The following is a 51,537-nucleotide window of genomic DNA, read 5'->3' on the forward strand; positions in this document are numbered from 1 at the left end:
GGCGTTGGGCAGGCACGCCGGGCACCGCGGTCAGGCCGCCGCCAGCATAGCGAGAATAGCTCATAGTTAGCGAAGCTAATAGTGAGGCTCACTCTATTCCCGCGCCGGACCCGGCACACACAGGGCGCCGCGCCGCATCCCCAGCGGGAGTGCGGCGCGGCGCCCTGGGCGTGCGTGCGGTCAGTTCGTCCGATAGGTGCGCGCCGCCTTGGCGGAGACCCCGCCGAGCTTGCCCGAGGGGAGCAGCCGGGCGATCGCGACGGCGATCTTGTAGCGCCGGCCCGGGACGGACACCGAGCGGCCGCGGGCCAGGTCCCGCATCGCCTCGCCGACCACCCGCTCCGCGGACAGCCAGCCCCAGGACGGGATGTTGCCCGTGCCCATGCCCGCCCGCGCGTGGAACTCGGTACGGGTGAACCCCGGGCAGAGCGCCATCAGCCGCACCCCACTGCCGCCGAGGTCCCGCTGCACGCCCTGGGTGAAGCTCACCACCCAGGCCTTGCTGGCGCCGTACGTACCGCGCGGCAGGAAGGCCGCCACCGAGGCCACGTTGACGATCGCGCCCCGCTCGCGCTCGCGCATCCCCGGCAGGGCGGCCGTGGTCAGCCGCAGGATCGCCTCCACGTGCACCTTGAGCATGTCCAGCTCGTCCTGGAGCGGGACGGTCAGGAAGGCGCCCTTGTTGCCGAAGCCGGCGTTGTTCACCAGCAGGTCCACCGGGCGGGCGCCGTCGGCCAGCCGGGCCTCGACGGCGGCGATGCCGTCCTCCGTGGCGAGGTCGGCGGTCAGCACCTCGGTGTCGATGCCGAACTCGGCCTGCAGGTCGGCGGCCGAACGCTCCAGCCGCTCGGTGTCCCGGGCCACCAGGACGAGCCGGTAGCCGCTCCGGGCGAGCCGCCTGGCGAAGGCGGCTCCGATGCCGGCGGTCGCGCCGGTGATCAAGGCAGTGGTCATGCCCCTGACCGTACCGACTCATCGCCCCCCTACCCAACGCGTCGGTAACTTCGCAGATCAGAGCCTTGCGGATGCAATCGATGGTTCGTGCTCGTATGGTCGATCGGGGGCATCGCCTGACCAGGCGATGAAGATTCTATTGAGGAGGCACATCTGATGCTTGCTCAGCACCTGACCGGAAGGGCCCCGGCGCCGCTCGCGACCCGGGCCGAACTCGATGCGCTCGGCGCGCTGATGGTGGAGGACGAGGCCGCCGTGAGCGACGCGCCCACGTACCGCCCCGAAGCCGCCGCGCTGCTGCTGGTGGGGCTCGCCCTGCTGCTGTCCCCGAAGCAGCCCAAGGAGAAGACCCGGTAGCCGGTGACGGCGCCAGGCCCGCACGAAGCCTCCGCCGCGGGGCCCCGGTCTCCGAGGCCTCCCCGTGAGACGCGTGAAGCCTTCCTCAAGGAGGACCACACAACCATGCCATTCGCCGATACCTCGCTCCGCGACGAATACGCCGCAGCGGTCGAGCGGGTGGCGGGCCGGACCCTCGACGCCCTCCGGGGCGCCGGGGGTGCGGTCACGCTCGCCGAACCCGGCTCCGACCCGGCCACCGCCCACCCGCTCCGACCGCTGCTGGCCGCCGTCCGAGTGCTCGGACCCGACATGTTCGCACCGCAGCTGTTCGGCGGGGCCGCGCCGGATGAGCAGACGGCCTGGCTGGTGGCCGAGGCCCACGAGGTGTTCCCCTCACCCGCTCCCCCGCCCCCGCCGTGGTCCTCCGGCGTCGGCGATCCGGACAGAGACCCGGACAGAGACCCGGACGGGCCCGCGCTGATCGCCGCCTGGCGGGACTGGGCCACCGGAATGCTGCTGACCCGGTCCGTACACTCCGTCACCGCGGGCGGCCTGCCCGCTCCCGGCGTCACCGCCCCACAGCCCGACCACGCTCCGCAACCTCAGCCCCACGCCTGGCAGGCCTGGTCCGTCCGGATGGCCCAGCTCTCCGCGCTGGCCCTGCCGGGCCTCCACGGCCCGGTCCAGGAGACCGCCCTCGCGCACCCGACGGAGCTCGCCAGGGGCGTCGTCCGCTCGATGCTGCGCCGCGACCACCGGGTGGCCGCCCGGCTCGCCCGCTGGCTCGCCTGGGCCCAGGCCCAGGGACAGACACTGCCGCTGGAGATCGAACCGGTGCTGGAACGGATCCACGTCGTCGGCGATGGAAGCGCCCGCACCGCACTCGAACTCGCCATCGCCGAGGCCCTGCTGGGGACCGCCGTGGACGGAGGACAGTCATGACGGACAACCGGATGCTCGCCACCGCCCAGGAACTGGGCTCGCGTGCGATGGCCTGGCTGCACGGCTCGCACGAGCTCGGCTTCGGCCGGCTCTCCGACAACATCACCATCGACCTCGCCGACCCCAACAACGCCTACAAACCCCTCGGCGAGTGCGCGCTGGCGGCCTCGCTGGTCCTGCGCGACGGAGTCACCGGCCCCCACGACGCCCGCATCGCCCGCGAGCTGCTGGACTTCGGATGGACCCAGCTCCGGGACGGAAACCTGCTGTATGAACGGCAGTTGCGCCACCTGGTGATGACCGACCCACTGGAGACGTACGTCCACTTCGCACGGGCCGGCTACCGGCACCCCGCGATGGAGGAGCTCCTGGAGTCGCTCGGCAGACTGCGCGCCGTCCAGGCCGCGGAGATCCTGCCCAGCCGACGCCTCGCCGTCGCCAACGCCCGCCGGGTGGTGGGCCTGCGCAACCAGCCGGACGACTGGACCGCACTCGCCGCCGGCACCTGGCTCGGCGCCACTCCGGAACCGTGGGCGGTGGACTGGATGACCGGCTACGACATCACCCACGCCGTCTTTCACCTAACCGACTGGGGCGCCCGGCCCGAGGGTCTGCCCGAGCCGATGCGCGACTACGTCCGGACCTGGCTGCCGGCCTGGATCGACATCTGGCTGGAGGTCGGCCAGTGGGACCTGGTCGGCGAGCTGCTGGTGGTGGACTCCTGCATCGGCGAGCCGGTGGGCGGCATGCAGGGCTGGGAGGCGCTGGCCGCCGTCCAGCGCGAGGACGGGCTGATCCCGCGCGACAACTCCGAACCCGTGGCGGAGGATCCGGCCCAGGCGTTCCAGGACCACGAACACACCGCCGTGGTCGCCGTGGTGGCCGGCACCGTCACCCTGTCGCGGGCGCTCGGCGGCGCGGCCGTGGCGGCGTGAGAACCTCCGAGGAAGCGGAGTCTTCGGCGTGAACGACTACGGCGAACGGGAGTTGGCGGAGCTCGTCCGGGCCGCCGAACCGCACGCCACCGCCGTCACCCTGGCGGTGGCGCGCGGCGACCGGCAGGCCGTGCGCTGCCACGGCCTGCTGACCCACGGGGGCGATCCGTGCACCCCCGACACCGTCTTCGAACTCGGCTCGGTCACCAAGACGTTCACCGCCCTGCTGCTCGCCGCGCTGGTCGCCCGCGGCGAACTCGCCCTGGACGACCCGGTGGAACGCCACCTCCCCGACAGCTGGCACCCCGCCACCGTCCGGCACGGCGGCCCGATCCGGCTGCTGCACCTGGCCACCCACACCTCCGGGCTCCCCCGGCTGCCGCCCGGGCTGCTCGCCGGCGCCGTGCCGACCTGGTTCAGCAACCCGTACGCCGCCTACCGGGACGAGCAGTTGCGGGACGGCCTGGCGCGAACCACCGTACGGGCGAGGCCCGGCAGCCGGGTCCGGTACTCCAACTACGGGGTCGCGCTGCTCGGCCGGCTGCTCGCGGAGGCGGGCGGGGCGCCGTACCCCGAGCTGCTCGCCGAACGGATCTGCCGCCCGCTCGGACTCCGCTCGGCCAGCTGCCACCCCGATGCCGCCGACCGCGCCGTCGGGCACCGGCTCGGCCGGCCGCTGCCGCCCTGGCACATCCCCGGCCTGCCGGGCGCCGGCGCCGTCCGGGCCGGCGGCGCCGATCTTCTGCGCTACCTGAAGGCCCACCTCTCCACCGGCGAGGGCGAGTTGGGGCGGGCGGCGGCAGACGTCCAGCGCCCCCGGCTGCGGCTGCCGCACTCGACGGACCAGCTCTGCCTGGTCTGGAACCACCGTCGACTGGCCGACCGGGACATCTTCTTCCACTCCGGTGCGACCCGCGGCTTCACCTCGTTCGTCGGCTTCTGCCCGCAGACCGCCACCGCCGTGGCCGCCCTGGCCAACTGCGGCCCCGCGCTGGACGGACGCTTCGTCCAGCGCGGGTACGAGGTGCTGAAGCGGACGGCCGCCTGAGCTGCGGGCCCGCTACGCCGTCGGCTCCTGTTCGGTGCGGGCCGCGGTGTCGGCCGCGCCGCCGGCGCCCACCGGTCGCAGCCTGGTCGCGGCGGTGGCCCTGATCTCGGGGGCCAGCCTGGCGACGTCACGGGCACCGGCCTTGGCGATCAGGGTCGGCAGCAGCCAGCGCATCGGCTGCATGCCGCGCAGCCAGGCCTGGGCGTAGACGTGCGCCGAGCGGCGCGCGACGCCCGCGACCAGGCGGTCCACCGCCGGCTCCAGCGGGTACGTCTTGCTGGCCGGCCAGGGCAGCCGCGCCCGCATCTGCTTGAGGACGGCGTCCTGGTCGGCGCCGCGCACCATGTCGGTGTCGGTCCAACTCAGGTATCCGACACCGACCTTGACCCCCTGGTAGGCGACCTCGGCGCGCAGCGAGTGGGCGAAGGCCTCGACGCCCGACTTGCTGGCGCAGTACGCGCTCATCAGCGGCGCGGGCGTCATCGCGGCCAGCGAGGCGATCTGCAGCAGATAGCCGCCGCTCTCGGTGAGGGCCGGGAGGAAGGCCCGGGCGGTGGCGACGCTGCCGAGCAGGTTCACCTCGATCACCCGGGTGAACGCGCGATGGTCGCTCTCCAGCAGCGGGCCGCCGAGCGCGATGCCCGCGTTGGCGATCACGGTGTCGATCCGGCCGTAGTGCTCCTGGATCTGCCGGGCGGCCTCGCCGAGTGCGTCGTTGTCGGTGACATCGACCTCCCAGGCGGTGGCGGCCGGCCCGCAGAGTGCGGCCACGACCTTGAGCTCGGCCGGCTCCAGGCCGACCAGGGCGACCTTGGCGCCGCGCAGGGTGAGCTTGCGGGCGAGCGCGGCACCGACGCCGCGGGCGGCACCGGTGATGACGACGACCTGCTCGGACAGCGGCGGGGTGGCGTTCATGCGGTGACACTCCTCTGGCTGCGGCTGTGGCTGTGGCTGTGGGCGGTGCGGCGGTGGGTCTCAGGCAGGTGGGCGGCGGGTAGGTGGGCGACCGCGAGGCGGTGGATCTCGGCGGCGACCTCGACGGGCCTCTCGAACGGCGCCATGTGGCCGACCCCGGGGAGCAGGAGCAGCCCCTGCGGGTCGGGCAGCGCCGCGACGATCCGGTGGGCGTGCACCGGCGGAGTCAGCCGGTCATCGGTCCCGACGATCACGGCGGTCGGCGCGGCCAGTCGCCCGAGCCCTGCGGTGACGTCCAGGGTGTCCAACACGCCGGCCCACTCGGCCCGGACCGCGGTCGGGCAGGCGTGCACGACCTTGGCCGCCGCCTGGACCAGGCCCGCCGGTGAACCGGCGCCCATGGTGGCGTACTTGAGCGCGGCCCGGCTGCCCGGCCCGACCGGGCCGAGCGGCAGCCGGGAGCGCAGCACCCGCCGGTGCAGCAGGCGGCGCAGCCCCGGGTGGCGCAACACGTCCGGGAGGACCCGCAGTTCGGCGATCAGGCGGTCCGGTCCGGTGGAGACCAGCAGTGCGGCGGCGGTGCGGTCGGCGACGGCGGGGCGGTCGGCGCCGGCCATGATGGTCATGCCGCCCATGCTGTGGCCTGCGAGGACGGCCCGCTCCCCCGCCGGGACGGTCCGGACGACCACGGCCTCGAGGTCCTCGGCGAGCGCCCGGGTGGAGTAGCGCGCCCGGCTCGGCGGCACCTCGCTACGGCCGTGGCCGCGCTGGTCGTACGCCACCACCCGGTAGCGGTCTGCGAGTTGGCGGATCACCGGAGCCCAGAAGGCGATCGAGCAGGTCCAGCCGTGGGCGAGGACGACGGTCGGGGCGTCCGACTGCCCGTGTATCTCGACGTGCAGCCGCAGACCGTCGGCCGAGCGGATCCACAGCTCCTCGGCCGGGACGGGCGGTACGCAGTCGGCGGGGACGACAGGGCTCATGCCAGGGCCTCCTCGGGCGCGCCGGGACCGGCGGACGTGCCGGGGTCGGCGGGCGCGCCGTGTGCGGGCTGGGGGCGCATGATCAGCTCGTACTCGGCGAGGTCCACCCGGCGGGTGGCGCGGCGGAACGCGGTGGTGGAGGCGGGCCAGAGCACGGTGTTCTTGCCGTTGCCGTCCAGGTACCAGCTGCGGCAGCCGCCGGTGGTCCAGACCGTGCGGTCCATCCGGTGCTGGAGTTCGAGGTTCCAGCGCCGCTGCGCCCGGGCGGTGGGCTGCATCGCCGTCGCACCCACGGATCCGAGCGTGGTGAGCGCGTCGACCAGGTAGTTCAGCTGGGACTCGATCATCAGGATCATCGAGCTGTTGCCGAGGCCGGTGTTGGGCCCGATGACGAAGAAGAGGTTGGGGAAGCCGTGCACGGTGGAGCCGCGCAGCGCCTCCATGCCGTCCTTCCACTCCTCGGCGAGGCTCCGGCCGTCGACGCCGAACACCCGTGACCCGATGGGCATGTCGGTGACGTGGAAGCCCGTCCCGAAGACGATCGCGTCCACCTCGTGCTCACTGCCGTCGGCCGCGACCAGGGTCGAACCGCGCACCTCGGAGAGGCCGGCGGCGACCACCTCGGTGTTGGCGGCGGCGAGCGCCGGGTAGTAGGTGTTGCTGAGCAGGATGCGCTTGCAGCCGATCCGGTAGTCGGGGGTGAGCCTGGCCCGCAGCGCCGGATCGGCGACGGCCTGCGCGATGTGCCGCTCGGCGAGCTGCTGGACCAGCCGCAGCGCACCGGGCCGCCGGACGAAGGCGTCCACCTGGAGCTCGCGCAGTGCGAAGAGCGCCCCTCGGCGGATCTTGGTGGTGACGGGCAGCCGTCCGTGCAGCCACTTCTCGGCGGCGGTGATCTCCCGGTCGCGACGCGGCAGGACCCAGGCCGGCGTGCGCTGGAAGACGGTCAGCCTGCCCACCCGGGGCTGGATGGACGGGATGATCTGGGCGGCGGAGGCTCCGGTGCCGACCATCGCGACCCGCTTGCCCGCGACGTCGAACTCGTGGTCCCAGCGGGAGGAGTGGAACACCTTGCCGGGGAAGGTGTCCAGGCCGGGCAGGTCGGGGACCTGCGGGTCCGCGAGCGGCCCGGCGGCTGAGACGATCGCGTCGGCGGTCCACTGGCCGGCCGTGGTGGTGATCCGCCAGCGGGTCTGCTCGGCCTCCCAACGGGCCTCGGTGACCTCGGTGTTGAAGCGCAGGTGGGGGCGGAGGCCGAAGACGTCGGCGACCTTCTCCAGGTAGGCGCGGATGTCGGGCTGGCCGGAGAAGCTGCGCGGCCAGTCGGGGTTGGGCGCGAAGGAGAAGGAGTAGAGGTGCGAGGGCACGTCGCAGGCGCAGCCGGGGTAGCTGTTGTCACGCCAGGTGCCGCCGACCGAGTCGGCGCGCTCCAGGACGACGAAGTCGGTGATCCCGGCGCGGCGCAGCCGGACGCCGGCGCCGAGGCCGCCGAAGCCGGAGCCGATGACCGCCACCCGGACGTGCGGGACGTCGGCCGGCGAGCCCTGGCCGGGTGCGGCGGGCCGGGGGCGCTTGGTGCTGGATGCCATGCGGCGTCCTCCTGGGGGTGGGGGCGTGAGGTACGCACTGCGGTGTGTGGCGAGCCGTGCGTGGTGTGCAGTCGCGGCAGGCGGTCCGCGTGCGCACCCCGGGCGTCCTGTTCGGGGAACTACCCCGCCAACCGCGCCAGCAATCACTGGCACGATTGGCAGGGTAGCCCTTACTGACAGCCGATGGAAGAAGCAAGGCCGCTTCGTCTCGGTGACTCCCGCGCTGCCGTGGGCGCCTCGTCGCCGTGGCGGCCGCGCTTCGGTGGGCGCCTCGTCGCCGTGGCGGCCGCGCTTCGGTGGCCACCTCGTTGCCGTGATCTCAGCACCTCGACGACCGCCAGTCCTATGCTGAGCGCCGTGGACAAGGTCAGAGCAGCTGCGGGCGACAGACAACGCGAGTACCGGGTGGAGGAACTGGCCAAAGCGGCCGGCATCACCACCCGTACGCTGCGGTTCTACCGCGAGCGCAAGCTGCTCCAGCCACCGCGCCGGGACGGCCGGATCGCCTGGTACGGGGAGGCGCACCTGGCCCGGCTGCGGGTCATCGCCGAACTCCTGGAACGCGGCCACACCCTCGGCGGCATCGCCGAACTCATCGGCGCCGGGGAGAGCGGCCGGGACGTCGCCGAGCTGATCGGGCTGGAGGCCGCGATCATCGCCCCCTGGTCGGACGAGTCGCCGGTACACCTGGACTGGGACGAGCTGAAGGACGCCTTCGGCGACCAGCTCACCGAGGAGAACACCGCCGAGTCCATCGCCCAGGGCTACGTCACCGTCCAGGACGACGGCATCACCCACGTCAGTCGGCGGCTGATGGACGCCACCAGGGCCCTGGTGGCCGAGGGCGTACCGCTGTCGCTCGTCCTGGATGCGAGCCGCCGCACCCAGGAGCACGCGGACGCGATCGCCGAGATCTTCACCGTGCTGGTCCGCGAGCAGATCCTCGGCGCGCTCGTCGGCGACGCCCCGCTGCCCCCCGGCGAGGCCGCCCGGCTGACCGAGCAGATCCAGCGCGTGCGCCCGCTCGCCCGGACGGTGGCGGACGCCCAGTTCGCGCTCGCCCTGGACCGGCGGGTGCACACCGAGTACGGCGAACTGCTGCGCCAGCGAAGGCCGGAGACCGGCACGGGCGACCAGGCGTAGCCGCTGCGACAGCCGGGCAGGAATGCGGTCGGCCCTGTCGCCGGACCCTCTCTGGAGCCGCCCGATGCCCTATCTGTTCACCCGCCGCGCCGCGCTCTCCGCCCTTGCCGCCGCGGGGTCGGGGCTCGTCCTCGCGGCCTGCGGTTCGAGTGGTTCCGACTCGCCCCGTGCCGGTTCGCCCCATGCCGATTCGGGTGGGGCCGGTTCGAGCGGGGCCCGCGTGGCCGACGGCCCGTCCGGTGGCACCCGTACCGTCCGGCACGCGCGCGGCGAGAGCACCGTCCCGCAGCGCCCGGCCCGGGTCGTCGTCCTCGACACCGACTCGCTGGACTCGGCCGTGACGCTGGGCGTCACCCCGGTCGGCGCGACCACCGTGAGCGACGGCGCGCCGTTCTCCGCCTATCTGCCGGCCGCACGGTTCACCGGGACGAAACCCGTCGGCACCATCGGCCAGCCGGGCCTGGAGTCCATCGCCGCGCTGCGGCCCGACCTGATCCTCAGCAACCAGGTCCGCGACGACAAACGCTACGACGAGCTGTCGAAGATCGCGCCAACCGTCCTGACCAAGACCACCGGCCCCGCCTGGAAGGAGAACTTCCGGCTGCACGCCGAGGCGATGGGCCGCCAGACCGAGGCCGCGGCGGTGGAGGCGGACTACCAGGAGAAGGTGCGGGCGCTGGTCACCGCGCTCGGCGGGCCCGAGAAGACGGCCGCCACCAGGGTCGGGATGGCCCGCTTCCTGGCCGGCGCGCCGACCCGGCTCTACCTCAACGACACCTTCATCGGCTCGGTCTTCAAGGACCTCGGCGTCGGCCGGCCCGTCAACCAGGACAAGCCCGGCTTCTCGCTGGAGATCAGCCCCGAGCAGGTGGACCAGGCGGCCGCCGACGTCATCTTCTACTCGGTGTACGGCGACGCGGCCAAGTCCGACCACGGCCGGATCACCGGGGGCGCGCTCTGGCGGAGCCTCGACGCGGTGCGGAACGGGCGGGTCTACCAGGTGGACGACAACCTGTGGATGCTCGGCATCGGCTACACCGGCGCCGGGCTGATCCTGGAGCAGATCCGGAAGGACCTGGTGGGCTGAGCCCGGCCCGCCCTCCGCTCAGCGCTCCGGGGCGGCCGGGGCGACCGGGGCGACCGGGGCGACCGGGGCGACCGGGGCGACCGGGGCTCGAACGTGGGCCGACCCCGAGCCGGGAGGCTCCGGCTTGGGTGGTCCTCCAACCCCGTCCGCGACGACCGGTCGACTCCACTGGGTGATCGCACGGTTACCCGTGGGTTCGTCCGGACCATACGGTCGAAGCTCACCCGCGGGTCCCCTTTCACCTGGTCGGGCCGGTGGTGGGAGGCGGGCGCCCGCGCCGGCTCCGTGTGGGGGCGTCATGGTGTCCGTGGTCGGAGGGTTCCGCGCGGTGGCGCGGGTGACGGGCGGCCGGGTGCTGCTCTGGTCGCTGCTGGGGCGGCTGCCGAACGCGATGTGCCCGATCGGCACGCTGCTCCTGGTCACCCGCAACACCGACAGTGTCTGGCTCGGTTCGCTGGTGGCCGGGGCGCTGGCCGTCGGCCAGGCGGTCGGCGGTCCGCTGATCGGCCGGCTCGCCGACCGGCGCGGGCAGCGGACCGTCGGCCTGGTCGCGGCGGCCGTCAACGCGTTGGCGATCCTCGCGCTGGTCGGCGCCTCGGAGCGCGACCTCCCGCTGGGCCGACAGATCGCGGCGGCCGCGCTGATCGGCCTCTCCGTCCCGCTGGTCGGACCGCTGTCGCGCAGTCGCTGGGTCCGGTTGGCGCGCGGGGACGGCGAGTTGACGTCCTCGATGCTCTCGCTGGACGGCATCGTGGACGAGGTCAGCTTCACCACCGGCCCCGCGCTGGTCGGCGTGCTCGCCACGCTGGCCTCGCCGGCGGCCGGACTCCTCACGGCGGCGGCGCTGGTCGGCGTCTGCGCGACGCTCTTCGCCCTGCACCCGACGGCCGCTCCGGGAGCGGGTGCTCCGGGAGCGATCGCTTCCGCGACGGGTGGGCGCCGGATCCGGTCGGCCGACCGGCTGTTGACCACGCCGTATGTGCTGCTTCTGGCGGGGATGGCGCTGCTGGGCGCCTGCTTCGGCTCCGTCCAGGTCGGGGTGACGGCCACCACTGACGCGCTCGGGCAGCCCGGCGCCGCCGGACTGCTCTACGGCTTCATGGGTTTCACCAGTGCGTTCGCCGGGATCGCCACGGCCGCCCTCCCCGCCCGTTGGGAGCTGCCGCTGCGGCTGCGGGTCGGGACGGTGCTGCTCTTCGGCACGTCCGTGCTGCTGCTGTTCTCGGGTGGCGGCATCGGCGTCCTGGCCACTGCCATCGGCTGCCTGGGGGTGGCCGTGGCGCCGCAGATGATCACCATGTTCGGCCTGGTGGAGCGGACCGTCCCGCCGGCCCGGCTCGGCGAGGCCATGGCCGCCCTGGTCAGTGCCATCATCCTGGCGCAGTCCGCCGGCACCTTCCTCGGCGGCTGGTCCGCGGACCACTTCGCGCCGACCGCCCCGTTCCGGATCACCGTCGCCGCCGCGGCCGCGGCCCTGCTGCTCGCGGGGTGCACCGCCACCGACCGCCGCTACCGCCGCCGGGATGGCCTTCGGGGAGGGGCGGTCCGGGTTCTGGCGGTAGACCGGTGATCTCGGCACCGGTCCGGTGACTCGGGCTGTTTGGCCGTTCAGCAGCCCAGCGCCCCGGCCCGTGCCAGTTGATTTCCTGCCTGATGACCAGGTCTCCCGTTACGGCGCCTCCCGTTACGGCGTCTCCCGTTGCGGCCGGTTCGCTGCCGGGCCCGTCCCCGGGCGGGTGCATGGCCTTACCAGGGAATCGGCCCGTCCTCGGCCACAAAGGTGCCCGTCGGGCCGTCCTCGCCCACAGTCGCCAGCTCCACCGCCACGGCCGCGCCCTCCTCCGGCGTGCGCATCCCGGTGTGGCGGTTGAGGTCGGTCGCGCAGTAGCCGGGACTCACCGCGTTGACCAGGATCCCTTCGGCGCGCAGTTCATTGGCGTAGAGCACGGTGATCGCGTTCAGCGCGCTCTTCGAGGTGCAGTAAGGGAGGAGGATCGAGTAGTAGGCGGACCACGGGCTGCCCGGGTCGGCAAAGTGGGTGAGGGAGCCGAGTTCGCTGGACATGTTGACGATGCGTGCGGCGGCGGAGCGGCGGAGCAGGGGGAGCATCGCGTGGGTCACCGCGATGACGCCGAACACGTTGGTCTCGTAGACCTGCCGGAGGGTGGCGGCCGGGGTTTCGCTCGGCTTCTGCGGTGCGGTGGCGATCGCGGCGTTGTTGACGAGGATGTCGAGGCGGCCGAACGTGGCGTCGATGTGCTCGGCGGCGGCCTGGACCGAGAGCTCGTCGGTGACGTCCAGTGGTACGAACCGTACGTCGGCGCCGTCGGCGCGGAGCTCCTCGGCGGCCGCCTCGCCACGCTCGGCGTTGCGGGCGCCGATCAGCACGGTGATGCCGAGGGCTGCGAGCCTGCGCGCCGTTTCCTTGCCGATGCCCTTGTTCGCCCCGGTGATCAGAGCGGTCTTCTGTGAAGTCGTCATGGCCCCAAGCCTCCCCTCTCCCACGGGCGGCAGGGAAAGACCAGAAGACTCTGGATCTATAGTCCACGGATATGAGTGAGCTAGAGGTGCGGGAGCTGAGGTACTTCATCGCGGTCGCCGAGGAACTGAACTTCACTCGGGCCGCGCAACGCCTGGGGATGGCGCAGCCCCCGCTGTCGAAGGCGATCGCCCAGGTGGAGTCCCGGCTCGGGGTACGCCTGCTGGAGCGCACCACCCGGCAGGTGAGGCTGACCACGGCCGGTCAGGTGCTGCTCGGCCAGGCCCGGATCGCGGTCGACGCGGTACACGCGGCGGCCCGGCGTGCACGCCGGGCCGGTCAGCCGACACCCCAGCTCGTCGTGGCGGTCAAGCCGGGAGGCGATGCCGGGCTGCTGCGGGAGATCCTCGCCGCCTACCGGGAAGCGGGTTCGCATCTGCCGCCGCCCGAAGTCGTCGTCGGCGGCAGCGGAGAGCCGATCGCCATGCTGCGGGACGGCCGTGCCGATGTGGCGCTGCTGCGCAGCCCGTTCGACGGCCAAGGGCTGGATTCCCAGACGCTCGTGGTCGAACCGCGACTGGCCGTTCTCCCCGCCGCGCACCGCCTGGCCGGACGCCGGCGGCTGCGGCCGGCCGACCTCCAGGGCGAACCGATCCCCCGCTGGAAGGGGGCCGACCCCTCCAACACCGCCTACTACACAGGATGCGACGGAGCGGAGGCAGGCGGCGGCCACACGAACTCGGCGCCGACCGACACTCCCGAGGGACCGCTCGTGGCCAGCGTCGAGCAGCTCCTGGAGGTGGTCGCGCTCGGCCAGGCGGTGGCGTTCCTGTCACTCTCCACCACCAAGCAGCACCAGCGCCCGGACATCGCCTACCGGCCGGTCACCGGCCTCAGCCCCAGCGCGGTCATGGTCGCCTGGCCGGAGACCTCGCGATCCGCAGCCGTCGCCGCCTTCGTCCAGGCCGCCCACGACGTCGCCGCCCACCACCCCGACCACATGGCCGCACTGGCATCCTGACCGGCCGGTCGACGGAATCCCGAGGCACGCGGGTGGCCAAATATGTAGACCGGTCGGTCGATTGGTGAGTTTCATGTGGACCGGTCTACAGATTCTGTTCGGCGCGCACACGCACGCGCAGGTAGACCGGTCTACCTATTTCCGAGAGGGAACACAGGTAGACCGGTCTACATATTCGCCAACGCCGGACGCCGGATGCCGACCCCGCCGCCACCAGCTCCCGACCGTTCGTCACCGGTCCTTCACCACCGGCCGATGCCGGCCCGGTCCGGCCCGGACCCGCCACCGCCGACCGGCCAGCCTCGCCGTCCAGCGTGTCCCCGGCAGGCGTTAGGCTCTTGCCTCCGGTGTCCACGCCTCCTGTTGCGCGGGCACCGGAGTCATTGCGGACAGGACGTACCTGACACAACGGGGGAACCATGAGCGGCGGAGCAGCGCCGGGCGCCAGCGGCGGATCGGACGGATACCGCGTCAACGTGGCGGGCCTGAACGGCGTGACCGAGCAGTTGAACAAAACGGCGACCGACATCGCGGCGGCCAAGACGGCGTTCGCCGGCTCGGTCTGCTACGCGTCGACGGCGTTCGGCGAGTTCGGCATGGACAAGGCCTGGTCGAGCTTCGACGTCGCCTGGTCGAAGGAGATATCGGTCACCCAGCGGGCCCTTGACGAGCTGTCGCAGAAGATGGCGACCACCACCACCAACTACCGCAACGCCGAAAAGGCCGTGACCGCCTCCCTGGTGACGGCGGGTGGCGGCCGGTGAGCAAGGTCAAGGATCTGGAGCACGCTCAGCACAACATCGAGCAGCCGCAGTTCATGCTCCCCAACCTGCACCTGCTGCAGGGGATCAACGAGGCGCTGGCCGTGCCCCCGCCGGTCGGTGACCCGGGCGCCGTGCGGGCCCGGGCCAAGGACTACGCGCAGGCGTCCGCCTCCTTCGCGAGCGCCGCACAGGACCTCTCCGGTATCGCCACCAACCAGCTGCCCGCGGTCTGGACCGGTTCGGTGGCCGAGCACGCCACCCAGGCGGTGCACGCGATGTCGGCGGAGACCACCACCTCCAAGGAGACCCTCGCCTCGGCCGCCACGCTGCTGGAGGCCTGGGCCAACGACCTGGAGTGGGCCCAGAAGACCGACTCGGACGGCTGCCGGCAGCTGAAGGCCGCCGGGGACAAGATCAAGGACGACCTGGGCGGCTTCGACCAGGGTGCGATGCAGTCCGCGATGGCCGGCGTCGGCGCCCGGCTGGCCGCGGCCCGACGGGCCGAGAGCTGCGGCACCAGCACCGCCAGCCGACTGAACCAGCTCGCCTCGATGGCCCGGGCCGAGCGCGCCGGCCAGGGGTCGATCGACCCGCTGGCGGCCGTGGTCCTGGCCACCGAGAAGAACCCGGGCGCGGGCGAGGACGGCGGCTACATCCTCACGCCCAACCAGCTCGACCGGGCCACCCAGACCCTCGGTGTGATGACCGGTGCCGACCAGATGGCGTTCCGCGCCCTGCTGTCCGGCGCCAAGTCGCCCGAGGAGGCCGCGTACCTCTGGAAGGCGCTGGCGGCCGGCCACTCGGTGGCGGACATCCAGAAGTTCGACGCCGCGATCCACCCGCACGGCGACGACCCGGCCTGGCTCGCCCAGCACCTGGTTCCCGCGACCACCACCGGGGACACCGGGCGGGAGTCCTCGGACAACATCGACGTCACGTACCAGGGCCAGCAGGTCAACATCGACGGGTACGGCGTCTACTCCCAGCGCGACGTCAGCGACTGCGTGGCCGCGTCCACCGTGATCGCCCAGGCCAAGCTGGACCCGCTGCTGATGTTCCAGCTCACCACCGGCGGGACTCCGGACGTGCCCGGCTCCGACTCCCCGCAGAACTTCGAGCAGCGGCTGCAGAAGACCTACATCGACGAGTACATCCAGGGGCAGAAGGCCGACGGGAGGAAGACCTACCCGCAGGAGGACAAGGGCCTCGGCAGCACCGCCCAGACCTACCTGGCCGACAAGGACCTCGGCAAGGCCACCGGCGCCGACTACGAGCACGTCGAGCTGAAGAACGACGACGACCGCCGGGCCGCGCTGGCCCGGATCGAGAAGTCCGTCGACGAGGGCCTTCCGGTCCCGATCACCGTGCGCAACGACGACTCCGGGCACCAGATGATGATCATCGGACGCGACGGTGACAAGCTGCAGGTCTACAACCCCTGGGGCTTCACCTCCTGGGTGACCGAGGAGCAGTTCGTCAACAGCCAGCTCGGCGGACTGACCCCCGGTGAACACCCCCTGAACAAGTCGACCGCCCTGGAGCTGCCGAAATGACCACCGTCCGGCCGGACGCCGAACTGGCGGACCTCGATGTCCCCGCGGCCATCACCCGGGGCCTGCTGCTCGCCGGCGGCCCGCGCCAGGCCCTGTTCACCGAGGCCGCGATCGCCGCGACCCACCACGCCGAAGCGGCGGGCGTGGGCCCGTACCCGCTGGGCTTCCTCGCCCAGCACGTCAGGGCCGGCGGGTTCGCCGCCGCCCTCGACCTGCCCGAGCCGGTGATCGGCCAGAGCGGCCGCGCGCTGGTCCGCAGCTGGCTGCAGGCCGCCGCGGCGAGCGGCGCCGACCTCGGGCGCGAGCACCTGTTCGCACGCTGGCTGGCGGAGGTCTCGGCGATGCTCGCACTGCGGCGCGACATCCGGGAGCTGGGCGTATGACGGGCCGTCCGTCCGTCCGGCGTGCGGTCGCCGGTGCGCTGCTCGCCGTCCTGGTACCGCTGGCGGGTTGCTCGTCCTCGTCGTCCGCCCCGGCGGACAAGGACCCGGACGCCGTCGTCACGCTCCCCGCCGAGGGCGACGCGGAGGCGGTCGGCGGCGGGCGGCTGCCCCCCTTCGACCCGTCCGACGTCCAGCTGGTCGTCGGGGGCTCGGTGGGCGTCAGCCTGCGCTCTGCGCCGCTCCCGCACGGCTGGGAGTTGGCGGGTTCGGGCGACACCGCCGTGGTCCGGCGCGGTGCGGACGTCGCGCTGACCACCTGCCCGCCCGACTCCGCCGGGTGCGGCCACACCGTTCGCCAGGTCTGGACCGCCACGGCGGCCGGGTCCACCACGCTCACCTGGAACTACGTCGACCGGGCCTCCTGCCGCCAGACGGGCGGCTCGTCGTCCTGCAAGGTGCTGGCGGTGAAGGAGGTCCGGGTCCGGGTGGGTTGACGGACCGGCGGCCGACCGCACCGGGCTGCACAACCGCAGCAGGTGAAGGCGGGCCCTGCCGACGGGCGGCGCTCCCGGGCGCAGCCACCAACCGTCGGCAGGGTCGTGCCGTTCATGCCCTCAGGCCGTCGACCTCAGGCCGTCGCACCCCCTGCCTGAAACCCCGTGCCTGAAACTCCGTGCCTGAAACCCCCTGCCTGAAACCCCGTGCCTGAAGGGCCGCCTCCAGCCGGGCGATGTCCTCGGCGTCCTTGGTCCGCCGCGGGCGGGCGGGATCCCAGACCGGCATCATCCGCTTGATCTCGATCTGGACGTGCGGGCTGACGATCGCGCACTGCAGGCCACCGATCCGGCCGGGCCCGGAGTCGAGCATTCCCTCGGGCCAGGGCGTACCGGCCCAGGGGCCTCCCGCGACCACCACACGGCCGGCCGGATCCCGCTTCAGAAGCGTGAAGCTGCTCTCCAGCCCGTCCTTGGTGAAGTCCAGCTGGAGCTCGGCCGGCGGCCCCGGCACCTGCCGGTAGCCGCGCCGCAGCAGGCCGTCCGCCAAGCCTCCGGCGTCGTCCGCCCAGAGGAACCAGTCGATGTCCGCGTGGTCGCGGGTGGTCTCGCCGAGGTAGAAGTCCACGGCCCACCCTCCGCGGAGCCACAGCGCCACCCCGAGGGCCCCGGCGACCTCCACGGCCTCGGCGATCAGCCGGAGTTGTCGGTCGGCGCGCGTCGTGTCCACGGTCGGACCGGCTACGCGGCGGGCTGCGCGGCGGCCGACCGGAGCAGGATCCGGGCCAGCTCCCGCGGCTCGGAGAACATCGGCCAGTGACCGGTGCCCAGTTCGGCAAGCTCCCAGTGCTCGCTCTTCAGCAGCTCGGCGACCGCCTCCATCGGCTCCGGGCCGTCGAGCACGCACTTGAGGTACGTCGCCGGGAGTTCACCGAGCGGGCGCCGCAGGACGGACGGCTCGGTCAGCGTGGCGCCCGGGTGGGGCGTCGAGCCGGCCGTGATCCGGTCGATCTGCTCGTCGGTGAGGCCCTGTCCCGCGAAGTCGGCGGCGGTCAGGGGCGCCCAGAAGCCGCCGTTCGCGGCGATCGACCCCTCCACCATCGACCGGCCCTCCGGCCAGGCCGAGACGAAGGACTCGCCGTCGGCCGGGACGTTGGAGTCCACGAACACGATGCGGCGCAGGCGGTCGCCGATCCGCTCGGCGGCCTGCCCCACCGGGATGCCCGCGTAGCTGTGCCCGACCAGCACGACGTCGCGCAGGTCGAGGCGCGCTATCTCGTCGACGATGTCCTGGACATGGGTCTGCTGGCCGGCCGGCTGGCCCTGCCGCTCCGCGAGGCCCGAGAGCGTCAGCGCATGGGCGCCGTGGCCGGCCGCCCGCAGCTCGGGCACGACCTCGTCCCACGCCCAGGATCCGAGCCACGCACCTGCTACGAGTACGAATTCCGTCATGGCGGCACGGTAGCGCGGAGGTGTGACAACCGGCACCGCATTTCCTCGGCGCAGGAGGCCCGACGGCCGCGCGGGATCAGCTCGAACGGATCAACACGGCGGCGCCGCTACCGCCCCGAGCCGCCGATGAGCGCGGGCAGTTCGCGCATGTCGTGGAAGACCACGGTGGCGGGCCCTTCGAGCCGCTCGGCCGGGGTCAGCCCCCCGCCGTAGCCGAAGGCCCGCATCCCGGCGGCCCGGGCGGCCCGCACACCCGGGCGGCTGTCCTCCACCACCGCGCACGCGGCCGGGTCGACGCCCATCCGCTCGGCGGCGTACAGGAACAGGTCGGGCGCCGGCTTGCCCCGGTCGACCTCCGTCGCGCTGTAGATGCGGCCCTCGAAGTGCCCGTACAGCCCGGTGCGCCCGAGCGTGTGCCGCATCTTCTCGTGGGATCCGCTGGACGCCACACAGGTCGGCAGGGCGATCCCGGCGAGCGCCTCCGGCAGGCCCGCCACGGGTCGCAACCCCTCGTCCACCGCTTCACGGTGGAGCTGCTCGAACCGCCTCCCCCAGAGCACCGCCGTCTCGGCACCCAGCCGGGCGGCGACCTGTTCGGCGATGGAGGCGGTGGACCGCCCGATGAACCGCTCGACCACCTCGCCCTCGGTCAGCGGCCAGCCCAACTCCGCGCCCAGGGCGACCTGGACGCGTGCCGCGATGCGCTCGCTGTCGACCAGCACCCCGTCGCAGTCGAATATCACCAGTTCGATCGGCTTGATCATCACGGCAGCATAGAAGTCCCGCCGTACCGCGCCGGTACCCGCCCCCGCGATCGGCGGCGGCCACCGGCCACGAGGTCGGCCGGAACGGACCGGGAACCCGGGGCGGAGGCCCAGGGACGGAGGCCCCGGCCCGAGAGCCCCGCAACGGACGCACTGCACCGACAAGCCCTAGAGCGCGCGCTTCAGCAGTGCCATCAGCGCCACCCAGTGCCGGTCGGTCGCCGCCTCGTCGTACGGGGCGGTGTCGGTCTGGGTGAAGCCGTGGCGGGCGCCCTCGTAGACCTCGCAGGTGTGGCGCACGCCCGCCTCGGTGAGCGCCTTGTCCAGGCGGTCGATCTGCTCCGGGGGCATCGACCGGTCCTGGTCGGCGTGGCCGAAGTACAGCTCGGCGGTGATCCGGTCCGCGAGCAGATGCGGGCTGTCCGCCTCCTCGCTCGCCAGGTGGCTGCCGTGGAAGCCGGCCGCGGCGGCGACGCGGTCCGGGTAGGTGCCCGCCGTCCGCAGGGCCAGCCCGGCGCCGAGGCAGTAGCCGGTGATGCCCACCGGGCCCTCGGTGGTCAGCGGGGAGTCGGCCAGCCAGCGGAGGTACGCGCCGGCGTCGCGCATCGCGAGCCCGGGGGTGAGCGCGTCCATCATCGGACCGAGGCGCTCGAAGATCGTCGGGTCGGTGGCGGGGCTGATGAGCTCGGGCAGCTCGATCAGCGGTGCGCGCCCGTGGCGGTACAGGACGTTGGGTGCCAGCACCGTGTACCCGGCCGCCGCGATCCGCCGTGCCGCCGCCTCCAGGGAGGGGCGCAGCCCGAACGCGTTCATGTAGAGCAGGACGCCGGGGTACCGGCCGCCGTCGTCCGGGTGGGCCAGGTAGGCGTCGGCGGTGCCGTCCGGCGTGGGGAGGTCCACGGATGTTCCGCGCACGGTGGTCATGGCCGTCTCTCTTCCGCTGTGGTGGTGGCCCGCTCGGGGCAGCCGGGGCGCGCGCCGTCGGCGCGGTGCGCGCAGGCTCAGGGGTTCACGGTGTGGACGCCGCCCTACGGGGGCCCGACGCACCGGCAGTGAGTGACAGTACGTCAGGGATCCGCCCATGAGAAGGCCCGCCCGCCCCGTCACGCCGGTGGACCGCCGTCTCAGGCGCCCCAGGTGCGGCTGCACAGCACCAGGAGGTACCCGTCCGGGTCGGCCACGGTGACGCCGTGTTCGTCCCAGTACGGGTTGTGCGCCGCCACCCGGGTGCCGCCGGCCGCCACCAGCCGGTCGACCAGGGCGTCGTCGACGGGGGCGCCCAGGTAGACCACGAAGAGGTCGTCGACGGTCGGGGTGGGCTCCAGCGGCCGTTCCGGGTCGTGGGTGAGCTCGAAGTGCCAGGCGCCGCCGGGCGGTCCGACCATGAGCAGGTCGTGCTCACCGGAGACGCGCTCGGTGGTGCGCCAGAGGATGTCCAGCCCGAGGCCGTTGACGTAGAACCGCTCGGCGGCGGCGAGGTCCCTGGAGGGGCGCGCGATCCGCACCCGCGTCGTCGAATTGATCACGCCGGGGAGCGTAGCCCCACCGGACCGGGGAGACCAGGCCCGGCTTCAGGGGGGCGGGGTACGCAAGAGGCTGCGGCCGCCGTCACACCGCCGGCTGTTCCAGGCGGAGCAGCCGCTCCTCGTCGGAGGTCCGCGGGCAGGTGAGGCAGGCGGAGTCCGGGCGGATGGCGTAGTACAGGCAGCAGCCGAGGCGGGTGCGGGTGTGGTGGGCCGTGCCGTCGGAGCCGGTGAGCCGGCGGAAGTCGGCGGAGCCGGGGAGCGGGAGGGTCCCGCCGGGCAGGACGGCCTCGGCGGCGGCCACGGAGGCGTCCTCCTCGCCGAGCATCCGGCCGAGGTACCAGACGGCGGAGGCCAGATCGTCCGTCACCATGCCCCACAGCGCCCGTGTGCCGCGCCGGGTGGCGGTGGCGAAGGCGGTGAGCAGCGGTTCGGCGTGGCTGACGACGGCGGCGCGCAGTTCGGCCCGGAGCTCGTCCTCGCCGGACAGCGGGATGTCGCCGGGCAGCGAGACGTGGCCGCGCGGGCGCAGGGCGAAGTCGCCCGTGGGGGCGTGCAGCCAGATGTCCGCGGGGTCGATCACCGGGACCCGGCCGGCCAGGAACCAGGGGCCGGCGAGGAGGGCGCAGGCGGTCCAGAGGTAGTGGTGCAGCAGCCGGGAGGCGGTGACGTGCGGTCGCGGATCCCTGCCGTGTTCGGCGGCGATCCGGGCGGCCTCGCCGGCGAGGGCGGCCTCCAGTGCCTCCGGCAGACTGCTCAATTCGACTGCCGAGTACCAGCCTTGGCAGCTCGACGGATCGAGGTCGCGATCGCCGAGGAGGCGCACCCGGAGCACGGGGCAGCGGCCGAGCAGCTGCTCGTAGTCGGCGCGGACGGACTCCGCGGGGCAGGGCGGCACCGGCGCGGGCGGCGCGGGCAGGGGTACTCCCGAGATCATCGGCACTCCCGAGATGGAATAAGGTGAGGCTCACCTTATAGTCCGTCAGCGGGTGGTCCGGACCGGAAACACCCGGACTTGACCGGGTAAGGGTTGCCTAACCTAAGATCTCATTCCGTGCTGAGAATCGAACCGCCGGCCCCCACGGCCCCGGCGGCGCTCCGACCCCCGGCGGTACGGCGGCCTGCGCTGCTGGCCGCCGGAGTCTGCGCCCTGGTGCTGTGCGCCGCACTGAGCCTTGCGCTCGGCTCCCGACCCATCCCGCTGTCCACGGTGGTCCACGCCCTGGCCGGTACCGAACACCACGGCGACGCCGACGTGGTGACCGGCCTTCGGGTCCCGCGGACGATCATCGGCCTCGCGGTCGGGGCGGCGCTCGGCGTCGCCGGGGCGGTCGCCCAGGGCGTCACCCGCAACCCGCTGGCCTCGCCGATCACCCTCGGCATCAACGCGGGTGCGAGCTTCGCTGTGGTCGCGGCGATCTACGCCTTCGGGCTCACCCGTCCGGTCGAGTACATCTGGTTCGCCGTCGCCGGGGCGGCCGTCGCGGCCGTCGCGGCGTACGCCATGTCCCGGCACGGCGGCGACCTGGACCCCGTCCGGCTCGCGCTCGGCGGCACCGTCCTCACGGTGGTGCTCACCTCCTGGACGTCCGCGCTGATGCTGGCCAGCCACCGCACCCTGGACGAGGCCCGGTTCTGGCTGGCCGGGTCGATCGCCGGGCGCCATCTGGACACCCTCACGCCCGTCCTGCCGTTCCTGGTGATCGGGTTGATCGCCGCCTTCGCCGTCTCGCCCTCGCTCAACGCGCTCGCGCTCGGCGACGAGGCCGCGCAGTCGCTCGGCGTGCCGGTGGCCCGGATCCGGGTGGTCGGCGGCCTGGCCGTCGTGCTGCTGGCGGGCGGCGCCGTCGCGGTCGCCGGACCGGTCGCCTTCATCGGTCTTGCCGCTCCCCACCTGGTCCGTCCGCTGCTCGGCAACGACCACCGCTGGCTGCTGCCGGGCTGTCTGGTCGCCGGTCCGCTGCTGCTGCTCGCCGCCGATGTCCTCGGCCGCGTGGTGGCCCGGCCCTCCGAGGTCGAGGTCGGCATCGTGACGGCCTTCCTCGGCGCGCCGCTGCTCGCACTGCTGGCCCGAAAGGTGGCCCGATGAGCTCCGCCGACGCCACCGGCCCGTCCACCGCCGTGAACCCGGTCGACTCCGGCGGCTCCGCCACCGCCATCACACCGGCCGCCGGCACCGCCCCCACCCGGGCCCGCCGACCGGCCCGCCACCGGGCCCGGGCCCGGACCGCGCTCTGGTCGGCGGCCGCCGCCGCCCTGCTCGTGCTGCTGACCGGAGTCGCGCTCGGGACCGGCCAGGTCGAGATGTCCGCCTGGGACGCGCTGCGCGCGCTGGCCGGCCTCGGCGACGCCGGGAACGTCCTGGTCGTCCAGGAGTTCCGAGCGCCCCGGGTGGTCTCGGCACTGATCGCGGGCGCGGGCCTGGCGGTGGCCGGCTCGATGCTCCAGCGGCTCTTCCGCAACCCGCTGGCCTCCCCCGACACCGTCGGCGTCACCGGCGGCGCGTCCTTCGGCGCGGTGCTGACGCTCGCCACCGGCGCCTCCCAACAGCTCATCCCGCTCGCCGCACTCGGCGGCGGCCTGCTGGCCGCCCTGCTGCTCGGCGCCTTCGCCTGGCGCTCCCGGATGGCCGTCACCCGCCTGGTGCTGGTCGGCCTGGCGGTGCAGCAGGGCCTGGCGGCCGCCGTGAACCTGATGATCGTCCGGTTCCCGGCCGAGCTGGCCTCCTCCGCGATGCAGTGGACCACCGGCTCGCTGTACGGGCGGAACTGGACCGAGGTCTGGATCGGCGGCACCGCCATCGGGCTCGGCATGGTGGCCGTCCTGCTCTGCCGGCACCGGATCTCCGTGCTCGACCTCGGCGACGACTCGGCCGGCGGGCTCGGGCTGAACCCCGGCCGCGAGCGGCTCCGGCTGCTGCTGCTCACCATCACCCTGGCCTCCCTGGCCGCCGCGCTCACCGGACCGGTCGCGTTCGTGGCACTCGCCGTACCGCACCTGGTCCGGCTGCTGGCCGGCCCGCCCACCCTCGGCACGCTCGGCCTCACCGCGCTCACCGGAGCCGTCCTGCTGCTCTCCTCCGACCTGCTCGTCCTCCATGTGATCCCCGTCCACGGGCTGCCGGTCGGTGCCGTCACCGCCACCCTCGGCGCGCCCTGGCTCCTGGTGCTGATGATCCGCCAGGGCCGGCTGCCCCAGAGGAGCAACCGATGACCGCCCCTTCCACCGCACCGGCGGGCAACCGCCTCGCCGCCCACGGCCTGGACCTGCGCTACGGCAACCGGGTGGTCGTGGACGGCCTCGACCTGGAACTGCCCGGCGGCGCCGTCACCGCGATCGTCGGCCCGAACGCCTGCGGCAAGTCCACCCTGCTGCGCGGACTGGTCCGGCTGCTCGGCCCGGCCGCCGGCACCGTCACCCTGGACGGCTCCGACATCCACCGGATGCCCGCCCGGGCCCTCGCCAAGCGGATGGGCCTGCTGCCCCAGCAGCCCGTCACGCCCGAGGCGATCACCGTCGAGTCACTGGTCCGGCTGGGCCGATTCCCCCACCAGCGGATGCTCAGCCCGTGGTCGAAGGCCGACCAGGCCGCCGTCCAGGACGCGCTGGCCCGCACCGGCACCGCCGAGCTGCGCGACCAGCAGGTGGACCGGCTCTCCGGCGGCCAGCGCCAGCGCGCCTGGATCGCGCTGGCACTCGCCCAGGACACCGAGTTGCTGCTGCTCGACGAGCCGACCACCTTCCTGGACCTGCGCCACCAGCTGGACGTCCTGGACCTGGTCGCCGACCTGCACGCCGAGGCCGGGCGCACCGTCGTGATGGTGCTGCACGACCTCGGCCAGGCGGCCCGCTACGCCGACCACCTGGTCGTCCTCAAGGACGGCCGGCTGGCCGCCGCCGGACCGCCCGCCGAGGTGCTGACGGCCGAACTGGTGGAGGCCGTCTTCCAGGTGCCCTGCCTGGTCGTGCCCGACCCGGAGACCGGTACGCCGCTGGTCGTCCCGCGAGCCCGGGCACGGCGGCACGCCACCGCCTGACCCCGGCGGCCCCGGCCCCTCAGCCCGCTTCCACCCCACTCACCCCGAGTCCCGCCCACCCGGTATCGGCTCCCCCACCCGAGACAAGGAACCCGTCATGACCCGCTCCGCCCGCGCCCGCAGGATCCCCGTCGCCCTGCTCGCCGTCACCCTCTCCAGCACGCTGCTGGCCGCCTGCGGCAGCAGCGGCGGCAGCGGGGACGCCAAGCCCGGCGACTCCGCCGCCTCCGCCGGATCCGCCGCCGGGTTCCCGCGCAGCGTCGCCCACGCCGCGGGCACCGCCGAGATCAAGGCCCAGCCCAAGCGCGTCGTCGTCCTGGACAGCGGCGAGCTGGACGATGTCACCCTGCTGGGCATCACCCCCCTCGGCGCGGTGTCCCCGCACATGAAGACCGAGGGCGGGTTCCCGAACTACCTCAAGGACAAGATCAAGGACACCAAGGACGTCGGCCCGATGAACGAGCCGAACCTGGAGCTGATCGCCTCCCTCAAGCCCGATCTGATCCTGTCCTCCAAGGTCCGGCACGCCAAGGTCTACGACAAGCTCAACGCCATCGCGCCGACCGTACTCGCCGAGACCACCGGGTTCCCGTGGAAGGAGAACCTCGCGCTCTACGCCAAGGCCCTGGGCAAGGAGGCCGAGGCCGGGAAGGCGCTGGCCGACTACGAGGCCCGCGCGGCCAGGCTCGGCGAGGCGATCAGGGCGAAGAACGGCGGCGGCGCGCCGACCGCCTCGGTGGTCCGCTTCGTGGCCGGCCCGACCCGGCTGTACCAGAAGCAGTCGTTCAGCGGTGTCGTGCTGAAGGATGCCGGCCTGGGCCGCCCGGCCTCGCAGGACGTCGACCAGTCGATGCTGGAGGTCGGCGCCGAGCAGATCAACCAGGCCGACGCCGACCTGGTGTTCGTCACCGTGGCCGACGACCCGACCAAGACCAAGCAGAGCGAGGTCCAGGGCACCTCGGTCTGGAAGGGCCTGAACGCCGTCAGGAACAACAAGGTCTTCACCGTGCCGGACGAGACCTGGATGTCCGGCATCGGCGTGCAGGCCGCCGACGCGATGCTCGTCGACATCGCCAAGGCCGCGGGCGTCGACGCGCCCAAGTAGTAGTCGCTGGAGGGGGGTGGGCATCGCGGCGCCGGCCCGCCCCCCATCCGGGCCCGCCCCTGTCCCACCTCGCAGAGGACACCACCATGCGGCTGTACCTGCTTGCCCTGAACCCGACCGACTCGGTCACCGACGGCTTCCTGCCCGCGGCCGCCCGGCTCGGCCTCGATGTCACCGTGCTCACCGACTGTCCGGACCTCCACCGACGCGCCTACGCGGGCCGGGATTTCGCGCCCGAGGTGCTGGAGTGCGAGGTGCGGGACTTCCGCGAGGTGGTCAGCCTGGTCTCCCGCCACCACACCCCCGACGCGGTGTTCAGCAACAGCGACCACCTCCAGACCCAGACCGCCCTGGCCGCCGAGTACTTCGGGCTTCCGGCCAAGGACTGGAAGGCCGCCCTGCGGGCCAAGGACAAGGGCCAGCTCCGCCGGCACCTCACCGCGGCCGGGGCGGACGCCGTCTGGTCCGCCGAACTGGCCCCCGGTCAGGACCCGGCCGAGCTGGACCCGCCGTTCCCCTGCGTCGTCAAGCCGCGCGAGGGCGTCGCCAGCGAGGACGTCACACTGGTCGCCGACGCCGCGGAACTGGCGCTCCGCTGCCGGGAGATCCAGCACCGCCGGGCCGGCGCGACCCTGGTCGTCGAGGAGTTCCTGGACGGGCGGCTGTACACCCTGGAGACGCTCGGCGACGGCCGCCGCCGCCATGTCCTCGGCGGCTTCCGGACCACGCTCTCCCCTCCCCCGCACTTCATCGAGGAGGCCCTGGAGTTCCTCCCCGGCCACCCGCAGGCCGTCCTCGACCAGGTCCTCGGCCAGCTCGACGCGCTCGGCGTCGGACTCGGGGCCTGCCACACCGAGTTCGTGCTCCAGCCGGACGGCCGGGCCCGCCTCATCGAGGTCAACTACCGCGCCATCGGCGACCAGTGCGACCTGATGCTGGCCGAGCTCCTCGACATCCCGCTGTTCGAGCACATCCTCGCCGTCCACCTCGGCCGCCCGCTGCCCGAGGACCTCACCGAACGCTGTGCCGCCGTCGGCCGCCGGGCCCGCAACCAGGCCGTCTGCGCCGACCGAGCGGGCACCCTCACCGCCGCCCCCGGCCCGTACGACGAGCAGCGCGACGGTGTCCGGCTCGCCTACCGCCCGCTGCGCACGGTCGGCGAACGCCACGAGCACTACCGCACCAACCGGGACTACCTCGGTGTGATCTGGGCCGTCGGCACCGACCAGGCCGCCGTGGACGCCTCCGTCGCCCGCTTCACCGCCGCCAACACCTGGGAGATCACCCCGTGAGCGCCGCCGAGCAGTTGACGCTCAGGGTCCTCTCCGCGCTGCTGCGCGAGGACGTGCTCGGACTGCGCACCCGCGGCCGACTCCAGGAGCGCGCGGACGGCCGCTGGATCGCCCTCGACCCGGCCGGCGCCGCCCTCGCGCTGCCCGTCGTGGAGGAGGGCTTCCAGAGCGAGTACGCCGCCCGCCTGCCGCTGGTGGAGCTGTCCGGCCGCCCGGTCACCGGTCTCGACGGCATCCTGGCGGCCCTCACCGGCCTTGCCGACCCCGAGGACCGGCCGGGCTGGGGCGCCTTCACCGAGGAGTGCCGGCAGACCCTCGCCACCATGGAGCTGCACGACCGCGTCCGGGGCGAGGTGCACACCGCGCTCACCGACCTGTACGGCGCGGACCCGGCCTACTGGACCGGGCCGGCCGCCGCCCTCGGCCACGACACCCTCGCCGCCTACCTGGACCACCCGGTCTACCCCACCGCACGCGGCCGCTCCGGCCTCACCGAGGCGCAACTGAGAAGCCACGCACCCGAGTTCCACCCTGCCTTCGAGCTGCGCTGGCTCGCCGTCCCGGTCGGCTCCGTCACCCGGCACGGCGAGCCGCCGCTGCCCAGCTGGTGGCCCACCCCGAGCCGGCTCGGCCTCGACCTGGAGGGCGGCGACGCCGCCTGGGCCACCCTGCCGGTCCACCCGCTCACCTTGGCGGCGCCACCGGGCGAGACCTCTCGGGCCGACTCCCCTCGGGCCGACTCCCCGCCGGCCGGCCGCCCACAGGCCGGATCCCCGCCGGCCGGATCCCCGCTGGCCGAGGCCCTGCGCGCCACCGGGCTGGAGGGACGCGCCGTCCTCGCCGACCGCCCGTACCTGACCGTCGTCCCCACCCTCTCGATGCGCACCGTCGCGGTCGCCGACGACCCCGCCTGCCATCTCAAACTCCCGCTCGCCACCGCCACCCTGGGCCGGCTCAACCGCCGCACCATCAAGCCCGGAACCCTGCGCGACGGCGCGGCCGGACAGCGGCTGGTCGAAGCCGTCCTGGCCTGCGAGCCGCGCTTCGCCGACCGGATCCTGCACGCCGACGAACAGACCTGGGCGCACGCCGGCCACGAGCTGCTCGCCGTCCTGCTCCGCCGCCACCCCGCCGGCCTGGACCGGGCGGTCACCGTCCCGCTGGCCGCCCTGCTGGCCCCCGCGCCCGGCGGCCGGCTCGTCCTCGACCACCTCGCCGACCGGTTCCACGGCGGGGACCCGGTCGCCCTGTACGACGCCCTGCTGGAGCTGCTGCTCGACTGGCAGACCACGCTGTTCGGGTACGGCATCGCCCTGGAGTCCCACCAGCAGAACACCTCGCTCGTCCTGGACGAGGACGGCGGCCTGCGACTGCTCTACAAGGACGACGACGGCCCGCGGGTGCACACCGCCCGGCTCGCCGCCGCCCTGGGTGAACTCGCCCCCGGACCGGACGCGTTCGACGACGCGCGGATCCTCGGCGAGGAGGACCGGCCGCTGACCGACCTCTTCACCACCATCACCGGCCATCTCTGCACCGGCGCCCTGGCGTTCGGCCTCGCCGACCACGGGCGGGCCGAACTCACCGACACCCTCGGCCTGTTGCGCAAGCGGCTGACCGAGGCCGTCGAGCGGATCGGCCCGGCGGGCGAGCCGCTGCGAACCGGACTGCTGGACGCAGAGCGGCTTCCGGTCAAGGCGATGGTCACCGCCGGCACCCTGCTCAGCAAACAGCGCTCGGGCGCGGCCGACATCAACAAGCACTACACCAGCGGGCCCAACTACCTGCTGGCGGAAGGTCCGACGGGGCTCGCGCGGTGACGGTGAACGCCCTGGCGCAGCCCTCCGGCCACGACACCGCCCGCTCCGGCGGGCTCGGCCGCCGCCAGGTGCACGCCGTCGCCGCCTGCTACTTCGTCGCCTCCTTCGCCGCGCTCGGCCTCCCGCCCTACCTGACCGCCATCCTGCCCGCGCTCGGCGATCCGCACGGCCGCTGGGCGGGCGTGCTCTACATCGTGCCGACGGTGTTCAGCGCCCTCGGCGCCCCGCTCTGGGGGCGCCTCGCCGACCGGTTCGGCCGCAAGCGGCTGCTGCTGCGCGCCCAACTCGGGCTCACCGTCTCCTTCCTGCTGGCCGGCGCCGCCGACAGCCTGCCCGCGTTCACCCTCGCCCTGGTCCTCCAGGGGTTCCTCGGCGGCACCTTCGCCGCCACCAACGGCTACCTCGCGGCCGCGCTCGACGGCTCCCGGCTGTCCCGCGCGCTCACCCTGATGCAGGGCAGCGCCCGGGCCGCGCTGGTGGCGGCGCCGATCCTGGTCGGCGTGTTGTCGCCGTGGATCGACCCGCACCGGCAGTACCTGGTGATGGCCGTGCTGCCGCTGGCCGCCGCCGCCCTGCTCGCACTGCTACCGGAACCGGGCCGGCCCGCCGCTCCCGACCCGTCGGCGGCCGGGCACCCCGAAGCCGGGCACGCCGAGGCCGAGCACACCGAGGCCGGGCGCCCCGACGTCGAGGCGGCGCCCCTTCGGGCGCTCCTCGGCTACGAGTTCGCCTTCGTCTTCGCCACCGTCATCTCCTTCCCCTACCTGATATCACTGGCCGGGCAACGCCTCCCCGGGGTCTCCGGCACCACCGCCGGCGTGCTGTTCGCCCTGCCGCACCTGTGCTACCTGGCGTTCGCCGCCCGCACCCACTCCGCCCTCCTCGACCGCCCGCACACCGGGATCGCGCTCGGCTTCGGCTTCGTCGCGCTCGGCCTGGCCGGGCACGCCGTCGCGTACTCCCTGCCGGTGTTCGTCCTGGCCCGGCTGCTGCTCGGCGCCGGACTCACCCTCGGACTGGTCGCCCTCTCCGTCCTGGCCGCCGAGGCGGCACGCGGCCGGGCACCGGGGCGGATGTTCGGCACCCTCGAATTCATCTCCAAGGGCGGCGCCGTGGCCGCCGGCGCCGTCGCGGCGCTGGCCAACGACCGCTTCGGCGCCGCCGCCCCCGTGCTGGTCGGCACCGCCGCCGCACTCCTGGCCGCACTCGCGGCCACCGCACCAGCCTTCCCGTTCCGCGTCCCGCCAGCGTTGGAGTCGCCGATGACCCGCCAGCCGACCGCCCACGAGCCGACGACCCTCGCCCCGCCCGCCGAAGCGGCACCGGCCGAGGCGGCACCGGCCGAACCCTCGCCGACGACCCCCGGTCTGCCGCCCGAGGGCCTGGGCGCCGACGGGCTGGACGCCGACGGCCTGCCCTCCGCCGACCGGGCGGTGGCGCACACCCTGCTCAACTGCCTGCTGCGCGAGGTCTCCGGGCCCGAGCACCAGACCGCCGCCACCGACGGCCGGCTGCTGGTCCGGCTGCCCCGGCGCGGCGCCCTGCTGCGGGTCGCACTGCGCCGCACCTCGCTGCTGGGTGCCCACCGGTTCACCGGCCCGGTCGAGGAGGAACGCCCCGACGGATGGGCTGAGTTGACCTGGCGCGAGCTCGCCGGGTACGTCCAGGACGAGCTGGAGCTGCGCACCGGCACGGCGAACGAGGAGTTCCTCGACCAGCTGGCGTCGAGCCATGCGGGAGTACTGGCCGGGCTGACCGCCCGCCCGGCCCCCGGGCCGGACCGCTACCTGGAGTCCGAGCAGGCCCTGCTGTTCGGCCACCGCTTCCACCCCGCACCCAAGTCGCGCTCCGCCGAGCGCGGCGACTGGCGGTCCTACGCACCGGAGTCCAGGGCCGCGTTCCGGCTGCGCCATCTCGCGGTACGCGAGGAGCTGATCGCCGAGGAGTCCCTGGACGAATCCGCCACCGCGCTGCTGGACGGCCTGCGCGAGGTGCCCGCCGGCTACCGGCTGCTGCCCGCCCACCCCTGGCAGTACCAACTCCTCGACGACCACCCGCTGTTGCGCGGCGCACTGGCCGACGGCGACATCCTGGACCTCGGACCGGGCGGCGAGCCGTTCACCGCCACCGCCTCGGTGCGCACCCTGCACGGCGCCGGCGCCTTCCTGAAGTTCAGCCTCAACGTCCGGATCACCAACTGCCTGCGCAAGAACGCCGCCTACGAGCTGACCGGCGCGGTCGCGCTCACCCGGCTGCTGGCCCCGGCGCTCGCCGACCTGGCCGCCCGCTTCCCCGACGCCGCGATGCTGCGCGAACCGGCCTTCCGCACCCTCGCCCTGCCCGGCGCCGACGGCCGCCCGGACGCCGCGCTGTACGAGGGCTTCGGCCTGATCGTCCGCGAGGGCTTCGCGGGCGTGCTGCGGCCCGGCGCCACCCCGCTGCTGGCGGCCGCCGTCGCCGACGAGCACCCGACCAGCTCCGCGCAGATCGGACGGCTGCTCGGGCCGGACACGGACGCCCGGCAGGCCCTCGACTGGTGGACCGCCTATCTGCGGCTGCTCGTCCCGCCGGTGCTCGCCGCCTACTTCGACCACGGCGTGGTCCTGGAGCCGCACCTGCAGAACGTGCTGATCGGCGTGGACGCGGCCGGGTGGCCCACCCAGGTGCTCCTCCGCGACCTGGAGGGCACCAAGCTCGTCCCCGAACAGAACGCCGCCGCGCTGGCCGCGCTGCCGCCCGAGGTGGCCGGCCCGATGGCGTACGACGCGGAGCGCGGCTGGGACCGGGTGGTGTACTGCCTGCTGGTCAACCACGTCGCCGAGCTGCTCGCCGCCCTCGCCGACCGCCACCCCGCCGCCGAATGCGCGCTCTGGGCGGCCGTCCGGCACACCCTGGAGGCGTACGCGGACGCCCACGGCCGCCCGCCCCGGCTGCGCGCGCTGCTCGCCGGGGTGCCGCTGCCGGCCAAGGCCAATCTGCTCACCCGCTGGGAGCGCAAGGCCGACCGCGCGGCCGGGTACGTCCGGCTGCCGTCCCCGCTGGCCGGAGCCGTGCTCGCGGAGGCCGCCCGGCTGCCGACCGGGCCGGCCCGCCCGCTCACCCCGGCCGGAGGCCTGCGATGACCGCCACCGGACCCGTACGCCGACACGTGGCCGGCCTCGCCTCGGAGGCGCTGCCCGCGTACGTCTACGACCTCGCCGCCCTGCGCGCGCACGCCGCCGAGGTCCGGGCGGCGCTGCCCCGGCAGGTCGAGCTGTACTACGCCGCCAAGGCCAACCCGGAGGCACCCGTGCTGGCCGCGCTGCGCGGGTCGGTGGACGGGTACGAGGTGTCGAGCGGCGGCGAGTTGGCCCATGTGCGGCAGGCCGTGCCGGACGCCCCGCTGGCCTTCGGCGGGCCGGGCAAGACGCCCGCCGAGATCGCGGCCGTGGTCGGTGCCGGGGTGCACCGCTGGCACGTCGAGAGCGAGCAGGAGCTGCACCGGCTGGCCGCCGTGCTGGCCGACCGGCCACAGGCCGTGGTGGACGTGCTGCTGCGGGTGAACCTCCCGGTGGCGTCGGGCGCGCTGGACTCGGTCGCCCTCGCCATGGGCGGGCGCCCGACGCCGTTCGGGCTGGACCCGGACCGCGCCGAGGCGTGCGTCCGGCTGCTGTCCGGGCCGCTCGGGCGCCGGATGCGGCTGCGCGGGGTGCACGCCCATCTGGCCAGCGGGCTGGCGGCGGCGGAGCAGCTGGCCGTCGCCGGGCAGATCGTCGACTGGTCGGCCGGGCTGGCCGACCGGCACGGGTTCGCGCTGGAGGAGGTCAACGTGGGCGGCGGCATGGCCGTCGACTACGCCGATCCGGCCGCCAGATTCGACTGGACGGCCTTCGGCGGCGGGCTGGCCGGGCTGCTGGACCGCCACCCCGGCCTGACCCTGCGGATCGAGCCGGGTCGGGCGCTGACCGCCTACTGCGGCTGGTACGCGACCGAGGTGCTGGACGTGAAGCACAGCCACGGCGAGGACTTCGCCGTCGTCCTCGGCGGCACCCACCACCTGCGCACCCCGGCCACCCGGGGGCACGACCAGCCGTTCTCGGTGCTGGCGGTCGAGGAGTGGCCGCACCCGTGGCCGCGGCCCGCCGTACGGGCCGGCCGGGCGAGCCTGGCCGGCCAGCTCTGCACCCCGAAGGACGTCCTGGCGCACGCCGCACCGGCGGCCGCGGGTCTGCGGACGGCGGACCGGGTGCTGTTCTCGATGGCGGGCGCCTACGCGTGGAACATCTCGCACGACAAACGTTGTTAAAGGTGTACCCAATGTGGGTGCGCCTCCCTAGCATTGGGCCATGAACGCCCGCACCCTCCCCCGCCAGCGCGCGGCACTCCGCGCAGCGCTCTATGGACGCGCCAGCGTCGACCCCAAGCGCCGCGGCCGGTCCATCAAGGACCAGTTCGCCGAAGCCGAGACCGAATGCCAGGAACACGGCTGGCGCATCGTCGGCTACTACGAAGACCGCGACCGTTCCGCGAGCCGCCGGGCAAAGAAGGCCCGCGAGCACTTCGAGCAGCTCCTCAGCGACATCGAGGCCGGCCTCATCGACGTGGTCGTCTACGCCGAACGCTCCCGCACCGCACGGAACCTGGACACCGCGCTGAAGCTCAGGCAGCTGTGTGAGGACACCGGTGTGCTCCTCTGTTACGACGGCCGCGTCTTCGACATGCGGCACGCGCCGGACCGCAAAGAGTTCACGCGTGACGCCCTACAGGCGGAGGAGGAGGCCGAGGCGACGATCGCACGCGCGGAGAGGACGACCCGGCTTGCGGCTCGACGGGGCGCACCGCACGGGAAAGTGCCCTTCGGCTTCCAGCGCCGCTACGACCCGGATGACGGGCACCTGCTGGGGCAGTTCCCTCACCCCAAGCACGCCCCCGTGGTCCGCGAGCTCTTCGCCAAGGCCGCCGCAGGCGAGAGCATCCTGGCGCTCCTGGCGCTGTATCGCAGGTACGTGCCGACGGCTCAGCCTCCTAGCGTCCGTGTGCTGCTGCAGAACCGCTCCTACGTCGGCGTGCGGATGCACCGGGGCCAGGAGATGGATGAGTGCCAATGGGAGGGGATCGTTGACGAGGGGGTCTTCGCCGCAGTGCAGGAGATCCTCGGCGCTCCAGAACGGCGCATCGAGCGGGATGGGAAGGCTCGTCATCTGTTGTCTGGGATCGCGGAATGCCCGCGGTGCAGGGCCGAGGGGAGGGCCCTGCCGTACTCGGCTGTTCGGGCGGCGATGTTGAGTGGGAAGGTGCGCTATCGGTGCTCGGATGGTCGCTGCCATGCGATGGTGATCGCCGAGCAGGCGGAGGCACTCGTCGAGGCGTCGGTCTTCGAGTGGCTGGGGTCCTCGGCTGCGGCGGCAGCGTTTCGCCCGCTTCAGGATGAGGCCGCGCTTGGTCGGGCGCGGGGCCGCGCAGCGGCGATGCAGCAGCAGTTGAAGGATGCGCGGCGGATGGCGGGTACGTTTGATGAGAACGGTGTGCCGGAGCTGACGATCCAGTCTCTCGCTGAGGCCGAGCAGCGGCTGCTGCCGCTGATCGCGGCGGAGGAGGCTGAGATGGCGCGGATGACAGCGACGTCGGACCCGCTGCTGACGTTGTTGGTAGGGCAGCCGGTGGATCGGATCGCGCAGGTTTGGAACAAGGAGTTGTTGTTGCCTCAGCGCAGGCATCTGCTGCGCTTGGTGGTCAACATCGACATCCGCCCCGGGGGGAAGGGCCGGCAGTTGCCGTTGACTGAGCGGGTGGTGCTGACGTTTGCGGGGGAACCGGGGTTCGTGTCGAGGAGGACGCGTGAACGCGGGCTCGAAGTGGTGACTAGCGGCTCGTAGCGTGTTTGGTGTCGGTCCGCCGCTGGCTGAGGAAGATCAGGTTGCCGTTGGTGGTGGCGTCGTCGCCGTTCTGGCGGTTGCGCTCCCAGCGGGCGCCGGCTTCGAAAGCCTCGACGAGTTCGGCGGCCCGACGGTCCTCGAACTCCTGCCTGATTGCGGTGATGGCGTCGGCGAGTCGTTGTTCGCGGGCGGCGTGTTCGACTGCCGCTCCGGCGATGAGCCGCTCTTTCAGGGTCTGGTTGCCGGCGTGGGCGACCTGGCAGCGTGCGATTTCATCGTCGAGTTGTCGGCGCTCGGCGGTGGTGTCGGTGAGGCGGGTTTCGAGCCGTTTGAGCCAGCCTCGGATCCCTGTGGCGGCGCTGCCTACGATTCCGGCCATGCCGATGAGGACGGCGGCTTCCTCGGTCCCCGTCGCGTGGAGTGCGGCGGACGCGGTGGCGGCGGATGCTGCTATGAGGCTGGCCTTCGTACGCTCCTGCAATGTGACCCCCTGGAGTCAGCCGTCTGCCGCTGCGCTCCCGGGGGTGGCTTCGTTGGTTTCGGGGTGACGGGTGAGGCGTTCGAACATCGCGTGTACCATCTCGCGGCCGAACTCGTCTACCCCCCAACTGTCTGCCACGGCGTCAGGAGTGATAGATGGTGATGCTACTGCGTTGTGCTCAGGTTGGGACCTGGTACGCGCAGGAAGAATTTCCGCTTCAACAAAGAGGTCGATGGGGTCGGCGCCGATAGCGGCTGCGAGACCGGCGAGGTACTTGGCGTCGGGCATGCGGGTGCCTGCCAGCAGCTTACTCAGCGAGGTCTGGGACATGCCGGCATCGCGGGCGAGTCGGAGTACGGCGCCGCTGTTGACGCGGTCGAGTTCGTAGCCGGCGTTGATGGCGAGGCGGCGCACGAGGGAGCCGAGTCGCTTCAAGGGCGACTGCTCCGCAGGTGTCGTGTTCACGTGGATTCCGTCCATGAGTGTGATGCTAGCGAGCATCACGAGTGATGTCACCGGTCATGCTCAAGAGCAACAGTACTGGTCAAGCCACTCAAGCTCACTCCAGGGCGCACGCCGGGCAGACCCGGCCGTTCTCGTCGCGCCCCCTTCGCGCAATACGGAATCCGCCGATCGTCTTGCTTTCGAGCATGACGAGGTCTAGCGTCATTCCCGAGAGCATGATGCTCTTGAGCATGACGCGAGGGGGTGACCCATGAGCAGCACGACCTTCCAGCGCAACTTCGCCCGCATCACCGCAGGCCAGACCGTCGCCACGATCACCAAGCGCACTGGCCTCGATCAGGGCTCCATCTCCCGGTACCTCCGCGGCACCCGAGAGCCCCGTGTCGGCCGCCTGCAGCGGATCGCGCGGGCGTACGACATCAGCGTCTCGGAGCTTCTGGACGACGTGGAGGAAGCCGCATGACGCCTGCCGACCACCTTCGGTTGCTGGGCCCGCAGCTTTTGGCTGAGATTCGCCGCCGGGCTGCCGCAGCACCGCCGCCGAGCGCGGAGGTAGTCGCCGAGCTCCGGCCGATCCTCGCCCCGGCCATGGCCCGGGTGAACGCCGATCTGAGCGCCCGGTCGACCGAAGCGCCGACGCGGCAGTCCATCGCCGCCTAGACCTTTCGGCCGGGGCCGCCGTTGGAGGCCATTCCAAGGCGACCCCTACGGCCCAACCATCCACACAACAAGGAGGCAGGCCATGAGAGCCGACTCTACCCCCCACCCGCAACTCCACGTCTCCCGAGCACTCGCGAAGCTCCTCGCCACCCACCACGACCTGCCGATCGCCACCTGGTCAATCCTGGCCGCGTCCGGGCAGGCGCAGGGCACCTACTGGGATGCCCCGGCCGGCGCCGGCGCCAGGCTGGCGGAGAAGCTCGGCGCCAGGAAGTACGACCCGTGGACCAACACAAGGACGGGCCGGACGACACAGATGCTGTCGTTCACGGTCGACGGTGTCGCTTTCGCGATCATCCTGATGTATGCCGCCGAGGTGCACCCGGACCGTGCGGACGAGGCCGAGACGCAGTTGCTGTGTGAGCACCTCACTGGCCGGACGGCGCCGTGCGAATGGTGCACGGACGACAGTGCGTCTTACTCGAACGCGTTGGAGAAGTGGCGTGCGGCGGTGGCGTCGTGAGCGCGGACCGTTGGGAGTTGCTGATCGTCGCGGTCGGCGTGGTGCTGTCAGTCGGGATGTTGGTCTGGTTCCTGCGTCGCTGGTACGAGCACATGGCGCACTGCTGCACCGGGTTGTGCTCGGCGCGGGACTCGCGGGGGTGGCTGCCGCGGCAGCGGACGGGCGGGGAGTCGTGACCGCCGTAATGCCTGAGGCTGGCCCGGAAGCCATCGGCATGTTCGCCCCCGGCTCGCCCGAGTGGCACGCCGCCCGCGCGAACGGCATCGGCGGCAGCGAGATCGCCGCCGTCATGGGCCTCAGCCCGTTCGAGTCGGCTTTCTCCTTGTGGCACCGCAAGCAAGGGCTCGCCGGGCACATCGAAGAGACCCCCGTCATGAGGTGGGGCACCAAACACGAGCCCACCATCTGCGCCGAGTTCGCCGAACTTCATCCCGAGTGGAGTGTCGACCTCTCCCCCACGTTCCGCTCAGCCATGCGGCCGGAGCAGATCGCCAACCCGGACCGGTTGCTCCGCGGCCCGGCGGGCGAGCTGGAGCTACTGGAGGCCAAGACGTCCCGCGACGACGAGGGATGGGGCGAAGAGGGAACAGATCAGATCCCGGTCTGGTACCGAGCGCAGTGCATCTGGTATCTCGACGTGCTCGGCGTACGACGCTGCCACGTGGCGGTGCTGATCGCCGGCGCGGACTACCGCGAGTACCTCGTCGAGTACGACGCGGCCGACGCCTTGGCCATGCGCGCCGCAGCCGCCGAGTTCATGCGGACCGTGCGGGAGAACGAGCGACCCTCGATCGACGGGCACAGCGCGACGTACCAGGTTCTCCGGGCCTTGCCGGAGGGCTTGGAGGACATCGACGTCGAGATCGACCCGCAGCTTCGCGACAGGTTCCACGCTGCCCAGGACGCCTTCTGGGCGGCTGAGGACGAGGTCACCGCTTGCAAGGGCGAGCTGTTGGACGCCATCGGCACGGGCCGGCGGGCAACTGTCCTCGGTGACCGCGTCGCCACCCGGACCGTCCGCGCAGGTCGCACCTACCAGCTTCTCCCCGCACGTACCCGGAGGACCGCCGCATGACCGCCCAGACCGTCTCCAACGCCATCGCCGTCCGTGACACCGGGCCGGCCGCCATCATCGAGCAGTACAAGGGCGAGCTGGCCACGGTCATGCCGTCGCACGTCAAGCCGGACACGTTCGCCCGCCTCGCGGTCTCGGTGCTTCGCCGCGACGACAAGCTGATGAAGGCTGCCGCGAACAACCCCGCGGCTCTGATGGGCGCGCTCATGGAGGCTGCTCGCCTGGGCCTGGAGCCGGGGACGGAGCAGTACTACCTGACGCCCCGCTACAACGGGAAGACCCGGCAGGAGGAGATCGCCGGGATCCGCGGCTATCAGGGCGAGATCGAGCTGATCTACCGGGCGGGCGCGGTGTCGTCCGTCATCGTCGAGGTGGTTCGGTTCGGCGACATCTTTCGCTACCGGCCGGGAAGGGACGAGCGCCCGGACCATGAGATCGACTGGGATGCGGAGGACCGCGGCGAGTTGCGGCTGGTGTACGCCTACGCGGTGATGAAGGACGGCGCCACGTCGAAGGTGGTGGTCCTGAACCGGGCGCAGGTGGCGAAGGCCAGGGCCATGTCGAAGGGTTCCGACTCGCAGTACTCGCCGTGGCAGCAGCACGAGGAGGCGATGTGGCTGAAGACGGCGGCGCACCGGTTGACGAAGTGGGTGCCGACGTCGGCGGAGTACATGCGGGAGCAGCTTCGGGCGAAGGTCGAGGTTGCTGCTGAGCGGCCGGCCGCCTCGATCCCGGTGTCGGTGTCAATGCCGATGCCGCCGGAGGAGGAACCGGTGGAGGGCGAGTTCGTCGACGCCGAGCCGGTGGAGTGGCCGTCGGTGGCGGTTCCGGGTGGTGCCCGATGACCATGCCTCCCACCGTCGACGCCTCGTGGCGCAGCATCGTGGTCGGTCACATTGCCGATGCGCTGCTCTCGGATGACGAGGGACGCCACGCCCATGCGTGCAGGCTCGCACAGCACCTCGACGAGGCTGGTCTGAACGTCGACTTGGCGGTCGACGATCACATTCACAGCCTCGGTGGTCCGCTGTCCCCGCGTGACGCGTGGTCGCGCCCGTCAGCCCGCCGGGAGCGGTTCCGGCAGGAAGCCGCTGCGCACGTTCCGTTCTAGTCCGGTCGAGGCCGATCTCGCCCGAATCGGGATCGGCCCCGCACCGCCCATCATCCACCACTCCGAGAGGAGGACCCCGTGCACCTCAACAAGATCCGCCGTGCTGGCTTCGACACCGAAACCACCGGCCCCGACCCGCAGGAAGCACGCATCGTCACCACAGCCCTCGTCGTACGCGGCGGCGGACGCGCAGACCAGACCTACAACTGGCTCATCAGCCCCGGCGTGCCGATCCCCGACGAGGCCACCGCCATCCACGGCATCACCACCGAGAAGGCGGAGGCCGAAGGGCAGGACCCGAAGGTCGCGCTGGAGGAGATCGCCGACAGACTCGCGGCCGCCCTCAACTACGGCATGCCCGTCATCGCGTTCAACCTGTCGTTCGACTGGACCGTGCTGGACCGCGACCTGCGGCGCAACGGCCTGGCCCCGATGGGCGAACGGCTCACCACAGAGTGGCCCGCACTGGTCGACCCGCACGTCATCGACAAGCACGTAGACCGGTACCGAAAGGGCTCCGGCAGGCGGAAGCTCCAGCCCACCGCCGACGTCTACGGCATCGAGGTCACCGGCTGGCACACGGCCGACGCAGACGCCGTCGCCGCGCTCAGCATCGCCGAGGCCCAGTTCCAGCAGTTCCCGTGGCTCTCCGCGCTCGGTACCGCCGGGCTCTACGGGGCGCAGCAGGCGTGGCGGGCAGAACAGCAGGCCGGGTTGCAGGAGTGGTTCCGGACCAAAGCCACGCCGGAACAGGGCGGAGCGCCGGACAAGGTCATCGACAGGTCGTGGCCGCTGCTCCCTTTGCCGGCGGGGGTGGCGTCGTGACCGGCCCCCGAATCCAGACGGCGCCGCACCTGACCGACCAGCAGACCGCGGTTCTCCTGGCCCACGCCCGAGGTGAGCAGCCCGGTCAAATCGCCACCTCGCTCGGTATCAGCGTGCACACCGTCCGCACCTACCTGCGGTCCATCTTCGAGGCCCTCAACGCGGTGAACGTCACCCACGCGGTCGGCATCGCCTGCGCCCTCAACCTGCTCGCCCCCGACCAGATCCTCCAGGGAGGCCCCCATGCTCGGTAGAACCCGCCGCCAGAACGCCGAACTGCGCGAGCGCAACGCCTGGTTGGAGGATCGGGTTCGCCAGCTCAACCTCGCCCTCGGCGCCACCACGGCGGAGAGCCGGCAGCACTTCGCGCTCGCCGAGCGGATCAGTGACGACAGGGTCGCCCACGCCAAGCAGCTGACCGTCGCCCGGATCGAGAACGCCACCCTCGTGATCCGGGAAGGCAACTGGTCGTCGGAGGCTGTCGGGCAGGCGGAGCGTCTCGGCCGGGCGCTGCGCGGCTGCGCACGGTACCGGCGAGAGATCGCCAGGCTGCGGCGCCTCGTCGACCGGGCCGACGCGCTCGCCGACCGGGCCGTTCAGCCAGCCGCCCCGACGCCCGAGGTGGAGCGGCTCCGGCGGGACCTCCGCCAGCGTGACAAGATCATCCGCCAGTTGCAGGACCGCATCGACGCATACCAGCTCGCGTCCGAGGCCCGGGACTGGCAGACCGTCCCCGCCGCCGTCGCCTCGTGACCCATCGGCTCGTCGAGCACATCACCAGTAACCAGGCGTGGACCGGTCTCGCTGTCCTGGTCCTGGTCGCCGTCGCTGTCGCCCTCATCGTCCTCTCGTACACCGCCTGGAGCGCCCGCAATGACTGACCTCTCCACTCTCCCCACCGATCCCGGCCTGATGCCCGCCGCTGCACCCGTGGTCATCGGCCTCGACACCAGCCTCACCGCCACCGGCATCGCCTCCTCCACCGGCTGGTGCGACACCGTCGGCTACAAGCCCCGACACAAGAGCGACAGCATCACCACCCAGCCGCACGAACAGCGCCTCCGCTCCCTCCTCGCACTTCTCGGCGACATCATCCTCGCCGTCGGCCGGCCGGGCCTCGTCGTCCTGGAGAGCCCCTCCCTGCGGTCCCTCGGCGGCGGCGGCCACGAACGGGCATGGCTGTGGTGGGAGGTGTACCGCGGCCTCACCGTGCGGGACATTCCTGTCGCCCTGATGAGCCCGTCGCAGCGCATGATGTACGCCACCGGGAAGGGCAGCGCCACCAAGTCCGCCGTGGTCGACGCCGTGGCCCGCCGCTGGCCGGACTGGTCGACCGGCGGTGACGACAACCAGGCCGACGCCGTGGTCCTCATGGCCGCGGGCCTGGACTACCTCGGCTACCCGGTCGTGCCGATGCCGGCCGCGAACCGGGCCGCGCTCACGAAGAGCGTATGGCCGGAGGGGGTGCGCGGTGACTGAGTTCCTGATCGTCAGCGGCGTCCTGTTCTGGGTGATGTTCCTCTTCGCCGCAGCCATCGTGTTCTCCGCCGTAACCAGCGACCGGTGGCGGACGCGGCAGGACCGGCGCCGCGGGCTTCGGGACATCGAGCAGCTCCTCAAGAAGGAGGCCCGCCGATGACCACCGACGGCCCTCAATTCCCCTGCCAGGAAGACCCCGAGCTGTTCTTCCCCAACTCGTCCAGCGGTGTAGGCCTGGCCTTGGCCGAGGAAGCCAAGCGCGAGTGTCACAGGTGCCCGATCAAGGACGCGTGCCGCGAGGAAGCGCTCCTCCGCGAGGGAAGCAGCGCCGCCAAGTACAGGTACGGCATCTGGGGCGCTACCACTCCTGCCGAGCGTCGCGCCATCTACGACACGCGCCGTAAGACCGCGGTCGCGGCATGACGGTCCTGGCCTGGGGCGACCGCTCCCACTGGGCGACCCAGGCCAGCCCGTGCAGGCATTGCGGGAAGCCCACCAACCTCCGGGACGGCGAACGTCGGCCCGCACACAAGGTCTGCGCCGAGCGGGCCCTCATCACTCCTGAGGAATCTCATGGCCGGTGACACCGTGATCACCCTCGTCGGCAATCTCGTCGACGACCCCGAGCTGCGCTTCACCCCGTCGGGTGCGGCGGTCGCAAAGTTCCGCATCGCGTCCACCCCCCGCACCTTCGACCGTCAGACGAACGAGTGGAAGGACGGCGAGAGCCTCTTCCTCACGTGCAACGTCTGGCGGCAGGCTGCCGAGCACTGCGCCGAGTCCCTCTCCAAGGGAATGCGCGTGATCGTGCAGGGCCGGCTCCAGCAGCGCTCGTACGAGAAGGACGGGCAGAAGCGCACCGTCTTCGAGGTCGAGGTCGACGAGGTCGGCCCGAGCCTGCGCTCCGCGACCGCGAAGGTCACCCGCGCCCAGCGCGCCAACAACAGCGGCGGCCAGCAGCGGCAGCAGAACAACGACCCGTGGTCCTCCGGCCAGCCCGCCCAGTCCGGCTGGGGCACCCCGCCATCCGCCGTGTCAGAACCCCCCTTCTAGACCAGCCCCGCCCTCGACCGACCCGCACCACGCCGCACGGAGGCCCGCCAGTGACCAGCCCCACCCGCACCGCCCCCACTGGCGGCCGCCACGGCCGCTCCACCTACGTCCACCACGGCTGCCGCTGCCTCCCCTGCCGACACGCCATGGCCGCCTACAAGACCGCTCGCGACCGGCAGATCGCCTACGGCAGGTGGCAACAGCGCGTCCCCGCAGAACCCGCCCGCCGCCACGTCCAGGCCCTCACCGCCACCGGCTACACCTGGGACCAGAGCGCACACGCCGCCGGTGTCACACGCGCCGTCATCCGCGGCCTCCTCGTCGGAGCCGCCGGGAGGCCCCCCACCCGGGGGCTCTCTCCCGCCACCGCCCGCGCGATCATCTCCGTGCCGCTTCCCGTCGGCGGGCTGGCCGCCGACGGCAAGGCCCTCGTCGACGCGGTCGGCAGCCGCCGCCGCTTGCAGGCCCTGCGCTGCGCCGGCTGGCCGCTGCGCACTCTCATCGCCACCGCGGGCATGAGCCGCGAACAGGCCGACGCCCGCCTGTACTTCGACATCCTCCACGAGCGCGTACTGAGCATCACCGCGTGGCGGGCCGCCGCGATCCGCCACCTGTACGACCTGTACTGGGACCAACAGCCCGCCGCACACGGAGCCCGACCGCAAGACATCCGGGCCGCGGCCAACGCAGCCACCGCGTCCAGGTGGGCTCCGGCGGCCGCGTGGGACGACGACGACATCGACAACCCGGCCGCCCTGCCGGACTGGACCGGAAGGTGCGGGACGCCGGGCGGCTACTACGACCACACCGTCCTCGGCACGCCCACCTGCCAACCGTGCCGGGACGCCGTCGCCGTCGCCGCGGCCGGCCGCAAACTCCGTCGCCGCGAACGCGCCACCAACTCAACCGTCTAGGAGCCCTCCATGGCCAAGCAGTCGCCCGCCGCCTCCGTCCTTGGCGTACTCATCCAGGTCCCGCCACTGGCCTACATCACCGCAACGGGTGACGCCCCGATGTGGTGTCGGATCTGGATCGGCGCGTGGCTCGGGCTGTGGGTCTTGACCATCGCCGCAGCCGCAGCTCTCAACTCCAACTGATCACCCCCCAACGCAAGGAGCACCGGCATGGCACGAGGTCACGGACGTGTCCTCTCTAGCATCTGGGAGGACGCCGACTTCCTCTCCCTCGACCGGGAGCAGCAGGGCACCTACGCGTTCCTCATCTCCCAGCCCAACCTCAACCACGCCGGACTGCTCCCCCTCACCCTCAAGCGGTGGGCCCGCAAGGCCCGCGGCCTCACGCCTGCGGGCCTGGAGAAGACCCTCGCCGAGCTCGACGCGGCCCGTTTCGTGGTCGTCGATGACGACACGGAGGAGTTGCTGATCCGGTCATTCATCCGCAACGACGGCGTGTGGAAGCAGCCCAAGGTGATGGGTGCCGCCGTGTCCGGAGCGCTGGAGATCTCGTCGCGGCGCCTGCGCCGGGCTCTGCTGGAGGAGATGGACCGGATCCCGCTCGATGAGTTGAGTGATGACCCGGGCAGCCGACCGCTGTCGATCCGTCAGGAAGTCGGGCAGCACATCGACACGCTTCGCAGGGCCTTCCGCGAGCCCCTGCCGAACCCCCCGGCACGCGCCTTGAAGCCCGTTCCCGACGGGGACACCGACCCCCCTTCGCAGGCCCCTGCCGAACCCCCTTCGGAGGGGCCTGGCGAAGGGGATCGGAGAGGCTCTACGCGTGCGCACGCGCAGACGACGCGCACACAGGCGTCGCGCGCACTATCCCCTGCCCCTACCCCTGTCCCCTACCCCAGCCACGTTCCGCCTACGGCGGGCGCAGTCGCGCCGCACGACCCGATCACCGCACAGACCCTCGTCGCCGAATGGCTCGACCACGTGCCCAACCGGCCCCCCGGCGCCGTCATCGGCCAGACCTCCAAGCACCTCAAGCAGATGCTCGACGAAGGCATCGCCAGCGACCACATCCGCCGGGGCCTCGCCCTGTGGACCGCCAAGGGCCTCCACCCCTCGACGCTGCCCTCGGTCGTCAACCAGGTCATGAACGCCAACGTGATCCCCCTCGCCGCCACCGGCACCGACGGCTACCGGCCCTCCACCGCCGACCAGCGCGTCGCCTCAGCATTCGACCTCGCCGCCCGCCTCGCCGCAGAGGAGAACCCCCAATGACCCCCGCCCAAGCCGCCGCCCTCCTCGGCCACATCGCCGCCTACGACCGCCGCACCGTCGGCGAAACCGACGCCCGCGCCTGGGCCGCCGCCCTCCGAGACGTGCCGCTCGACCAAGACGCGCTCCAGGCCGTCGCCGAGTTCTACGGCCGGCCCGGCGACGACCGCCAACGCTGGATCCAGCCCCACAACGTCGTCACCCTGCGAGCCGCCATCCGCCACCAGCGCATCCCCCACGGCGTCCTCGCCTACCCCGCCGACGGCCGCGACGAGACCGGCACCGAATACGCCCGCAACCGGCGCGCCCAACTCGCCGCCATCGCCGACGGCAACGCGCGGCCCGAACTCGTCGCCATCACCGACGGCGGCCCACACCCCGACATCGAAGCCGCCATCACCGGCGTCGGCGCGATACCCGACGACGCCCGCCGGCTGCTGGAATCGGCCCTGCCCATGCGGGCGGCCCGCGAACGCGCACGCCGAGACGGCCAGGTCGACCTCCTCGGCGTGCCCTGCCGGTGGTGCCAGGCCCCGGCCGGTGAACAGTGCCGGCGCCACACCCGAGCACCCCGCGACGGCGCCGCCCGATGGAGCCGGCGCAACAGCCCGCACCCGAGCCGCGTCGATGACGCCAAAGCCCACCACGCGCAACGACGGACTGCGTGATGCGCGAACCGATACCAGCCGCAGTCGCCGCAGTCATCCGGGCCGTCATCGAAGACAACCCGTACGCACCGCCCCGGCGGCAGGCCGAACTCGCGGTCGTCGAGCTGCGGGCGCAGGGGTGGCAGATCCAGCCTCCACACGACCTTCGCCTCCCCAGGCGCGGATCTGACGGCCTCCCGGGGTCGGGTTGGGCCGATGGGCCGGGGTCGGCCTGTGGGGCCGTTCTTACTCAGTCAGCAACAGCGGGAAGGGGTATCCAGTGAGTGGCGCCGAGGTGCGGGTTCCGAAATCGGCGATCCGGCATGGGTGTGGGGCGTGGTGGACGGGCGACACGCGGTCTCACTGCGGGGGGTGTCACCTGACGTTCAGTTCGCGGACGTCTTTCGATCGGCACCGGCGGCGGGGTCGGTGTGTGGTGCCGGCGAAGGCGGGTCTGGTGGGGCGCCGGATGCGGTGGGGCCTGGTGTGGGGTTTGCCGTCGGCGCCCGATGACGTGTTCGAGCGCATGTTGGAGCGTTGGGATGCGGAGGGCCAGGAATGAGCGTCGTCTTCCGCTTGGATCCTGCTCGCCTGCTGGCGGTAGTGGATGCGCGGTGTGCGGAGCTTGGGTGGTCGCGGTCGGGGCTTGCTCGGGCGGTGGGCGCGACACCGTCGGCGTTCACCAGGATGGCGAAGGGCGGCGCTCCGGACGCGCACCTGCTGGCGAACTTGCTGGTGTGGTTGGGCTGGGCGCCTGAGCTGGTGTTGCTGGCGCAGGGTGAGGGTGCTGCGCCTGTTTGCGGGACGTGTCATGGGGTCCCCCCTGCGGGGTTCTCGTGCAACAGGTGCGGCGCCGTGGGGGTGCGGTTGTGAGCGCTCGGGTCTTGGTGACGGGCTCGCGGTCGTGGTCTGACCGTTCTGCGGTGATAACGGGCCTAGATCTTGTGGCCGAGGAGTTCGACTATTCGGGGCTGGTTGTCGTTCACGGGGCTTGTCCGACGGGCGTGGATTCGATGGCTGCGGCATGGGCGAGGGTTCGGCTCGGACGTGGCGTTCGGGAGGAACGGTGGCCCGCGGATTGGGCGCGGTTCGGCCGGTCTGCTGGTCCGCGGCGGAACCAGGTGATGGTTGATCGGGGTGCTGCGGTGTGTGTGGCGTTCCCGTTGGGCCGGTCGGTGGGGACTCGGGATTGCATGCGGCGTGCTGCGGCTGCGGGGATCCGTGTGGACGACTTCGGGGCGCAGCGGTGAGGGGGCGCGGTGGGTGTGGCCTGGCTTCTTCCCGGGCCCGGGAAGAAGTGTGCGGGCATGCAGAAGGGCCGCGCGGCGGTGGTGCCGGGCGGCTGGCGGGGTGTGGCGGGTCAGTTCTCGGTGGTGGCCTCCGCGATCAGCCTGGCGCGGGCCTTTTCGGTGCGGGCCTTGTAGGCGGCGTCGGCTTCGATGCCGTTGTCGCGGGCCAGCTTGCGAACGTAGGCCGGCGTCCAGTCGGCGCGGCGGGCGATCTCGGCTGGTTTGGCGTCGGGTTCGCGGAGGGCGGCGAGGACGAGGTCGGTGAGTGCTGTGCGGGATTGCTTGGCCTTGGCTTCGTCGCGCTTGTAGCGGGCGGCGGCTGTGGTGATGGGGTCGTCGGTTGTGGTGGTCATGGTTGTAAGGGTATCGCGGGTTGGGTTCGCTGGGTAGGAGCGCATCTTGGGACCGCTACATGGTTGCGCTTCTCGATTACGGCGGCTATGGTGGATACCAGACAGCGCAACAAGGTAGCGCTACTTGGTCACTGGGGGATCCCGATGAACGCCCGCACCCGCACCGCCCGCCAGACCCTCCGCGACCGGGCCCGCACCACCCGCGCCGCCGCCTCCATCCGCCGCCGCAGTGAGGCCTCCCTCACCACCCACGGCATCGCCCAGGGCCTCCGCCCTGCCGCCGCCCGCAGCATGGCCGGAACCCTCCGCAAGACCGCCGCCAAGCTCGGCATCACCGGCAGCGAGCACCGCGTCCACGCCGGCCGCCGAATGCGCACCACCCGCCGCTTCACCCCCGCGCAGGTCGCCGTGATCGCCATGGCCTGCCGGCCCCGCAAGCCGGCGTTCAAGGCCGCCGCGCTGCGCCTCACCCTCGCCGCCTGAGGAGCCCCAATGCACACCACCGCCATCGACCTGATCCACCTCATCGCCGGCGACATGCTCGACGGCTGCTCCCACCTCGACGCCGTGGACCTTGAGCCCGGCCCGGATGGCGACCTCGCGTGCAACGACTGCCGTGACGAGTGGGCGCAGCAGGTCGTCGAGGAAGAGGCCGCTTGGCGCGGCTACGTCTACCACTGACCCCCAGCCGCCTCGATACCTGAGGAGCCCGCAGTGACCGCCGTCCAACTCTGCGAGAACGTCGCCCTCACCTACAAGCCGAGCCCCCACGGCGGCGAGGAGCTCGACGAGATGATCCACTGCCAGGCCGACGCCACCACCACACGGTGGATCAGCCGAGGTACCAGTCGCGAGAAGCTCCGCAACTACTGCGAGCCCCACGCCAGTCAAGGCGACGCCTTCGTGCAGAAACTGCGAGACGGCCTCGTCCGCGCCTTCGCCAAACGCGGCGAGGAGCCAATCGTCCACCACACCCAGACCCGCGTATGCGTCACCGCGACCGGCCAGGTCGGCACCGTCACCGGGCTCCCCTCCCGGCACTGGGGCAACCAGTACTTCGTCCACATCGACGGCACCCCGTACGACCAGGCCATCGAGGTCACGGCCGCCGAGCTGGATGCCGTGTACGAGCCCCACGCCGAGCCGGCCATCCGGTCGTGCAGCCGCCAGCGTCTGGCCCCCGCACCAGTACCTGAGGTGCCCGTTCAGCTACCGCCGCGGATGGTGACCGTCCGCGCCCCCGCCCACCTCCTTTGACCACCTGGAGAGCTTCGATGACCGACCCCGATGGCATCTACCCCGGCCAAACCTGGACGCGCAAGATCCCGTTCGGCGGGTCCGTCCGAATCACCGTCGTCGACGGCAACCGGATCGGTATCACCCGGCCGTATGACCACGGCGCGACCAGCTACCTGGGGCGCCGCAAGTTCTTCGCCACCTACACCCGCCCCGCTGCCTGAGGAGGCCACCGTGACCGAGTCCGCGCTTGTCCAGGCCGAGGAGTGGGCTGCCGAATGCGGGGCGGCCTTCAACGCCGACCCCGACGACGCGGAACTCCGGCAGTGGTGGCTCGACGCCCTCGCCGACCTCCGCCGGATCCGGACCGACATCCTCACCGCCGCATCCGCCACCCACCCCGCCGCCTGAACCCGGAGACCGACATGACCGACCAGCCCGAGCCCAAGCTCACCGTCGAACAGCAGATCGCCGCCCGCTTCGCCAGCGAGACCGCCGGACACCGGCTCACCGTCCTCCACGACGACGGCCTCTACCGGCACCTGCGGTACGTCAACCCGCAGTACGGCGGCCTCTACCGCTACGACCTCATCACCTGGCCCAACGGCCTCACCATCCGCGGCGACGGCCCGAACTTCGTCTTCGCCCTCCACCCGACGCAGGACCTGTTCGACATGTTCCGCGGCACCAGCCACTACGGCATCAACCCCGGCCACTGGCAGGAGAAGGTGGTCGCCGGCCAGGCCAAGGCGTGGTCGGAGGCCAGGTTCCGCGACTGGCTCACCAGCTGGGCCGCGTCCGGCGAGACCCGCCACCCCGGCCTTATCGAGGCCGTCCGGGAGCAGATCCTCGACAACGAGGAGTACTCGCTGGAGTTCGAGGAGTTCGCGCGGCACGCCGCGGAGAACTTCAACCACGCCGGCCACACCCTCCGGTACCCGCTTGCCTGGGAGCAGTCGTTCGATGACTGGTCGTGGGAATTCCTGTGGGCCTGCCACGCGATCGTCCGGGGCATCGCCGAGTACGACCTGGCCAAGGCCGAGCATCCCGCCGCGCAGGGGGTCTGAGTCATGGGCCAGCCCGACCTGACCACCGCCTTCGTCATCCGCGGCACCACCCGCTACCACTCCGACGCCGCCTGCCCCGCCCTCGACACCGCCCGCCTCAACCACGGCGGCGCCGTCCTCCAGGCCACCGACACCGCTGGTCACACGCCGTGCACCCTGTGCGCCGACACCAACCGCACCGAGTGGACCGTCGGCCCGGCCAACCTCGGCGAACTGTGGGAACTCATCGGCCCGTCGAAGCTCCACTTCGTCGCCGACCCGTTCACCAACCGGGTCGAGGTCGACGGCCTCACGATCCTCGAACACGACGGCCTCCCCCGGGCCCTGGCCAAGTTCGGCGACACCATCACCCGCCAGCCCGACGGCACCTACACCGTCCAGCCCGCCGCCTGACCGGACCCGCCCCGACCCGCGCCCAGGAGAACCCATGACCCAGCCCCAGCCCGCCGCCGAGACCGTCATCCGCGACGACATCACCGCCGCTCGCGCCGCCCTGTACCGCCCCGGTGCCGGACCGGACCAGATCGCGGCGTTCGACGAGGCCTACGACAGGCTCCGCGACTTCCACCGCAACCGCCGCACGCCCACTGCCACCGAGGAGACCAGCCGATGACCCAGCCCCAGGCCGACCTGCCCGATGCCCTGGTCGCCTACTTCGCCCAACGGGAGACCGCCCGCCTCGACGCCGTCGCCGAGATCCTCATGGGCCTCACCGAGCGCGAGCGCCTGCTGGTCAAGGAGGCCTCCGTCATGGGCTGGGTGCAGGGCATGCGCCACCACGACCTGGAGTACCCCGGTGACCGGCAGGCCCTCATCACCGTCGTGGACGCCTGCCTCACCTTCTCGGACCTCTACCCGACGCTCACCAACCACGTGCCCGACGACCAGGAGTCGTGATGACCCAGCCCGCCGCGCCCCTCGATCTCGACGCCATCCAGGCCCGCACGGTGGCCGACAAGGAGCTCCGCGGCGCCGTCGTCACCGCCATCGTCGACGACGCCACCAAGCCCCGCGCCGAGCGCCTCGGCCTGGTCGACGCGATGCTCGCGGTCGTGTGGCCCGTCCTCGACCGGAAGCGATCCGAGGTCCAGCGCCTCACCGCCCGGGCCGTCGAGGAGAACCAGCGCGCCCACCGCGCCGAGGGCCGCCTCGACGCCGCCCTCGACGTCGTCGAGCAGTGGACCGACCACTGCATCGGACCGCAGACCCGCAACCTCCTCGACGAGATCCGCGCCGTGCTCAACCCGCAACCCGCCCCCGGCGGCCCGCAGGCGCCCGTCTGACGGCCCCGCAGTACCGGACCGGACCCGTCGGTCACCGCCCGCCCGCGAGGCCGCCACGCGCCCGCACAGCCCCACCACGCGAAAGGACCCGCCGTGCGCCAGCCGACTGTCGCCGGACAGCACGAAGAGCCGCACGGCGTCGGCCGGCGGCTACGGGTCGGGGCTGGTCAGGCCTTGGGCGGCTCGGGCCGGGCGGGGAGCTCGGCGCCGGGCTGGTGGGTGTGCCACTCCATGAACTGGCGGAGCAGGGCGGAGCGGTCGGCGCCGACGCCCTTGGCGGACTGGTCGAAGGCGTCCCAGAGGTCGCTGGGGATGCCGCGGAGTCCGCGGACGGGGTGCTTGTGCATGTTGGCCATGACCAGATCTTCGCAGGGTGGTTGACCACCTGTCCAGCGTGTGCTTATCTAGAGGTGGTCAACCACCTGTGAGCTGGAGGAACCGATGGACCTCACCCACATCCGCACCGAGAACGGCACCACCACCCTCATCGCCACCCGCGCCGCCCTCGACGAGGTCCAGGCCGTCATGAGCGCTGGCCACGATGACGGCACCGAGTTGTACGGCTCCGGCAGCACCTACGCCATCACCTACCCCGACGGCCGACGCGTGACGGTGCGACCGGCCACCGCGCAGGAGATCGAAACCCACCGCGCCCAGGCCGACGACCAGCCCGCGAACCTCCGCACCCACACCGGCACCGTGCACCGCAAGGGCAGCTACTCGAAGCGCCTCCGCACCCACCTGCCCGCCTGCTGCGCGAGCGAGTCCGCGGCCCGCCGCCTCCACTTCCTGATCCCGACCACCGAGGACGTCACCTGCCAGCGCTGCTGACGCCCCCACCGGCCGCCCCGCACAGCCCCGCCACACCCACCACGGAGACCCGCCATGGACACCTACTCCTGCGACCACGACAGCCCCTGCATCGGCGCGCACTGCTCCCACTGCCACGCCGAGTTGTGCGAGCAGTGCGACGGCTGCAACTGCGCGGGCCGGGGGCACACCTGCGCCGCCGGGGGTGACCGGTGACCGCCACCCCGCCGCACCTGTGCGTCGGCCCATCCTGCTGGACGTGCGGTGAGCCCACCGAGATCCGCCAGCTCCGCCAGTACGAGGTCCTCAGCGCCCTGCACCAGCTCGCGCAGGACCATCCCGATGCCGACCACCACCGGCAGGCCCGCGCCGCGATGGACGCCCTGCGACCAACGCTGATGCGCTGGCTGCACGCCGAGGCCGACCTGCGGGAGACGCGCCAGCAGCTGGCCGCCCGCGACGCCGAGAACACCCGCCTCCGCGCCGAGCTCACCGAGATGACCAAGGCCTGCGACGCCGC

Annotated in this window: 70 protein-coding genes and 1 pseudogene (1 of these 71 only partly in view); 55 read left to right on the forward strand and 16 right to left on the reverse strand. The window is 72.6% G+C overall.

Annotation, left to right across the window (positions count from 1 at the left end; translation table 11 throughout):
• Positions 1-180 precede the first annotated feature (180 nt).
• On the reverse strand, positions 181-954 hold the full coding sequence (locus tag ACGFZP_RS12555; RefSeq protein WP_392931445.1) for an SDR family NAD(P)-dependent oxidoreductase: 774 nt from the start codon (positions 952-954) through the stop codon (positions 181-183).
• A gap of 156 nt (positions 955-1,110) precedes the next feature.
• Here ACGFZP_RS12555 and ACGFZP_RS12560 point away from each other — a divergent pair, with 156 nt between their 5' ends.
• From ACGFZP_RS12560 to ACGFZP_RS12575, 4 genes are all read left to right on the forward strand, one after another.
• Entirely contained in the window at positions 1,111-1,311 is a 201-nt protein-coding gene (locus ACGFZP_RS12560) for a hypothetical protein (protein WP_392931447.1), read from the forward strand.
• Between the two features lie 105 nt (positions 1,312-1,416).
• Positions 1,417-2,235 (forward strand): hypothetical protein, encoded by an 819-nt coding sequence (locus tag ACGFZP_RS12565; protein WP_392931449.1) that lies wholly within the window; start codon positions 1,417-1,419, stop codon positions 2,233-2,235.
• Positions 2,232-3,170, forward strand: a complete 939-nt coding sequence (locus tag ACGFZP_RS12570) for a DUF6895 family protein (RefSeq protein WP_392931451.1) — start codon at positions 2,232-2,234, stop codon at positions 3,168-3,170. Before ACGFZP_RS12565 ends, ACGFZP_RS12570 begins: the two co-directional genes overlap by 4 nt.
• A gap of 28 nt (positions 3,171-3,198) precedes the next feature.
• Positions 3,199-4,218 (forward strand): serine hydrolase domain-containing protein, encoded by a 1,020-nt coding sequence (locus ACGFZP_RS12575; protein ID WP_392931453.1) that lies wholly within the window; start codon positions 3,199-3,201, stop codon positions 4,216-4,218.
• 12 nt (positions 4,219-4,230) lie between these two features.
• Here the strand turns inward: ACGFZP_RS12575 and ACGFZP_RS12580 are convergent, their stop codons facing one another.
• Genes ACGFZP_RS12580 through ACGFZP_RS12590 form a run of 3 tightly spaced genes read right to left on the reverse strand, consistent with a single transcriptional unit; the run spans position 4,231 to position 7,705 of the window.
• Positions 4,231-5,133 carry an SDR family oxidoreductase gene (locus ACGFZP_RS12580; protein WP_392931454.1) on the reverse strand — a complete coding sequence of 301 codons (903 nt, stop codon included), beginning with the start codon at positions 5,131-5,133 and terminating at the stop codon, positions 4,231-4,233.
• The gene (locus ACGFZP_RS12585) at positions 5,130-6,116 is read right to left on the reverse strand and encodes an alpha/beta fold hydrolase (protein ID WP_392931456.1); all 987 of its coding nucleotides are present in this window, start codon (positions 6,114-6,116) and stop codon (positions 5,130-5,132) included. Before ACGFZP_RS12585 ends, ACGFZP_RS12580 begins: the two co-directional genes overlap by 4 nt.
• Complete coding sequence (locus ACGFZP_RS12590) at positions 6,113-7,705, reverse strand: flavin-containing monooxygenase (protein ID WP_392931458.1); 1,593 nt, start codon at positions 7,703-7,705, stop codon at positions 6,113-6,115. Before ACGFZP_RS12590 ends, ACGFZP_RS12585 begins: the two co-directional genes overlap by 4 nt.
• A 345-nt stretch (positions 7,706-8,050) precedes the next feature.
• Here ACGFZP_RS12590 and ACGFZP_RS12595 point away from each other — a divergent pair, with 345 nt between their 5' ends.
• From ACGFZP_RS12595 to ACGFZP_RS12605, 3 genes are all read left to right on the forward strand, one after another.
• A complete protein-coding gene (locus ACGFZP_RS12595) occupies positions 8,051-8,848 on the forward strand; it encodes a MerR family transcriptional regulator (protein WP_392931460.1) in 798 nt (265 codons plus the stop codon).
• A 64-nt stretch (positions 8,849-8,912) separates the two neighbouring features.
• Complete coding sequence (locus ACGFZP_RS12600; RefSeq protein ID WP_392931461.1) at positions 8,913-9,935, forward strand: ABC transporter substrate-binding protein; 1,023 nt, start codon at positions 8,913-8,915, stop codon at positions 9,933-9,935.
• A 298-nt stretch (positions 9,936-10,233) separates the two neighbouring features.
• On the forward strand, positions 10,234-11,505 hold the full coding sequence (locus ACGFZP_RS12605; protein WP_392931463.1) for an MFS transporter: 1,272 nt from the start codon (positions 10,234-10,236) through the stop codon (positions 11,503-11,505).
• Between the two features lie 176 nt (positions 11,506-11,681).
• On the opposite strand, the gene ACGFZP_RS12610 is transcribed toward ACGFZP_RS12605, so the two are convergent.
• Entirely contained in the window at positions 11,682-12,416 is a 735-nt protein-coding gene (locus ACGFZP_RS12610; protein WP_392931465.1) for an SDR family oxidoreductase, read from the reverse strand.
• Between the two features lie 71 nt (positions 12,417-12,487).
• Between ACGFZP_RS12610 and ACGFZP_RS12615 the strand changes: the two genes are divergently transcribed.
• From ACGFZP_RS12615 to ACGFZP_RS12635, 5 genes are all read left to right on the forward strand, one after another.
• Positions 12,488-13,435, forward strand: coding sequence for a LysR substrate-binding domain-containing protein (locus ACGFZP_RS12615; RefSeq protein WP_392931467.1), 948 nt, complete (start codon positions 12,488-12,490; stop codon positions 13,433-13,435).
• Between the two features lie 419 nt (positions 13,436-13,854).
• Entirely contained in the window at positions 13,855-14,199 is a 345-nt protein-coding gene (locus ACGFZP_RS12620; RefSeq protein ID WP_392931469.1) for a type VII secretion target, read from the forward strand.
• A complete protein-coding gene (locus ACGFZP_RS12625; RefSeq protein WP_392931471.1) occupies positions 14,196-15,752 on the forward strand; it encodes a hypothetical protein in 1,557 nt (518 codons plus the stop codon). Before ACGFZP_RS12620 ends, ACGFZP_RS12625 begins: the two co-directional genes overlap by 4 nt.
• Positions 15,749-16,135 (forward strand): hypothetical protein, encoded by a 387-nt coding sequence (locus tag ACGFZP_RS12630; RefSeq protein WP_392931473.1) that lies wholly within the window; start codon positions 15,749-15,751, stop codon positions 16,133-16,135. Before ACGFZP_RS12625 ends, ACGFZP_RS12630 begins: the two co-directional genes overlap by 4 nt.
• The gene (locus tag ACGFZP_RS12635) at positions 16,132-16,629 is read left to right on the forward strand and encodes a hypothetical protein (protein WP_392931475.1); all 498 of its coding nucleotides are present in this window, start codon (positions 16,132-16,134) and stop codon (positions 16,627-16,629) included. Before ACGFZP_RS12630 ends, ACGFZP_RS12635 begins: the two co-directional genes overlap by 4 nt.
• A 112-nt stretch (positions 16,630-16,741) precedes the next feature.
• On the opposite strand, the gene ACGFZP_RS12640 is transcribed toward ACGFZP_RS12635, so the two are convergent.
• The 6 genes from ACGFZP_RS12640 to ACGFZP_RS12665 form a co-directional block, all read right to left on the reverse strand.
• Positions 16,742-17,359, reverse strand: coding sequence for a nucleotidyltransferase domain-containing protein (locus ACGFZP_RS12640; protein WP_392931477.1), 618 nt, complete (start codon positions 17,357-17,359; stop codon positions 16,742-16,744).
• Between the two features lie 11 nt (positions 17,360-17,370).
• Positions 17,371-18,081, reverse strand: a complete 711-nt coding sequence (locus ACGFZP_RS12645) for an alpha/beta fold hydrolase (RefSeq protein WP_392931479.1) — start codon at positions 18,079-18,081, stop codon at positions 17,371-17,373.
• A gap of 107 nt (positions 18,082-18,188) precedes the next feature.
• Positions 18,189-18,845, reverse strand: a complete 657-nt coding sequence (locus ACGFZP_RS12650; protein WP_392931481.1) for an HAD family hydrolase — start codon at positions 18,843-18,845, stop codon at positions 18,189-18,191.
• A gap of 168 nt (positions 18,846-19,013) precedes the next feature.
• A complete protein-coding gene (locus ACGFZP_RS12655; RefSeq protein WP_392931483.1) occupies positions 19,014-19,769 on the reverse strand; it encodes a dienelactone hydrolase family protein in 756 nt (251 codons plus the stop codon).
• A gap of 200 nt (positions 19,770-19,969) precedes the next feature.
• Positions 19,970-20,371 carry a VOC family protein gene (locus ACGFZP_RS12660; RefSeq protein ID WP_392931484.1) on the reverse strand — a complete coding sequence of 134 codons (402 nt, stop codon included), beginning with the start codon at positions 20,369-20,371 and terminating at the stop codon, positions 19,970-19,972.
• Positions 20,372-20,453: 82 nt separating this feature from the next.
• Complete coding sequence (locus ACGFZP_RS12665; RefSeq protein ID WP_392931486.1) at positions 20,454-21,305, reverse strand: iron-sulfur protein; 852 nt, start codon at positions 21,303-21,305, stop codon at positions 20,454-20,456.
• Positions 21,306-21,494: 189 nt separating this feature from the next.
• On the opposite strand from ACGFZP_RS12665, the gene ACGFZP_RS12670 reads away from it, so the two are divergent.
• The 10 genes and pseudogenes from ACGFZP_RS12670 to ACGFZP_RS12715 all read left to right on the forward strand — a co-directional run bounded on the left by ACGFZP_RS12670 (position 21,495) and on the right by ACGFZP_RS12715 (position 34,477).
• Positions 21,495-22,457, forward strand: coding sequence for a FecCD family ABC transporter permease (locus ACGFZP_RS12670; RefSeq protein WP_392932232.1), 963 nt, complete (start codon positions 21,495-21,497; stop codon positions 22,455-22,457).
• Positions 22,454-23,581: a FecCD family ABC transporter permease gene (locus ACGFZP_RS12675; RefSeq protein ID WP_392931488.1), complete on the forward strand. Its 1,128-nt coding sequence runs from the start codon at positions 22,454-22,456 to the stop codon at positions 23,579-23,581. The genes ACGFZP_RS12670 and ACGFZP_RS12675 overlap by 4 nt, the downstream gene beginning before the upstream one ends.
• Complete coding sequence (locus ACGFZP_RS12680) at positions 23,578-24,405, forward strand: ABC transporter ATP-binding protein (protein ID WP_392931489.1); 828 nt, start codon at positions 23,578-23,580, stop codon at positions 24,403-24,405. Before ACGFZP_RS12675 ends, ACGFZP_RS12680 begins: the two co-directional genes overlap by 4 nt.
• A 97-nt stretch (positions 24,406-24,502) precedes the next feature.
• On the forward strand, positions 24,503-25,510 hold the full coding sequence (locus ACGFZP_RS12685) for an ABC transporter substrate-binding protein (RefSeq protein ID WP_392931491.1): 1,008 nt from the start codon (positions 24,503-24,505) through the stop codon (positions 25,508-25,510).
• Between the two features lie 86 nt (positions 25,511-25,596).
• Complete coding sequence (locus ACGFZP_RS12690) at positions 25,597-26,802, forward strand: acetyl-CoA carboxylase biotin carboxylase subunit family protein (protein ID WP_392931493.1); 1,206 nt, start codon at positions 25,597-25,599, stop codon at positions 26,800-26,802.
• Positions 26,799-28,622, forward strand: coding sequence for an IucA/IucC family protein (locus ACGFZP_RS12695; RefSeq protein ID WP_392931495.1), 1,824 nt, complete (start codon positions 26,799-26,801; stop codon positions 28,620-28,622). The genes ACGFZP_RS12690 and ACGFZP_RS12695 overlap by 4 nt, the downstream gene beginning before the upstream one ends.
• Positions 28,623-28,690: 68 nt before the next feature.
• A pseudogene (locus ACGFZP_RS12700) lies at positions 28,691-29,320 on the forward strand (MFS transporter); the annotation flags it as partial.
• A 669-nt stretch (positions 29,321-29,989) separates the two neighbouring features.
• Positions 29,990-31,744: an IucA/IucC family protein gene (locus ACGFZP_RS12705; RefSeq protein WP_392932234.1), complete on the forward strand. Its 1,755-nt coding sequence runs from the start codon at positions 29,990-29,992 to the stop codon at positions 31,742-31,744.
• The gene (locus tag ACGFZP_RS12710; protein WP_392931497.1) at positions 31,741-32,907 is read left to right on the forward strand and encodes a type III PLP-dependent enzyme; all 1,167 of its coding nucleotides are present in this window, start codon (positions 31,741-31,743) and stop codon (positions 32,905-32,907) included. Before ACGFZP_RS12705 ends, ACGFZP_RS12710 begins: the two co-directional genes overlap by 4 nt.
• 40 nt (positions 32,908-32,947) lie before the next feature.
• The gene (locus ACGFZP_RS12715) at positions 32,948-34,477 is read left to right on the forward strand and encodes a recombinase family protein (protein ID WP_392931499.1); all 1,530 of its coding nucleotides are present in this window, start codon (positions 32,948-32,950) and stop codon (positions 34,475-34,477) included.
• Here the strand turns inward: ACGFZP_RS12715 and ACGFZP_RS12720 are convergent.
• From ACGFZP_RS12720 to ACGFZP_RS12730, 3 genes are all read right to left on the reverse strand, one after another.
• Positions 34,464-34,958, reverse strand: a complete 495-nt coding sequence (locus ACGFZP_RS12720; RefSeq protein WP_392931500.1) for a hypothetical protein — start codon at positions 34,956-34,958, stop codon at positions 34,464-34,466. The two genes, ACGFZP_RS12715 and ACGFZP_RS12720, sit on opposite strands and share 14 nt — an antisense overlap.
• Before the next feature lie 15 nt (positions 34,959-34,973).
• A complete protein-coding gene (locus ACGFZP_RS12725) occupies positions 34,974-35,438 on the reverse strand; it encodes a helix-turn-helix domain-containing protein (protein ID WP_392931502.1) in 465 nt (154 codons plus the stop codon).
• 79 nt (positions 35,439-35,517) lie between these two features.
• Positions 35,518-35,655, reverse strand: a complete 138-nt coding sequence (locus ACGFZP_RS12730; RefSeq protein ID WP_392931504.1) for a hypothetical protein — start codon at positions 35,653-35,655, stop codon at positions 35,518-35,520.
• An 18-nt stretch (positions 35,656-35,673) separates the two neighbouring features.
• On the opposite strand from ACGFZP_RS12730, the gene ACGFZP_RS12735 reads away from it, so the two are divergent.
• The 20 genes from ACGFZP_RS12735 (at position 35,674) to ACGFZP_RS12830 (ending at position 46,229) form a co-directional block, all read left to right on the forward strand.
• On the forward strand, positions 35,674-35,886 hold the full coding sequence (locus tag ACGFZP_RS12735; RefSeq protein WP_392931506.1) for a helix-turn-helix domain-containing protein: 213 nt from the start codon (positions 35,674-35,676) through the stop codon (positions 35,884-35,886).
• The gene (locus ACGFZP_RS12740; RefSeq protein WP_392931507.1) at positions 35,883-36,083 is read left to right on the forward strand and encodes a hypothetical protein; all 201 of its coding nucleotides are present in this window, start codon (positions 35,883-35,885) and stop codon (positions 36,081-36,083) included. Before ACGFZP_RS12735 ends, ACGFZP_RS12740 begins: the two co-directional genes overlap by 4 nt.
• Positions 36,084-36,165: 82 nt before the next feature.
• Positions 36,166-36,606: a hypothetical protein gene (locus ACGFZP_RS12745; protein ID WP_392931509.1), complete on the forward strand. Its 441-nt coding sequence runs from the start codon at positions 36,166-36,168 to the stop codon at positions 36,604-36,606.
• Positions 36,603-36,782, forward strand: a complete 180-nt coding sequence (locus ACGFZP_RS12750; RefSeq protein WP_392931511.1) for a hypothetical protein — start codon at positions 36,603-36,605, stop codon at positions 36,780-36,782. The genes ACGFZP_RS12745 and ACGFZP_RS12750 overlap by 4 nt, the downstream gene beginning before the upstream one ends.
• Positions 36,779-37,681, forward strand: a complete 903-nt coding sequence (locus ACGFZP_RS12755) for a YqaJ viral recombinase family protein (protein WP_392931512.1) — start codon at positions 36,779-36,781, stop codon at positions 37,679-37,681. Before ACGFZP_RS12750 ends, ACGFZP_RS12755 begins: the two co-directional genes overlap by 4 nt.
• Positions 37,678-38,526, forward strand: a complete 849-nt coding sequence (locus tag ACGFZP_RS12760; RefSeq protein ID WP_392931514.1) for a recombinase RecT — start codon at positions 37,678-37,680, stop codon at positions 38,524-38,526. The genes ACGFZP_RS12755 and ACGFZP_RS12760 overlap by 4 nt, the downstream gene beginning before the upstream one ends.
• On the forward strand, positions 38,523-38,792 hold the full coding sequence (locus ACGFZP_RS12765) for a hypothetical protein (RefSeq protein WP_392931516.1): 270 nt from the start codon (positions 38,523-38,525) through the stop codon (positions 38,790-38,792). The genes ACGFZP_RS12760 and ACGFZP_RS12765 overlap by 4 nt, the downstream gene beginning before the upstream one ends.
• A gap of 78 nt (positions 38,793-38,870) precedes the next feature.
• Entirely contained in the window at positions 38,871-39,617 is a 747-nt protein-coding gene (locus ACGFZP_RS12770) for an exonuclease domain-containing protein (RefSeq protein WP_392931518.1), read from the forward strand.
• Entirely contained in the window at positions 39,614-39,871 is a 258-nt protein-coding gene (locus ACGFZP_RS12775; protein WP_392931520.1) for a helix-turn-helix transcriptional regulator, read from the forward strand. Before ACGFZP_RS12770 ends, ACGFZP_RS12775 begins: the two co-directional genes overlap by 4 nt.
• Positions 39,861-40,370: a hypothetical protein gene (locus ACGFZP_RS12780; protein ID WP_392931522.1), complete on the forward strand. Its 510-nt coding sequence runs from the start codon at positions 39,861-39,863 to the stop codon at positions 40,368-40,370. The genes ACGFZP_RS12775 and ACGFZP_RS12780 overlap by 11 nt, the downstream gene beginning before the upstream one ends.
• Positions 40,367-40,498: a hypothetical protein gene (locus tag ACGFZP_RS12785; protein WP_392931524.1), complete on the forward strand. Its 132-nt coding sequence runs from the start codon at positions 40,367-40,369 to the stop codon at positions 40,496-40,498. Before ACGFZP_RS12780 ends, ACGFZP_RS12785 begins: the two co-directional genes overlap by 4 nt.
• On the forward strand, positions 40,491-41,096 hold the full coding sequence (locus tag ACGFZP_RS12790; RefSeq protein ID WP_392931526.1) for a hypothetical protein: 606 nt from the start codon (positions 40,491-40,493) through the stop codon (positions 41,094-41,096). Before ACGFZP_RS12785 ends, ACGFZP_RS12790 begins: the two co-directional genes overlap by 8 nt.
• A complete protein-coding gene (locus ACGFZP_RS12795; protein WP_392931527.1) occupies positions 41,089-41,256 on the forward strand; it encodes a hypothetical protein in 168 nt (55 codons plus the stop codon). The genes ACGFZP_RS12790 and ACGFZP_RS12795 overlap by 8 nt, the downstream gene beginning before the upstream one ends.
• Entirely contained in the window at positions 41,253-41,519 is a 267-nt protein-coding gene (locus tag ACGFZP_RS12800; protein ID WP_392931529.1) for a WhiB family transcriptional regulator, read from the forward strand. Before ACGFZP_RS12795 ends, ACGFZP_RS12800 begins: the two co-directional genes overlap by 4 nt.
• 150 nt (positions 41,520-41,669) lie before the next feature.
• Positions 41,670-42,149 carry a single-stranded DNA-binding protein gene (locus tag ACGFZP_RS12805; protein WP_392931530.1) on the forward strand — a complete coding sequence of 160 codons (480 nt, stop codon included), beginning with the start codon at positions 41,670-41,672 and terminating at the stop codon, positions 42,147-42,149.
• Positions 42,150-42,199: 50 nt separating this feature from the next.
• On the forward strand, positions 42,200-43,063 hold the full coding sequence (locus ACGFZP_RS12810) for a hypothetical protein (protein ID WP_392931532.1): 864 nt from the start codon (positions 42,200-42,202) through the stop codon (positions 43,061-43,063).
• A gap of 9 nt (positions 43,064-43,072) precedes the next feature.
• A complete protein-coding gene (locus tag ACGFZP_RS12815) occupies positions 43,073-43,246 on the forward strand; it encodes a hypothetical protein (protein ID WP_392931533.1) in 174 nt (57 codons plus the stop codon).
• 27 nt (positions 43,247-43,273) lie between these two features.
• Complete coding sequence (locus ACGFZP_RS12820; RefSeq protein WP_392931535.1) at positions 43,274-44,335, forward strand: hypothetical protein; 1,062 nt, start codon at positions 43,274-43,276, stop codon at positions 44,333-44,335.
• The gene (locus ACGFZP_RS12825; protein WP_392931537.1) at positions 44,332-45,000 is read left to right on the forward strand and encodes a hypothetical protein; all 669 of its coding nucleotides are present in this window, start codon (positions 44,332-44,334) and stop codon (positions 44,998-45,000) included. Before ACGFZP_RS12820 ends, ACGFZP_RS12825 begins: the two co-directional genes overlap by 4 nt.
• Before the next feature lie 866 nt (positions 45,001-45,866).
• The gene (locus ACGFZP_RS12830) at positions 45,867-46,229 is read left to right on the forward strand and encodes an SLOG family protein (RefSeq protein ID WP_392932236.1); all 363 of its coding nucleotides are present in this window, start codon (positions 45,867-45,869) and stop codon (positions 46,227-46,229) included.
• 110 nt (positions 46,230-46,339) lie between these two features.
• Here the strand turns inward: ACGFZP_RS12830 and ACGFZP_RS12835 are convergent, their stop codons facing one another.
• On the reverse strand, positions 46,340-46,621 hold the full coding sequence (locus ACGFZP_RS12835; protein WP_392931538.1) for a hypothetical protein: 282 nt from the start codon (positions 46,619-46,621) through the stop codon (positions 46,340-46,342).
• Between the two features lie 144 nt (positions 46,622-46,765).
• Here ACGFZP_RS12835 and ACGFZP_RS12840 point away from each other — a divergent pair, with 144 nt between their 5' ends.
• The 10 genes from ACGFZP_RS12840 to ACGFZP_RS12885 are packed head-to-tail and all read left to right on the forward strand — an operon-like array spanning position 46,766 to position 50,207.
• Entirely contained in the window at positions 46,766-47,104 is a 339-nt protein-coding gene (locus ACGFZP_RS12840; RefSeq protein WP_392931540.1) for a hypothetical protein, read from the forward strand.
• A gap of 9 nt (positions 47,105-47,113) precedes the next feature.
• Complete coding sequence (locus ACGFZP_RS12845) at positions 47,114-47,302, forward strand: hypothetical protein (RefSeq protein ID WP_392931542.1); 189 nt, start codon at positions 47,114-47,116, stop codon at positions 47,300-47,302.
• Between the two features lie 33 nt (positions 47,303-47,335).
• Positions 47,336-47,878 (forward strand): hypothetical protein, encoded by a 543-nt coding sequence (locus ACGFZP_RS12850; protein ID WP_392931543.1) that lies wholly within the window; start codon positions 47,336-47,338, stop codon positions 47,876-47,878.
• Positions 47,879-47,895: 17 nt separating this feature from the next.
• Positions 47,896-48,081: a hypothetical protein gene (locus ACGFZP_RS12855; RefSeq protein ID WP_392931545.1), complete on the forward strand. Its 186-nt coding sequence runs from the start codon at positions 47,896-47,898 to the stop codon at positions 48,079-48,081.
• 10 nt (positions 48,082-48,091) lie between these two features.
• Positions 48,092-48,268, forward strand: a complete 177-nt coding sequence (locus tag ACGFZP_RS12860) for a hypothetical protein (protein ID WP_392931547.1) — start codon at positions 48,092-48,094, stop codon at positions 48,266-48,268.
• A 14-nt stretch (positions 48,269-48,282) separates the two neighbouring features.
• Positions 48,283-48,924, forward strand: coding sequence for a hypothetical protein (locus ACGFZP_RS12865; protein WP_392931549.1), 642 nt, complete (start codon positions 48,283-48,285; stop codon positions 48,922-48,924).
• A gap of 3 nt (positions 48,925-48,927) precedes the next feature.
• Positions 48,928-49,317, forward strand: a complete 390-nt coding sequence (locus ACGFZP_RS12870; protein ID WP_392931551.1) for a hypothetical protein — start codon at positions 48,928-48,930, stop codon at positions 49,315-49,317.
• A gap of 34 nt (positions 49,318-49,351) precedes the next feature.
• Entirely contained in the window at positions 49,352-49,537 is a 186-nt protein-coding gene (locus ACGFZP_RS12875; protein ID WP_392931553.1) for a hypothetical protein, read from the forward strand.
• Positions 49,534-49,821: a hypothetical protein gene (locus tag ACGFZP_RS12880; RefSeq protein ID WP_392931554.1), complete on the forward strand. Its 288-nt coding sequence runs from the start codon at positions 49,534-49,536 to the stop codon at positions 49,819-49,821. Before ACGFZP_RS12875 ends, ACGFZP_RS12880 begins: the two co-directional genes overlap by 4 nt.
• Entirely contained in the window at positions 49,821-50,207 is a 387-nt protein-coding gene (locus ACGFZP_RS12885) for a hypothetical protein (protein WP_392931556.1), read from the forward strand. Before ACGFZP_RS12880 ends, ACGFZP_RS12885 begins: the two co-directional genes overlap by 1 nt.
• 167 nt (positions 50,208-50,374) lie before the next feature.
• Here the strand turns inward: ACGFZP_RS12885 and ACGFZP_RS12890 are convergent, their stop codons facing one another.
• Positions 50,375-50,563, reverse strand: coding sequence for a hypothetical protein (locus ACGFZP_RS12890; protein ID WP_392931558.1), 189 nt, complete (start codon positions 50,561-50,563; stop codon positions 50,375-50,377).
• An 85-nt stretch (positions 50,564-50,648) separates the two neighbouring features.
• Here ACGFZP_RS12890 and ACGFZP_RS12895 point away from each other — a divergent pair, with 85 nt between their 5' ends.
• The 3 genes in view from ACGFZP_RS12895 to ACGFZP_RS12905 are tightly spaced (at most 54 nt apart) and all read left to right on the forward strand, a layout consistent with a single transcriptional unit that may run on beyond the window.
• A complete protein-coding gene (locus ACGFZP_RS12895; RefSeq protein ID WP_392931560.1) occupies positions 50,649-51,038 on the forward strand; it encodes a hypothetical protein in 390 nt (129 codons plus the stop codon).
• A 54-nt stretch (positions 51,039-51,092) separates the two neighbouring features.
• Positions 51,093-51,233, forward strand: coding sequence for a hypothetical protein (locus ACGFZP_RS12900; protein ID WP_392931561.1), 141 nt, complete (start codon positions 51,093-51,095; stop codon positions 51,231-51,233).
• Positions 51,230-51,537, forward strand: the 5' portion of a protein-coding gene (locus ACGFZP_RS12905) for a hypothetical protein (RefSeq protein ID WP_392931562.1). The gene runs 52 nt beyond the window's last position; the window shows 308 of its 360 coding nt (coding positions 1-308); its start codon is at positions 51,230-51,232; the stop codon falls past the right edge of the window. The genes ACGFZP_RS12900 and ACGFZP_RS12905 overlap by 4 nt, the downstream gene beginning before the upstream one ends.

The sequence above is a fragment of the Kitasatospora sp. NPDC048239 genome (assembly GCF_043202015.1).
Lineage (GTDB): Bacteria > Actinomycetota > Actinomycetes > Streptomycetales > Streptomycetaceae > Kitasatospora.

Coding starts and splice junctions, on each gene's coding strand:
- ACGFZP_RS12610 (WP_392931465.1), bottom strand. CDS start 12,416: ATGACGACTTCACAGAAGACCGCTCTGATCACCGGGGCGAACAAGGGC.
- ACGFZP_RS12585 (WP_392931456.1), bottom strand. CDS start 6,116: ATGAGCCCTGTCGTCCCCGCCGACTGCGTACCGCCCGTCCCGGCCGAG.
- ACGFZP_RS12650 (WP_392931481.1), bottom strand. CDS start 18,845: ATGATCAAGCCGATCGAACTGGTGATATTCGACTGCGACGGGGTGCTG.
- ACGFZP_RS12835 (WP_392931538.1), bottom strand. CDS start 46,621: ATGACCACCACAACCGACGACCCCATCACCACAGCCGCCGCCCGCTAC.
- ACGFZP_RS12870 (WP_392931551.1), top strand. CDS start 48,928: ATGGGCCAGCCCGACCTGACCACCGCCTTCGTCATCCGCGGCACCACC.
- ACGFZP_RS12865 (WP_392931549.1), top strand. CDS start 48,283: ATGACCGACCAGCCCGAGCCCAAGCTCACCGTCGAACAGCAGATCGCC.
- ACGFZP_RS12740 (WP_392931507.1), top strand. CDS start 35,883: ATGACGCCTGCCGACCACCTTCGGTTGCTGGGCCCGCAGCTTTTGGCT.
- ACGFZP_RS12845 (WP_392931542.1), top strand. CDS start 47,114: ATGCACACCACCGCCATCGACCTGATCCACCTCATCGCCGGCGACATG.
- ACGFZP_RS12745 (WP_392931509.1), top strand. CDS start 36,166: ATGAGAGCCGACTCTACCCCCCACCCGCAACTCCACGTCTCCCGAGCA.
- ACGFZP_RS12805 (WP_392931530.1), top strand. CDS start 41,670: ATGGCCGGTGACACCGTGATCACCCTCGTCGGCAATCTCGTCGACGAC.
- ACGFZP_RS12615 (WP_392931467.1), top strand. CDS start 12,488: ATGAGTGAGCTAGAGGTGCGGGAGCTGAGGTACTTCATCGCGGTCGCC.
- ACGFZP_RS12675 (WP_392931488.1), top strand. CDS start 22,454: ATGAGCTCCGCCGACGCCACCGGCCCGTCCACCGCCGTGAACCCGGTC.
- ACGFZP_RS12885 (WP_392931556.1), top strand. CDS start 49,821: ATGACCCAGCCCGCCGCGCCCCTCGATCTCGACGCCATCCAGGCCCGC.
- ACGFZP_RS12690 (WP_392931493.1), top strand. CDS start 25,597: ATGCGGCTGTACCTGCTTGCCCTGAACCCGACCGACTCGGTCACCGAC.
- ACGFZP_RS12665 (WP_392931486.1), bottom strand. CDS start 21,305: ATGATCTCGGGAGTACCCCTGCCCGCGCCGCCCGCGCCGGTGCCGCCC.
- ACGFZP_RS12645 (WP_392931479.1), bottom strand. CDS start 18,081: ATGACGGAATTCGTACTCGTAGCAGGTGCGTGGCTCGGATCCTGGGCG.
- ACGFZP_RS12890 (WP_392931558.1), bottom strand. CDS start 50,563: ATGGCCAACATGCACAAGCACCCCGTCCGCGGACTCCGCGGCATCCCC.
- ACGFZP_RS12765 (WP_392931516.1), top strand. CDS start 38,523: ATGACCATGCCTCCCACCGTCGACGCCTCGTGGCGCAGCATCGTGGTC.
- ACGFZP_RS12840 (WP_392931540.1), top strand. CDS start 46,766: ATGAACGCCCGCACCCGCACCGCCCGCCAGACCCTCCGCGACCGGGCC.
- ACGFZP_RS12710 (WP_392931497.1), top strand. CDS start 31,741: ATGACCGCCACCGGACCCGTACGCCGACACGTGGCCGGCCTCGCCTCG.
- ACGFZP_RS12800 (WP_392931529.1), top strand. CDS start 41,253: ATGACCACCGACGGCCCTCAATTCCCCTGCCAGGAAGACCCCGAGCTG.
- ACGFZP_RS12760 (WP_392931514.1), top strand. CDS start 37,678: ATGACCGCCCAGACCGTCTCCAACGCCATCGCCGTCCGTGACACCGGG.
- ACGFZP_RS12725 (WP_392931502.1), bottom strand. CDS start 35,438: ATGGACGGAATCCACGTGAACACGACACCTGCGGAGCAGTCGCCCTTG.
- ACGFZP_RS12580 (WP_392931454.1), bottom strand. CDS start 5,133: ATGAACGCCACCCCGCCGCTGTCCGAGCAGGTCGTCGTCATCACCGGT.
- ACGFZP_RS12655 (WP_392931483.1), bottom strand. CDS start 19,769: ATGACCACCGTGCGCGGAACATCCGTGGACCTCCCCACGCCGGACGGC.
- ACGFZP_RS12560 (WP_392931447.1), top strand. CDS start 1,111: ATGCTTGCTCAGCACCTGACCGGAAGGGCCCCGGCGCCGCTCGCGACC.
- ACGFZP_RS12680 (WP_392931489.1), top strand. CDS start 23,578: ATGACCGCCCCTTCCACCGCACCGGCGGGCAACCGCCTCGCCGCCCAC.
- ACGFZP_RS12780 (WP_392931522.1), top strand. CDS start 39,861: ATGCTCGGTAGAACCCGCCGCCAGAACGCCGAACTGCGCGAGCGCAAC.
- ACGFZP_RS12900 (WP_392931561.1), top strand. CDS start 51,093: ATGGACACCTACTCCTGCGACCACGACAGCCCCTGCATCGGCGCGCAC.
- ACGFZP_RS12685 (WP_392931491.1), top strand. CDS start 24,503: ATGACCCGCTCCGCCCGCGCCCGCAGGATCCCCGTCGCCCTGCTCGCC.
- ACGFZP_RS12730 (WP_392931504.1), bottom strand. CDS start 35,655: ATGCTCAAGAGCATCATGCTCTCGGGAATGACGCTAGACCTCGTCATG.
- ACGFZP_RS12790 (WP_392931526.1), top strand. CDS start 40,491: ATGACTGACCTCTCCACTCTCCCCACCGATCCCGGCCTGATGCCCGCC.
- ACGFZP_RS12895 (WP_392931560.1), top strand. CDS start 50,649: ATGGACCTCACCCACATCCGCACCGAGAACGGCACCACCACCCTCATC.
- ACGFZP_RS12715 (WP_392931499.1), top strand. CDS start 32,948: ATGAACGCCCGCACCCTCCCCCGCCAGCGCGCGGCACTCCGCGCAGCG.
- ACGFZP_RS12880 (WP_392931554.1), top strand. CDS start 49,534: ATGACCCAGCCCCAGGCCGACCTGCCCGATGCCCTGGTCGCCTACTTC.
- ACGFZP_RS12820 (WP_392931535.1), top strand. CDS start 43,274: ATGGCACGAGGTCACGGACGTGTCCTCTCTAGCATCTGGGAGGACGCC.
- ACGFZP_RS12855 (WP_392931545.1), top strand. CDS start 47,896: ATGACCGACCCCGATGGCATCTACCCCGGCCAAACCTGGACGCGCAAG.
- ACGFZP_RS12595 (WP_392931460.1), top strand. CDS start 8,051: ATGCTGAGCGCCGTGGACAAGGTCAGAGCAGCTGCGGGCGACAGACAA.
- ACGFZP_RS12590 (WP_392931458.1), bottom strand. CDS start 7,705: ATGGCATCCAGCACCAAGCGCCCCCGGCCCGCCGCACCCGGCCAGGGC.
- ACGFZP_RS12600 (WP_392931461.1), top strand. CDS start 8,913: ATGCCCTATCTGTTCACCCGCCGCGCCGCGCTCTCCGCCCTTGCCGCC.
- ACGFZP_RS12825 (WP_392931537.1), top strand. CDS start 44,332: ATGACCCCCGCCCAAGCCGCCGCCCTCCTCGGCCACATCGCCGCCTAC.
- ACGFZP_RS12875 (WP_392931553.1), top strand. CDS start 49,352: ATGACCCAGCCCCAGCCCGCCGCCGAGACCGTCATCCGCGACGACATC.
- ACGFZP_RS12620 (WP_392931469.1), top strand. CDS start 13,855: ATGAGCGGCGGAGCAGCGCCGGGCGCCAGCGGCGGATCGGACGGATAC.
- ACGFZP_RS12815 (WP_392931533.1), top strand. CDS start 43,073: ATGGCCAAGCAGTCGCCCGCCGCCTCCGTCCTTGGCGTACTCATCCAG.
- ACGFZP_RS12735 (WP_392931506.1), top strand. CDS start 35,674: ATGAGCAGCACGACCTTCCAGCGCAACTTCGCCCGCATCACCGCAGGC.
- ACGFZP_RS12570 (WP_392931451.1), top strand. CDS start 2,232: ATGACGGACAACCGGATGCTCGCCACCGCCCAGGAACTGGGCTCGCGT.
- ACGFZP_RS12565 (WP_392931449.1), top strand. CDS start 1,417: ATGCCATTCGCCGATACCTCGCTCCGCGACGAATACGCCGCAGCGGTC.
- ACGFZP_RS12605 (WP_392931463.1), top strand. CDS start 10,234: ATGGTGTCCGTGGTCGGAGGGTTCCGCGCGGTGGCGCGGGTGACGGGC.
- ACGFZP_RS12630 (WP_392931473.1), top strand. CDS start 15,749: ATGACCACCGTCCGGCCGGACGCCGAACTGGCGGACCTCGATGTCCCC.
- ACGFZP_RS12555 (WP_392931445.1), bottom strand. CDS start 954: ATGACCACTGCCTTGATCACCGGCGCGACCGCCGGCATCGGAGCCGCC.
- ACGFZP_RS12635 (WP_392931475.1), top strand. CDS start 16,132: ATGACGGGCCGTCCGTCCGTCCGGCGTGCGGTCGCCGGTGCGCTGCTC.